This is a genomic window from Mucilaginibacter angelicae (assembly GCF_042434235.1).
GTDB lineage: Bacteria > Bacteroidota > Bacteroidia > Sphingobacteriales > Sphingobacteriaceae > Mucilaginibacter > Mucilaginibacter angelicae.
The window spans coordinates 115,058-172,728 of sequence record NZ_JBHLTS010000004.1 but is presented as its reverse complement, the minus strand read 5'-3'; the positions used below and the strand labels follow the sequence as shown (position 1 = coordinate 172,728).

Annotated in this window: 49 protein-coding genes and 4 tRNA genes (2 of these 53 running past the window's edge); 25 read left to right on the top strand and 28 right to left on the bottom strand. The window is 42.2% G+C overall.

The window, feature by feature from the left end; all coding sequences use genetic code 11:
* Together ACFFGT_RS01010 and ACFFGT_RS01005 are read right to left on the bottom strand one after the other, a co-directional pair.
* Window positions 1-245 carry the 5' end (the start) of a carboxymuconolactone decarboxylase family protein gene (locus ACFFGT_RS01010; RefSeq protein WP_377020623.1) on the bottom strand. It extends 316 nt beyond the left edge of the window, so only the first 245 of its 561 coding nucleotides appear in the window; its start codon is at window positions 243-245; its stop codon lies off the left edge, out of view.
* Between the two features lie 185 nt (window positions 246-430).
* A complete protein-coding gene (locus ACFFGT_RS01005; protein ID WP_377020622.1) occupies window positions 431-979 on the bottom strand; it encodes a hypothetical protein in 549 nt (182 codons plus the stop codon).
* 275 nt (window positions 980-1,254) lie between these two features.
* Between ACFFGT_RS01005 and ACFFGT_RS01000 the strand changes: the two genes are divergently transcribed.
* Both ACFFGT_RS01000 and ACFFGT_RS00995 read left to right on the top strand, forming a co-directional pair.
* Window positions 1,255-2,520 (top strand): epoxide hydrolase family protein, encoded by a 1,266-nt coding sequence (locus ACFFGT_RS01000; protein WP_377020621.1) that lies wholly within the window; start codon window positions 1,255-1,257, stop codon window positions 2,518-2,520.
* Window positions 2,521-2,762: 242 nt separating this feature from the next.
* Complete coding sequence (locus ACFFGT_RS00995) at window positions 2,763-3,239, top strand: organic hydroperoxide resistance protein (protein ID WP_377020620.1); 477 nt, start codon at window positions 2,763-2,765, stop codon at window positions 3,237-3,239.
* 90 nt (window positions 3,240-3,329) lie between these two features.
* Here the strand turns inward: ACFFGT_RS00995 and ACFFGT_RS00990 are convergent, their stop codons facing one another.
* From ACFFGT_RS00990 to ACFFGT_RS00960, 7 genes are all read right to left on the bottom strand, one after another.
* Window positions 3,330-4,349 (bottom strand): D-cysteine desulfhydrase family protein, encoded by a 1,020-nt coding sequence (locus ACFFGT_RS00990; RefSeq protein WP_377020619.1) that lies wholly within the window; start codon window positions 4,347-4,349, stop codon window positions 3,330-3,332.
* 85 nt (window positions 4,350-4,434) lie between these two features.
* Window positions 4,435-5,115: a metal-dependent hydrolase gene (locus ACFFGT_RS00985; protein ID WP_377020618.1), complete on the bottom strand. Its 681-nt coding sequence runs from the start codon at window positions 5,113-5,115 to the stop codon at window positions 4,435-4,437.
* Window positions 5,116-5,141: 26 nt separating this feature from the next.
* Complete coding sequence (locus ACFFGT_RS00980; RefSeq protein ID WP_377020617.1) at window positions 5,142-5,552, bottom strand: hypothetical protein; 411 nt, start codon at window positions 5,550-5,552, stop codon at window positions 5,142-5,144.
* 63 nt (window positions 5,553-5,615) lie between these two features.
* A complete protein-coding gene (locus ACFFGT_RS00975; protein WP_377020616.1) occupies window positions 5,616-5,768 on the bottom strand; it encodes a hypothetical protein in 153 nt (50 codons plus the stop codon).
* Window positions 5,769-5,782: 14 nt separating this feature from the next.
* Window positions 5,783-6,583: a DUF1223 domain-containing protein gene (locus ACFFGT_RS00970; protein WP_377020615.1), complete on the bottom strand. Its 801-nt coding sequence runs from the start codon at window positions 6,581-6,583 to the stop codon at window positions 5,783-5,785.
* Between the two features lie 124 nt (window positions 6,584-6,707).
* Window positions 6,708-7,469, bottom strand: a complete 762-nt coding sequence (locus ACFFGT_RS00965; RefSeq protein WP_377020614.1) for a LytR/AlgR family response regulator transcription factor — start codon at window positions 7,467-7,469, stop codon at window positions 6,708-6,710.
* Window positions 7,450-8,475: a sensor histidine kinase gene (locus tag ACFFGT_RS00960; protein ID WP_377020613.1), complete on the bottom strand. Its 1,026-nt coding sequence runs from the start codon at window positions 8,473-8,475 to the stop codon at window positions 7,450-7,452. The genes ACFFGT_RS00965 and ACFFGT_RS00960 overlap by 20 nt, the downstream gene beginning before the upstream one ends.
* A 403-nt stretch (window positions 8,476-8,878) precedes the next feature.
* Here ACFFGT_RS00960 and ACFFGT_RS00955 point away from each other — a divergent pair, with 403 nt between their 5' ends.
* Entirely contained in the window at window positions 8,879-9,418 is a 540-nt protein-coding gene (locus tag ACFFGT_RS00955; protein WP_377020612.1) for an RNA polymerase sigma-70 factor, read from the top strand.
* Between the two features lie 245 nt (window positions 9,419-9,663).
* Here the strand turns inward: ACFFGT_RS00955 and ACFFGT_RS00950 are convergent, their stop codons facing one another.
* The gene (locus ACFFGT_RS00950; protein ID WP_377020611.1) at window positions 9,664-13,161 is read right to left on the bottom strand and encodes an ABC transporter permease; all 3,498 of its coding nucleotides are present in this window, start codon (window positions 13,159-13,161) and stop codon (window positions 9,664-9,666) included.
* A gap of 298 nt (window positions 13,162-13,459) precedes the next feature.
* Between ACFFGT_RS00950 and ACFFGT_RS00945 the strand changes: the two genes are divergently transcribed.
* The 8 genes from ACFFGT_RS00945 (at window position 13,460) to ACFFGT_RS00910 (ending at window position 31,897) form a co-directional block, all read left to right on the top strand.
* Window positions 13,460-14,527: a FecR family protein gene (locus ACFFGT_RS00945; RefSeq protein WP_377020610.1), complete on the top strand. Its 1,068-nt coding sequence runs from the start codon at window positions 13,460-13,462 to the stop codon at window positions 14,525-14,527.
* 187 nt (window positions 14,528-14,714) lie between these two features.
* Window positions 14,715-18,086 (top strand): TonB-dependent receptor, encoded by a 3,372-nt coding sequence (locus tag ACFFGT_RS00940; protein WP_377020609.1) that lies wholly within the window; start codon window positions 14,715-14,717, stop codon window positions 18,084-18,086.
* A gap of 7 nt (window positions 18,087-18,093) precedes the next feature.
* Entirely contained in the window at window positions 18,094-19,572 is a 1,479-nt protein-coding gene (locus ACFFGT_RS00935; RefSeq protein ID WP_377020608.1) for a RagB/SusD family nutrient uptake outer membrane protein, read from the top strand.
* A gap of 90 nt (window positions 19,573-19,662) precedes the next feature.
* Window positions 19,663-21,861 (top strand): alpha-N-acetylglucosaminidase, encoded by a 2,199-nt coding sequence (locus ACFFGT_RS00930; protein WP_377020607.1) that lies wholly within the window; start codon window positions 19,663-19,665, stop codon window positions 21,859-21,861.
* A gap of 163 nt (window positions 21,862-22,024) precedes the next feature.
* Entirely contained in the window at window positions 22,025-24,982 is a 2,958-nt protein-coding gene (locus tag ACFFGT_RS00925; protein WP_377020606.1) for a beta-galactosidase, read from the top strand.
* A 14-nt stretch (window positions 24,983-24,996) separates the two neighbouring features.
* Entirely contained in the window at window positions 24,997-26,124 is a 1,128-nt protein-coding gene (locus ACFFGT_RS00920) for an acyltransferase family protein (RefSeq protein WP_377020605.1), read from the top strand.
* 110 nt (window positions 26,125-26,234) lie between these two features.
* Window positions 26,235-29,477 (top strand): GH92 family glycosyl hydrolase, encoded by a 3,243-nt coding sequence (locus ACFFGT_RS00915; RefSeq protein WP_377020604.1) that lies wholly within the window; start codon window positions 26,235-26,237, stop codon window positions 29,475-29,477.
* Between the two features lie 125 nt (window positions 29,478-29,602).
* Window positions 29,603-31,897 (top strand): GH92 family glycosyl hydrolase, encoded by a 2,295-nt coding sequence (locus ACFFGT_RS00910; protein WP_377020603.1) that lies wholly within the window; start codon window positions 29,603-29,605, stop codon window positions 31,895-31,897.
* A gap of 3 nt (window positions 31,898-31,900) precedes the next feature.
* Here the strand turns inward: ACFFGT_RS00910 and ACFFGT_RS00905 are convergent, their stop codons facing one another.
* Complete coding sequence (locus ACFFGT_RS00905) at window positions 31,901-32,929, bottom strand: LacI family DNA-binding transcriptional regulator (protein ID WP_377020602.1); 1,029 nt, start codon at window positions 32,927-32,929, stop codon at window positions 31,901-31,903.
* A 222-nt stretch (window positions 32,930-33,151) separates the two neighbouring features.
* Here ACFFGT_RS00905 and ACFFGT_RS00900 point away from each other — a divergent pair, with 222 nt between their 5' ends.
* Entirely contained in the window at window positions 33,152-34,033 is an 882-nt protein-coding gene (locus tag ACFFGT_RS00900; protein WP_377020601.1) for an inositol oxygenase family protein, read from the top strand.
* A gap of 58 nt (window positions 34,034-34,091) precedes the next feature.
* Here the strand turns inward: ACFFGT_RS00900 and ACFFGT_RS00895 are convergent, their stop codons facing one another.
* Window positions 34,092-34,727, bottom strand: a complete 636-nt coding sequence (locus tag ACFFGT_RS00895) for a DJ-1/PfpI family protein (RefSeq protein ID WP_377020600.1) — start codon at window positions 34,725-34,727, stop codon at window positions 34,092-34,094.
* 141 nt (window positions 34,728-34,868) lie between these two features.
* Window positions 34,869-35,759 carry an alpha/beta hydrolase gene (locus ACFFGT_RS00890; RefSeq protein WP_377020599.1) on the bottom strand — a complete coding sequence of 297 codons (891 nt, stop codon included), beginning with the start codon at window positions 35,757-35,759 and terminating at the stop codon, window positions 34,869-34,871.
* Between the two features lie 179 nt (window positions 35,760-35,938).
* Here ACFFGT_RS00890 and ACFFGT_RS00885 point away from each other — a divergent pair, with 179 nt between their 5' ends.
* Complete coding sequence (locus ACFFGT_RS00885) at window positions 35,939-36,838, top strand: helix-turn-helix domain-containing protein (RefSeq protein WP_377020598.1); 900 nt, start codon at window positions 35,939-35,941, stop codon at window positions 36,836-36,838.
* 60 nt (window positions 36,839-36,898) lie between these two features.
* Window positions 36,899-37,357: a DUF1348 family protein gene (locus ACFFGT_RS00880; RefSeq protein ID WP_377020597.1), complete on the top strand. Its 459-nt coding sequence runs from the start codon at window positions 36,899-36,901 to the stop codon at window positions 37,355-37,357.
* 87 nt (window positions 37,358-37,444) lie between these two features.
* Here the strand turns inward: ACFFGT_RS00880 and ACFFGT_RS00875 are convergent.
* The 3 genes from ACFFGT_RS00875 to ACFFGT_RS00865 all read right to left on the bottom strand — a co-directional run bounded on the left by ACFFGT_RS00875 (window position 37,445) and on the right by ACFFGT_RS00865 (window position 38,831).
* Window positions 37,445-37,517, bottom strand: a tRNA-Lys gene (locus ACFFGT_RS00875).
* An 86-nt stretch (window positions 37,518-37,603) separates the two neighbouring features.
* A tRNA-Lys gene (locus ACFFGT_RS00870) sits at window positions 37,604-37,676 on the bottom strand.
* A 132-nt stretch (window positions 37,677-37,808) separates the two neighbouring features.
* Window positions 37,809-38,831, bottom strand: a complete 1,023-nt coding sequence (locus tag ACFFGT_RS00865; protein ID WP_377020596.1) for a WD40/YVTN/BNR-like repeat-containing protein — start codon at window positions 38,829-38,831, stop codon at window positions 37,809-37,811.
* Window positions 38,832-38,971: 140 nt separating this feature from the next.
* Here ACFFGT_RS00865 and ACFFGT_RS00860 point away from each other — a divergent pair.
* Together ACFFGT_RS00860 and ACFFGT_RS00855 are read left to right on the top strand one after the other, a co-directional pair.
* Window positions 38,972-39,055 (top strand) — tRNA-Leu (locus ACFFGT_RS00860).
* A 61-nt stretch (window positions 39,056-39,116) separates the two neighbouring features.
* Window positions 39,117-39,200 (top strand) — tRNA-Leu (locus ACFFGT_RS00855).
* 21 nt (window positions 39,201-39,221) lie between these two features.
* Here the strand turns inward: ACFFGT_RS00855 and ACFFGT_RS00850 are convergent.
* The 4 genes from ACFFGT_RS00850 to ACFFGT_RS00835 all read right to left on the bottom strand — a co-directional run bounded on the left by ACFFGT_RS00850 (window position 39,222) and on the right by ACFFGT_RS00835 (window position 42,215).
* On the bottom strand, window positions 39,222-39,458 hold the full coding sequence (locus ACFFGT_RS00850; protein ID WP_377020595.1) for a hypothetical protein: 237 nt from the start codon (window positions 39,456-39,458) through the stop codon (window positions 39,222-39,224).
* A 212-nt stretch (window positions 39,459-39,670) separates the two neighbouring features.
* Window positions 39,671-40,390, bottom strand: a complete 720-nt coding sequence (locus ACFFGT_RS00845) for a hypothetical protein (RefSeq protein ID WP_377020594.1) — start codon at window positions 40,388-40,390, stop codon at window positions 39,671-39,673.
* Window positions 40,391-40,435: 45 nt separating this feature from the next.
* Window positions 40,436-41,695: a PBSX family phage terminase large subunit gene (locus tag ACFFGT_RS00840; protein WP_377020593.1), complete on the bottom strand. Its 1,260-nt coding sequence runs from the start codon at window positions 41,693-41,695 to the stop codon at window positions 40,436-40,438.
* Window positions 41,696-41,744: 49 nt separating this feature from the next.
* Window positions 41,745-42,215, bottom strand: coding sequence for a terminase small subunit (locus ACFFGT_RS00835; protein ID WP_377020592.1), 471 nt, complete (start codon window positions 42,213-42,215; stop codon window positions 41,745-41,747).
* A gap of 173 nt (window positions 42,216-42,388) precedes the next feature.
* On the opposite strand from ACFFGT_RS00835, the gene ACFFGT_RS00830 reads away from it, so the two are divergent.
* The 6 genes from ACFFGT_RS00830 to ACFFGT_RS00805 all read left to right on the top strand — a co-directional run bounded on the left by ACFFGT_RS00830 (window position 42,389) and on the right by ACFFGT_RS00805 (window position 49,637).
* Window positions 42,389-42,895, top strand: a complete 507-nt coding sequence (locus tag ACFFGT_RS00830) for an Xre family toxin-antitoxin system antitoxin (protein ID WP_377020591.1) — start codon at window positions 42,389-42,391, stop codon at window positions 42,893-42,895.
* A gap of 98 nt (window positions 42,896-42,993) precedes the next feature.
* The gene (locus tag ACFFGT_RS00825) at window positions 42,994-43,458 is read left to right on the top strand and encodes an RES family NAD+ phosphorylase (RefSeq protein ID WP_377020590.1); all 465 of its coding nucleotides are present in this window, start codon (window positions 42,994-42,996) and stop codon (window positions 43,456-43,458) included.
* Between the two features lie 83 nt (window positions 43,459-43,541).
* Entirely contained in the window at window positions 43,542-44,786 is a 1,245-nt protein-coding gene (locus ACFFGT_RS00820; protein ID WP_377020589.1) for a BamA/TamA family outer membrane protein, read from the top strand.
* A 272-nt stretch (window positions 44,787-45,058) separates the two neighbouring features.
* Window positions 45,059-45,655, top strand: a complete 597-nt coding sequence (locus ACFFGT_RS00815) for a hypothetical protein (protein ID WP_377020588.1) — start codon at window positions 45,059-45,061, stop codon at window positions 45,653-45,655.
* A 147-nt stretch (window positions 45,656-45,802) separates the two neighbouring features.
* Window positions 45,803-46,093 carry an RNA recognition motif domain-containing protein gene (locus tag ACFFGT_RS00810; RefSeq protein ID WP_090523751.1) on the top strand — a complete coding sequence of 97 codons (291 nt, stop codon included), beginning with the start codon at window positions 45,803-45,805 and terminating at the stop codon, window positions 46,091-46,093.
* 295 nt (window positions 46,094-46,388) lie between these two features.
* Complete coding sequence (locus ACFFGT_RS00805; protein ID WP_377020587.1) at window positions 46,389-49,637, top strand: T9SS type B sorting domain-containing protein; 3,249 nt, start codon at window positions 46,389-46,391, stop codon at window positions 49,635-49,637.
* A 66-nt stretch (window positions 49,638-49,703) separates the two neighbouring features.
* Here the strand turns inward: ACFFGT_RS00805 and ACFFGT_RS00800 are convergent, their stop codons facing one another.
* The 4 genes from ACFFGT_RS00800 to ACFFGT_RS00785 form a co-directional block, all read right to left on the bottom strand.
* A complete protein-coding gene (locus ACFFGT_RS00800) occupies window positions 49,704-50,054 on the bottom strand; it encodes a hypothetical protein (RefSeq protein ID WP_377020586.1) in 351 nt (116 codons plus the stop codon).
* 218 nt (window positions 50,055-50,272) lie between these two features.
* On the bottom strand, window positions 50,273-50,791 hold the full coding sequence (locus ACFFGT_RS00795) for a GNAT family N-acetyltransferase (protein ID WP_377020585.1): 519 nt from the start codon (window positions 50,789-50,791) through the stop codon (window positions 50,273-50,275).
* A gap of 80 nt (window positions 50,792-50,871) precedes the next feature.
* Complete coding sequence (locus ACFFGT_RS00790; RefSeq protein ID WP_377020584.1) at window positions 50,872-51,021, bottom strand: hypothetical protein; 150 nt, start codon at window positions 51,019-51,021, stop codon at window positions 50,872-50,874.
* A gap of 215 nt (window positions 51,022-51,236) precedes the next feature.
* A complete protein-coding gene (locus tag ACFFGT_RS00785; RefSeq protein ID WP_377020583.1) occupies window positions 51,237-51,938 on the bottom strand; it encodes a S24 family peptidase in 702 nt (233 codons plus the stop codon).
* Window positions 51,939-52,145: 207 nt separating this feature from the next.
* On the opposite strand from ACFFGT_RS00785, the gene ACFFGT_RS00780 reads away from it, so the two are divergent.
* Together ACFFGT_RS00780 and ACFFGT_RS00775 are read left to right on the top strand one after the other, a co-directional pair.
* A complete protein-coding gene (locus ACFFGT_RS00780; protein ID WP_377020582.1) occupies window positions 52,146-52,337 on the top strand; it encodes a hypothetical protein in 192 nt (63 codons plus the stop codon).
* A gap of 58 nt (window positions 52,338-52,395) precedes the next feature.
* Complete coding sequence (locus ACFFGT_RS00775) at window positions 52,396-52,812, top strand: hypothetical protein (RefSeq protein WP_377020581.1); 417 nt, start codon at window positions 52,396-52,398, stop codon at window positions 52,810-52,812.
* 92 nt (window positions 52,813-52,904) lie between these two features.
* Here the strand turns inward: ACFFGT_RS00775 and ACFFGT_RS00770 are convergent, their stop codons facing one another.
* A complete protein-coding gene (locus ACFFGT_RS00770; protein ID WP_377020580.1) occupies window positions 52,905-53,783 on the bottom strand; it encodes an alpha/beta fold hydrolase in 879 nt (292 codons plus the stop codon).
* Between the two features lie 129 nt (window positions 53,784-53,912).
* A complete protein-coding gene (locus ACFFGT_RS00765; RefSeq protein WP_377020579.1) occupies window positions 53,913-54,251 on the bottom strand; it encodes a hypothetical protein in 339 nt (112 codons plus the stop codon).
* 429 nt (window positions 54,252-54,680) lie between these two features.
* Between ACFFGT_RS00765 and ACFFGT_RS00760 the strand changes: the two genes are divergently transcribed.
* Complete coding sequence (locus tag ACFFGT_RS00760; RefSeq protein ID WP_377020578.1) at window positions 54,681-55,043, top strand: hypothetical protein; 363 nt, start codon at window positions 54,681-54,683, stop codon at window positions 55,041-55,043.
* A gap of 108 nt (window positions 55,044-55,151) precedes the next feature.
* Here ACFFGT_RS00760 and ACFFGT_RS00755 read toward each other — a convergent pair whose 3' ends face one another.
* Together ACFFGT_RS00755 and ACFFGT_RS00750 are read right to left on the bottom strand one after the other, a co-directional pair.
* Window positions 55,152-57,386, bottom strand: a complete 2,235-nt coding sequence (locus ACFFGT_RS00755; protein WP_377020577.1) for a tetratricopeptide repeat protein — start codon at window positions 57,384-57,386, stop codon at window positions 55,152-55,154.
* A gap of 197 nt (window positions 57,387-57,583) precedes the next feature.
* Window positions 57,584-57,671: the final stretch of a hypothetical protein gene (locus ACFFGT_RS00750; protein WP_377020576.1), read on the bottom strand. 134 nt of this gene lie beyond the right edge of the window; the window shows 88 of its 222 coding nt (coding positions 135-222); its start codon lies off the right edge, out of view; its stop codon occupies window positions 57,584-57,586.

Here is a 57,671-nt window from a genome sequence, read left to right as displayed (position 1 = left end):
TTTTGTGCTGTTTCTGCTTCGCCGGCGAGAAGGTCGGCAGCGGCGGTGTGCGCGGTAGTACAAAAGGTGCATTGATTGTTGTGTGATACCACGGTGGCAATCAGTTCACGATCAGCTTCGGATAGGGTTGAAGGGCCGCGCAGTAAAAACTGGGTAAGGTTGCGGATTGGTTGTGCCGGTTCTTTGGCATACTCCAGCAAGCCGGTAATGCCCGGCAAATGGCTTTCAAGTGTAATGTAAGGCATAATAATTTTTGAATGTTTAAGGTATCAGAGGAGAGGACGTACCAGCTTAAATTTATTTACAGCTACGGCGCATAGTTAATTCATAGCCCGAGCGGCTATGAGTAAACTCATCGGCAGAAATAAATAATTTACAACAGCAGCGTTACAATCGCTATCCCAAAAAATGAATTAAAACAGAGAAGGGATTAGCAGCTGGCCTTAGGTGGTTGCTCCGGGATATCCTGGTGAACAGGAAATAACTGTTGAACTGGGTGAACAACGGTTTGCTGAGTATATTTTTCAGGGCAATTGAACTCAAAATGCACAAAAGTGAGATTGAGGTTGTCCTGCATAATTATTTTACCAAAAGGTACATGCTCTTTTTGCGGCACCGGCACCTCTTTTACATCCTTCGCGTTGATGATGTTTTTATCGGCCAGGCGGGTGGTTTCATAATTAGGTGTGCACATTAAGTAAATGGCATGCCTGGTTATGCGCATTTTTTGATAGTTGTAGTTGTTGCTGCCAAACTGGATCTGCCCGTGAATGTTCTCGTAGCTTTTCCAGTCGGTTATGCCGGGCATATTAACCGGGATAATTACCTCGGTAAGGTCCTTTACATTGTAAAAGCCTTTGGCTGTTTGCTCGGTAAAGTATTTGTTGCTTTTGTAAACCAGGAGCTGATGCAACAACACGTGCCCGCCTATATTAAGCAGGTGAAGGTTAAGCAACATCAGGGCAATAAACTTCTTCAAGTGGTTTACGAACAAAGGGTTGCTTAAAATTGCTGTTTATAAACGTAGTATCCAAATTTATTTAGAATAATTATGCGTAATGCGCAGCCGATTTCCTTTGTGGGTTATCGATTGTAAATAGATTTCTGATTCTCCTTTCTGGTGACTAAATTTTCAGCCTGACTAATGTCTGGTTCGTGACCTGCTTTGTCCACTTGCTATAGTTAAGGGTGGGTAAGGGCCCTGTATGAAGATACTTTTGAGATACACAATAAAAAAATCTCAAAAATAAGATCATGAAAACTAACCCACACAACCTTGTCAGTAAAATTATTGCCGGGGTTTTTATCCTGCTTACTTCTACAAGCTTTGCTCAAACAAACACCAATGCTCCGGATGCTATCCGTCCGTTTCATATCCATGTTTCGGATGAAGCTGTTGCCGATCTGCGCCAGCGTGTACAGGCCACGCGATGGGCCGAACGTGAAACCGTAACAGATCGTTCGCAGGGAGCTCAGCTTGAAAAAATTCAGAGCCTTGTGCGCTACTGGGGCAATGGCTACGACTGGCGCAAAGCAGAAGAAAAATTGAATGCATTACCTCAATTTGTAACCACTATTGATGGTCTTGATATCCAGTTTGCACATATCCGTTCCAAAAATCCCAATGCCTTGCCTATCATCATCACCCACGGCTGGCCGGGCTCTATTCTTGAATTATTAAAAATTGTTGGTCCGCTTACTGACCCTGAAGCTTACGGCGGCCGTGCCGAAGATGCTTTTGATGTAATATTGCCATCAATGCCCGGTTACGGTTTCTCAGGTAAACCTACAGGCACCGGCTGGGATGCCGATCATATTGCCCGTGCATGGGATGTATTGATGAAACGGTTAGGTTATAAACACTATGTATCACAGGGCGGCGATTGGGGATCAGTAATATCCGATAAGTTGGCACATCAAAAACCTGAAGGCCTTTTGGGCATCCACGTAAATATGCCTGCAACTGTACCTGCCGATATTGCGAAATTGCTTAGCAGCGGCGCACCTGCACCGGCTTCATTATCTGCTAAAGAAAAGGCAGCTTACCAATCACTTAATAACCTGTATACAAGAGGTGGCGGTTATGCCGGTATCATGGTTACCCGTCCGCAAACTATAGGTTACTCTTTGTCTGATTCGCCGGTAGGTTTGGCCGCGTGGTTCTATGATAAATTTGCCGACTGGACTTACAGTGGTGGCAATCCTGAAAAATCATTAACCCAGGATGAAATGCTTGACGATATCTCGCTTTACTGGCTTACCAATACCGCTACATCGGGCGCGCAGCTTTACTGGGAAAATAACGCCAATAACTTTAACGCCGTAGATATTTCGATCCCTGCCGCTATTACCGTTTTCCCTGGCGAGATTTACCAGGCACCAAAAAGCTGGGCCGAAAAAAGCTACCACAACCTCATCTATTTTAACGAGGTAAAAAAAGGCGGTCACTTTGCTGCCTGGGAAGAACCCCAGCTATTTGCCGAAGAATTACGTGCAGCCTTTAAATCTCTGCGCAAATAATACCAATGTATTGGCAGCTGGAGGACGAGCCGGGAGCTATGTTCTCCAGCCTTTTGCCAACGCTCTGGCGAATTGAGTAAATAAACAAAATCAAAGGCACCCGTACCAATGGTAATTCAGGTTTTAAAATGTCTGATTGGCCGGTGCCCCTGTCCTCTTCACATAGTTAGTGATAGGACTTCGGCCGATATCAGGGTATCTTTGAGCATACAAAAAACAAAATAATTTAAATAAACAACACAATGGAAACTCTTAAAAATTCAGCTACCAATAAGATCAGGGTAATCGAAGGCATCTCAGCTAATAAAATCGAAAAAGTATTATATACCGCTAAAGTACGCACAGTTGGCGGCCGTGATGGTGGCTCATCTGTTAGTACAGATGGCCAGTTGGATATCAAACATTCAACTCCCGGAACTCCTAAACCGGGTACTAATCCCGAGCAGTTATTTGCAGCCGGCTGGTCGGCTTGTTTTGAAGGTGCTATTGGAATAGCAGCTGCTAAAAAGAGGATTGCACTTCCTGCCGAACTGGCCATAGATGCAGAAGTGGATCTGGGTACTGCTACCGGTGCTTACTTTTTGCAAGCCCGTTTAAATGTAAGTTTACCAGGTCTGGATGTGGAAGTAGCCAAAGCATTGCTTGAAGAAGCTCACCAAACATGTCCTTATTCAAAATTAACTCACGGTAACATCAACGTTGAAATCAACCTGGTGTAACCCCCTCCGCCCCCTGAAGGGGGCACTTTTAAAAAAGCCCTTGTATCGCATCGCGATACAAGGGCTTTTTGTTGACAACTATTCCTGTTTTTATTCTTCAAAGGCTGAGCGATAGGCAAAAAGGCCGGGGATACCACCGGTTAAGATGAACAGGGTCTTATCGCCTTTAGTAAATTTACCTGCATGAATATCAGCCAACAGACCGGCAAAGGCTTTGCCGCTGTAAACAGGGTCGAGGAAAATGCCTTCAGTGCGGGCAAGGAGCTTTACCGCCCCGATCATTGCTGTTGTGGGTATGCCGTAAGCTTCGCCTATAAAATGCGGGTCGATAAGGATTTCATCCTGACCAATCTTAAGCTCAGGATTAAGCAGGTTTAAAACGGCGTTCGCTTTTTTATGAGTGATGGCTTGGGCGGTTGTCAGTTGACTTAAAACAGAGTATGATAATATACTGATGTTTGATAGCCCTGATAGTTTCAGTCCCGCAACCAATCCGGCCTGGGTGCCACCGCTGCCATTGGGCACAATGATATTGCTGAAATGAACGCCCGATTGGTTTGATTGCCCAATGATTTCATTGAAACAGTTTACATAACCCAGGCAGCCAATCGCACTTGAACCGCCCAAAGATATAAGGTAGGGCTTTTTACCAGAAGCCTTAAGTGTGTTGATCCTGTCTTCAATGAAAATCTTGGCATCCGTTCCTTTGGGTAAATTATGAACCTTAGCACCTAAGATCTGCTCAAGAAGGATATTGCCGTTTTTATCATGTTCAAGCCCCTCCAGTGGTACGGCGTGAGTAAGTACCAACTCGTAATCTAACCCGGCGTAACCTGCCGCTACGGCCGTGAGCCGGGCATGATTGGATTGGATCCCGCCGGACGTGATCAATACATCGGCGCCCTGCTGTTTAGCATCCGCAATAAGATATTCGAGTTTACGGAGCTTGTTGCCGCCAAGGCCCATACCCATAACATCATCGCGTTTTACATAAACCTCAACGCCGTTTAACTGCTTGTTTAACCGGGTAAGCGATTGGATGTTTGTGGGGCCATCTAAAAGATTGAACCGGGGAAACGAATTAAAGGTATTAAAAGTGGGTGTATCCATAAATTAAGAGATAAAAATCCGGCCTGTATTGCTAAGCAAGCATACAGGCCGGATCAATTACAATATTAAAATGTGTTTTGTTTTATCAGATCTCTATGCTCTCGCCTATAGCCGGTAAAAACAGTTTCAACCCTGCTTGTTCAAATTGTTTAACAGCATCGGCTGTATCTATTTTGATGAAACCAAAGGTATCATAATGAACGCCTAAAACCTTATCAGCTTTAACAAGCTTTGCAGCTTCAATGGCATCTTCAACGCCCATAGTTAAAACATCACCTATCGGGAAAACCGCGAAGTCAAGATCAACCCAATTGGCTACAAGGCTCATATCTAAAGTAAGACCAGTATCGCCGCTGTAATAAAGATTGCCGTCGTCGGTTTTTAAAGCATAACCGCAGGCCACACCCGCATAACTGCCGTCAGGAAAGCTGGCAGAATGCTGTGCAATGAACGATTTTGCGGTACCAAAATCAAAAGTCACTTTGCCGCCTGGGTTTAAGGGGTGCACGTTTTTAACACCTTTCTTGCTGAAGTAATCATATACTTCAAAAATACCCACAACCATAGCCCCTGTGCGGTTTGCAATAGTTTCCACATCCAAAACATGATCATAATGACCGTGCGAGACAAAAATGTAATCGGCTTTAATTTCATCAATGTTGATGTCTTTAGCCAGTTCGTTGCCCGTGATAAAGGGATCAAACAGGATGTGTTTACCCCCGGCAACTACTGAGAAGCATGAGTGACCGTAATAGTTGATTTTCATGGTTTGCTTTTTTATGTGAATGATGATTAGTTTAAAAGCGGAGTTAAGTTGTTTACAACAGGCATTGGCAATAGCTTAAAATGATCATAGGTTGTAGGAGTAAATTTACCGGTTACATAGTTTATTTTTGGATATGGAAATGTCATCTTTTTGAGCGGGATGGTATTATTGGGAATGTAAGCTGCTGCAGGGTTGAAGGTATTTTCAAAGCTAAGGGGAGGGCTAATCTCAGATGGGCTTTGTTTGCCGGTATAAGCATTCGATGACTTGAATCCTGCTCCCATTTGTACAGGATCAAAACGGCCAATTTTAGATGAATTACCGTGCAGGTTTATTTTAAAGGTCACTGCCTGTTCTGTGCAGTTTAATTCATTTGCCTGGGCGTAAGCGCCAATACTGCAAAATGTAGTTATGGCAATTAACAGTAGTTTTTTCATTTTATATTGATTAAAACATTACGGCCCGATAAAGCGGGCCGTAATGTTTATACAGAGATTTGGTTAATTATTTTCTGCCGGTTTTTTCTTTTTTCCAGGAACGCAGATCATTTCACAATCCTGCGGGTTACGCTCAAATGGAGCCCTTGTAAGAAACGATAATGAGAACAGCGACAGGAAGCCTACCAATAACCGGCCTTGCTTTAACTTGCTCATGATTTTTGAATTTGTTATATTTTGGTTATCGCGTTGGTTGTTAAATCCGCTTTTGTTGCAGTTAAAACTTCGCCGCTGGTTTTGTCTTGTATAAAACCTACCACCTCCCAGCCTTGTGGCGTAAATCCTTTAGGCAAGTCGATAGTGCTTTGGCCTTTTTTTACCTGGTTTAGGGCTATTGTTTTTAACTCGCGCACTATTTGGGCGTGCGATAGTGTTCTGCCGCTGTTTTCACCGCGTGCCACCTTGCTTATGGCTGATTTTTGTACGATGGCTAATAATAGTTGCTGGTTATCGGTATTGCCGGATAGTTCATAATTGACAGTCAGCTTATCGCCGTTTTGTTGAGCCTTTAAGGAAACCTGTGCCGTTTGCTCGGTTGTTAAAGCGCTTGAAATAGCTTCGCGAAGTACCGGCTCATCCGAACCTACCAAGTCGGTTTTGCCGTTAACAACAACCTGTGGTGTATAAACCTGGGCGTTCAGATAGCGGCTGTATTCGTTTTGGCGTTTTGAAAACATGGCATTGCTGAATACATCTTTCCAGCCAAGGTTATTCCAGTAGTCAACATGGTAAGCCAATATATAAACAGGCTTGTCCTGTGTTTCTTTCTGAATTTTGGCAAGCAGCTCATCAGCCGGCGGACAGCTTGAGCATCCTTCGGATGTAAACAGTTCAACCAAAGCAAAGCCTTTTCCGGGAGTTCCGGTGTTTATTTCTTTTGAGTTATTTATTTTCCGATTGGCATACGCCGCGGTAGCAAGCGCCAGTACTATAGCACCAACGCAAAAGCTTAAGATTTTTAAGGATTGCATATCTTTTGATTTTTATTTACTTCAAAATTATGCCCCAAATGGCCACTGGAACAGCACAAAAAAGCCCAACCAGACATATCTACAGTTCAGTTGGGCATTTACTGGGGTAAAGGAATTTGACGCTTTACCTATTCTCGAGCCAGCTTAAAAATACCGGCGCTTTTTCTTTATTGATGAGTAGTTTTTCGGGTGTCGGAACCACGAGTTTAACAAACAGCTTGCGCATAAAATAGTGCTCCACTTCTTTTATCGCGCTAAAGTTTACAATGTACTGCCTGTTCAGCCTGAAAAACTGATCGGGTGAAAGCTGGCTGCTGATCTGATCGAGCGATTGGTTAACAACATATTCCTGCTGATCAAAAGTCATGATGGTTGACAGTTCGTTGCGGATATAAAAGAAAGCGATGTTATTGGTAAGTATCGTGATGTATTTGTTGTTCTTAAACACCAGGAAGCTCTTTTTACCGGCTGGAGGTGTAATTTGAGATAGCAGACTGCTGATATCAGGTGCGGCCCCCTGCTGAAAAAAATTACGCAGTTCATCTACCTTTTTAAAGGCATCGGCTATGTCAGCCTTCGAAAAAGGTTTGAGCACGTAATCAACACTGTTTGCTTTAAAAGCTTCTAAGGAATACTCATCAAATGCGGTACAAAAGATAATAGGGCAGGATACCTTTACCGATTTAAAGATCTCAAAACACAAACCATCCGAAAGCTGGATATCCATAAAAATAAGGTCGGGCTGCCTGTTTTCTGAAAGGTAGGTAACCGAGCTTTCAACACTCTGCAGTTTCCCCAGGATCTTTGCATGGGGCCTTAATTCCAGTATGATAGTTTCAAGCGAGCGGGCCGCTTTTAATTCGTCTTCAATTATGATAATGTTCATGGATCAGCGGTAGTTTAACTTTGAATATTTTATCGATGGGTACAATCTCTATTTGTTTATCAAGCAGGTGATTATAGCGCAGGTTAATGTTCTTAAGCCCAACACCTGTGGATGGTTCTTCAAAGCGTTTGGGTTTTATCTCGTTTTCCATAACGATGTTATCGCCCTCGATGTACAGTTTGATATGAAGCGGATGATCTAACGATACCACATTGTGTTTTATGCAGTTTTCTATCAGCAGTTGCAGTGTAAACGGAGGGATCAATGTGCCGCGGTATTGCTCATCAATGCTATTGGTGAAAATGAAACCATCCTCAAACCTGGCTTTCAGCAAAAAATTGTAAGCGTCAACAATATCCAGCTCTTCGGATAAATGAATGAGGTCTAACTTACGGCTCTCGAGGGTAAAGCGGTAAAAATTGGAGAGTTTAAGGATAAAATCTACCGAATGTTTATCGGCTGTTTCAACCATGGCTTTCAGGGTATTGAGGCTGTTAAACAGGAAGTGCGGGTTGATTTGCTGTTTAAGCAGCTCATATTGTGCGCCAAGGTTATCGGCCTTAATGCGTTCCAGCTCAACGTTAACCTGCTGGTTTTGGTAGTTTTGATACAGCAGGTTTATCAGCATATAAAACACAAGGTTAATAAGGATCCCCCTTACCTCAATCATCAGCATCACCGGGCCAAAATTCAAATGCGTTAATATCAGTTGCTGCATGTAAGCTAAGGCCAGCATCACTCCCATACCAATCACCAATGTTGTAAGGAGTCGGGAATAAGAGATGCTTTTATTGAGTTGTTTGTTATTTGCTGATTGCTTTGGTAGTGTATAGATATTGTAGTACCACACAAACAGTGAAAAAAGGGCGGTAACTGTTGAGTTTACTGTTGCTTCGGCAGGTTTGAAGTGACGTTCGGCTATCTGGGGAACAGAAGCCAGCAGACCAAGGAAAATTGAACTGCTCCATATAATTCCGGGAGAGATTTTAAATGCTGTATCTTTCATTTATTGTAATGGGTTTGCGGAAATAAGATGGCTGCCGGGCAAATATAAAGTTAATTCCGGCCTGTTAGCCAAATCCACCATCATGATGGTAAAAGCCTTGTTAATCTTTAATCTGTTTTGACCAAACGCCTTAATTATTTCCGGTTTTAGTGCTAAAATATGGTCAACTGCGTTTTTGAAACACAGGTTTATGGTGCAGCCAGACATTTAGCATCCTGAATCAGACATTTCGGATGCTGAATAACCGGCATTACGCAGATGACTGCGGTATTGTGGCTAATGATTTTTACTGTTGATTAATGTGGTCCCCTAAATCAATCTAAAATAGTTTTGATCGGGATTTTTTACTTAAAATTGTACATTATTTCAGTTAACTGTTCCTTTAAAAGCAAGCCGCTCAACATTGGAGATTAAAGAACTTATAGATTCCATTCATTACAACAATGATGAATCTGCCTTTAATGAATTGTATAAGCTGCTGATCAATAACCTTAATCAGTTTGCCTGGTCGTTTTTGGATGATAGGGAAGCCTGCGAGGAGATCATCAATGACCTTTTTGTAAATATCTGGACGGGCCGCCACAAGCTCAACAAGATCTCGAACCCGAAAGTATACTTCTACGTGGCAATAAAAAATGCCTGTCTCAACCATATCCGAAGTAATACCTCAAAAAGAAACCGTGACGCCCAGCTTGCCGAAACCTACTATTTTCATTTATCGGTTGATCCGGCGCAGTTGCTCATCAGTAAGGAACTGGAAGCAGGTGTAATAAATGCGGTAAATAGCTTGCCCCCGCGCTGCAAACTGATCTTTAAAATGGTTAAGGAGGATGAACTCTCCTGTAACGAAGTGGCCGATATTCTTGGCCTATCAAACAAAACGGTGTTTGCGCAGCTGGCCATCGCTTTGAAAAAACTGGATGAGGCGCTTGGGAATAAGTAGATCAATTGTTAAAAAAACGTCATTGCTGTAAGGAGCAAAAGGGGAACGAGCCCGGACGCGACGTGGCAATCGCATGCTATACAGGGCGGCTGTGCTTCCGTGCGATTGCTTTGTTCCTCGCAATGAGATGGTTTAATTATAAAAAGTACAAGGTATGTTTGCGCTTTTCACTCAAGAAGAGTTCATATTATCAATTATGGTATAAATCTCAGTTCTCCCAACGATGTATTTAAGTCTTTGGAGCATCATTCAGACCGAAGGCTTTTTACCGGGTTGGTCAATGCCGCTTTGATGCTGTGATAACTAATGGTGAGCAAAGTAATGAACACAGCGCCTGCTCCTGTCAGCGCAAATACCCACCAGGATAATCCTGTACGATAGGTATAGTGTTGCAGCCACTGGTGCATGAAATACCAGGAAACAGGGATGGCAATGAGCAATGCGATACCCACCAGGATGACAAAGTCCCTGGATAAGGAACTCCAGATGCTCATCACAGATGCGCCCAGCACTTTTCTTATCCCTATCTCTTTAATACGCTGTTCTGCTACAAATGATGCCACTCCGAATAATCCAAGGCAGGATATGAAGATAGCGAGTACGGCGAATACGGAAGCCAGCTTTCCTGTACGTTCTTCCGCTATGAATTTTTCCGCATATTCACTATCCGCAAACTTGTAATTGAAAGGAGCTTCGGGCGCGAATTTTTTGAAAACCGCTTCGATCCTGGCCAGTGCTCCGGCAACCGGCATACCTGCCCTGAGTTTCAAATTGACCACATTGAATGATCGCTGCCGGTCATCCATTAAAAACACCACCGGTGTAATGGGGTCAAAGGGCGAAGTCATGACCATGTCCTTTACAACTCCCAGTACTTTCCAGTCTTTTCCGTGCCATTTAATGATTTCGTTCAGTGGTTCTTTCAGTCCCATCTGTTTGATGGCCGCTTCATTAAATAAAAATCCTGACGAATCACTCAAAAACTGATTGGAGAAATTCCTGCCTTCTTTCATTTTCCAGCCTACAACGCTGCCAAAATCAGGGTCGACCAGCACTGTGCCGAACACCTCCTGGCGGTTAGGGTCTTTACCCTTCCAGCTCAGGTTATCTGCCGATGACCAAACGCCGGTTGCCGGGTTGGATGAAGCCGATACACCGGATACTACGCCGGTTCTCTGCAGTTCATCGCGGAAAGCACGGTATCCCTTGATAGCGTTGAAGGGGATAGATACGAGGTTGTTCCGGTTATAACCTACCGGCCTGTCTTTTGCAAACTCAATTTGCTTGAAAACAACGATGGTCCCGATGATCATGGTAACCGAAACAGCGAACTGGATGACCACCAGAATTTTACGGGGTATGGCAGCCGCAGGGCCTGCTTTGAATGTACCCTTTAATACTTTAACGGCATTAAAGGATGATAAATAGATCGCCGGGTAACTGCCAGCAATTAACGCGGTGAAAAGGCAAAAACAAAAGCATATCAGCCAGACCAGCGGATCTGTCCAGATCAGGTGCAATTGTTTGCCCGAAACATTGTTAAAAAAGGGCAAAGTCAGCCATGCCAGCAATACAGCGATCAGGAACGACAGGGCAACGATCAAAAAGGATTCGCTGAGGAATTGGGCGACCAACTGTCCGCGCAATGAGCCGATAGCTTTGCGTATCCCCACTTCTTTGGCGCGCTTTTCACTCCGGGCTGTGCTCAGGTTCATAAAGTTGATGCAGGCCAGCAAGAGCACGAACAGCCCGATGATGCCAAAAAGCCACACGAACTGCAGCCGCCCTGCAATGGCAACGCCGTTTTTGAATTCATACAGATGCCACTGCCGCATAGGGAACAGGAAGAGCGATGGTTTTGCTGCATCTTTCGAATGGTCATACAGAATATTTTGAATTTTGCGTGAAAGCCGGTGCAGGTCGCTGCCCTGATTTAATAAGGCATATACCTGGAATGAACTATTATACCAGTTATTCATATCGCCGCCATTTTGAAATAGCAGATTGACAGGTGCTATAAAATTCACATCGCTGAACTGTGTATTCTGGGGTAGGTCCCGGTATACACCTGTTACCTGTACGAGGTAAGCATCGTTGAGCTTGATGGTTTTATTGATCGGGTCGGTTTGACCAAATATAGCCTCGGCCATTGATTCATTGATCAAAACTGTGCCGGGTGTTTTAAAGGACGTTTTCGATCCCCTGATCATATTCAGGGTGATGATATCTGTAATAGCAGTTTCAGCATAACAACCCATCCTTGAAAAGGCATGGTTGTTATAGCTAATGTTTTGCTCGAAAGTAATGGTCGAAGCCACTTGTTTAAAGTCGTCGCCGTATTGCCTCCGCAGGTCTGCCGATACCGGCAAAGGCAGCGAAGAATAAGTGAAAAGGGTGCCGCCGGCATTGGCATTGGCCAAAACCTGTACGGTGCGGTCATAATTCGTATTGGATTTATCGAATGACAGTTCATCCCATATCCATAAGCCGATCAACATAGCCACAGCCATACCCACGGCCAGGCCGCTAATATTGATGAACGACGAGGCTTTGTTCCTGGTCGTATTTCGCCAGGCGATCTTTAAATAATTTTTAAACATATGATTGCGGTTTACCTGGCTCGAAATTACCGCTGCGGGCCGGTAATCATATGTCAAATTATAAGATGGCAGTTGTTTTTTATACTCTGCGGGCGTTTTTCCCGTCAGCTGTTTGAATGCGCGGTGAAAGGTGCTGGGAGAGTTAAAGCCAGAATCATAAGCGATGCCCTGCAGGGTGAGATGATCAAAAGCCGGGTCACACATTTTTTTGGCGACATCGGTTACGCGGTATTCATTGACAAAATCATTAAAACTTTTTTTAAGCACAGTATTGAGGATCCGGGACAATTCGTGGGTTGTTAGTCCGAGCTTTTCAGCCAGCGAGGTCAAACTGAGTTCCGGGTCTTTGTAATAAGCAGCGTTCTTTACTGTTTTTTTAAGCCAGCCGGCTTTATGCTTAAACTCATCCGGTGGGGGTAACTTCAAAAAATAGGGTCCATCTGCGGGCGAATTAATTTCAGGCCTTAAGATCACCACTCCGCCCGTCCCTATCGCGGAGGCTGCTAAAAGGAGATGTAAAAGATGAAATAAGAGCGTTGATGGGCTATTGTTGTATACGTAAGCCATGATATAAAAAGGTATCCACAATAGCCATAAAAAGGCGAAACCGGTCAATAAATTGATCAGCCACTTGAATTTCAGCCGGTAACGATCGCTCCCGTTAAAATTCAATTCTCTTGAAAAGCTTTTAACCAACCTTCGTGAGGCATGCAGATAACCGCAAACCGAAATAAATCCCAATAGCTGAAATACCGTTATCAGCCCCGGCGCGTTTGATGTAACGTAAATCGCCACACCCGATTCCACAAGCAAGGGACTGAAATGCAGCAGGTCGCTGGAACGAAATTTATGATCAGGCTTTGTGATTCTCAATACATAAAAATAGATGAGCGGACCTAAAGCCAGTAAGAATTGTGGAAGTTGCCGGCTCCAGTGAGGTAAAGTGGTTTCCATATAAATGTCAGTGCCTAAAGCACGGATCATATTCAGAACGGTAACAATCAAGATCAGGCCAAGAATCTGGTTTGCGGCCTTGTTGCCTTTTTTTGCAAGTAACAGCATAAAACTGAAAGCGAGGCCAACGAATATCGTTCCCAGGACAGCCAGGTCATAAAGATCGATATGGAAAGTATATGCTTTCAAGCCATGTAATTAAATCAATCCCTGTTCCAAAGTTTTAACCAATTGATAAGCAGGTGAATATATGATAATGGTTAAATATACTGTAACAGATCCGAACATGGATGTGTCCGTTTTTGAATGTTGAAAAAAACTTTCTGACCCGTCCTGAAAAAGCTATACAGATTTGTGTAAAATCTTCCTATGTGAAAAGTGTAAACTTACCTTGTGTTATTGACATAATCCCCCCTCAAAAAATATTTTAATTTCTTTTAGGAAAAACCGGGAACTGCTGTGTCCTTAAGCCAGAATACCAATTACTATGAGCAAATCCAGGTTTATTGAGTTAATGGCCAAAAGTATGGGCAAATGTGCCAGTGCAGAGGAATTGGCCGAACTCGACATGTTTCTTGAACAATTTCCCGATTATAAAAAAACTTACCAGGTTACTGATGCTTTAAAAGGGAATGATGCACAGCCGGCAGAAACAAAACCTGAAGAGATTAACGGGAACCTGGAAGAGATCTGGAACCGGATCAAAAGCTCGAACGAAGATGCTGAGGACAATACTAAAGTAAGGTTTATGTTCAGGTGGCAATGGGTTGCTGCCGCTGTACTGGTGCTTGCCGTAACAGGTGGCTTGCTTTACAGAAGGGGAATACAGCAGGATAATTCGATTGCAGAAATTGTGATCCATGAAATTCATGTGCCTTACGGTAAAACCCAAAAACTGAAACTGCCCGATGGCACACAGGTAATGTTAAATGCCGGCAGTACTTTTTCATACCCCGAAGCTTTTGAAAAAGGCACCCGGGATGTAAGCCTTACCGGTGAAGGTTTTTTTGAGGTGACCAAAAATGCTAAAAAACCTTTCCTGGTGCATACCGCTAAGCTTGTTGTAAAAGTATTGGGTACTGTTTTTAATGTGAAGGCCTATAATAATGATAAAACGGTTGAAACTACTTTGTTAAAAGGTAAAGTGCAGGTTGAATTAAAGAACAACCCAGAAAAAAAGATCATCCTGCTGCCTAACGAGAAGCTTATAGTTATTAATAACCGCGATCCTAAAAGTGTAAAGCCAAAAGAGAACAAAATAGAATACCAGGTTACCGCATTACCCGATGTTAAGCCCGATGAAGTAAAGGAAACTGCCTGGGTTGATAACCGGATCCTGTTCACTAATGAAGTGTTTGAGGATGTGGCTGCGCAAATTGAACGCAAATACAACGTGCAGGTTGTATTTGAAGATCAGGCGCTTCGTACCGAGCAGATAAGTGGTTTGCTTGATAAAGAGTCGTTGCAGGAGGCTTTGGGCATTATTGAAATGACCACGCCGTTCAAATTCAGGGTAGATGGTCAAACTGTTTACCTGTCGAAAAAGGAAAAATAAATTAAATAAACTAACCTCTAAACTAACAGCTTATGGTATTGAAAACTTACTTATCAGATTCCTGAAAATCCAAAACAAACAAGGGAAGAGCTGTCACTCCTCCCCGCAAACAAATAGGATTTTATTAACGGAGTAAGTCATTGCAAAACAGCGCTTACTCCATCCATTTATTTTCAAAACAAATGTAATGAAAAAAACAAGAAGGGTGTTTTCGCTTCAGGGTGCACCCGTATGTCTCAAAGTTATTTTGCTGATGAAAGCAGTATTTTTTATGGTCCTGGTTACCTGCGTGCAGGTTTCTGCAAAAGTGTACTCACAGCAGAAATTTACGCTTAGCTTAAAGCAGGCTGAGGTAAGCAGCATCCTTACCAAAATTCAAAAACAAAGCGATTACAGGTTCTTTTACAACTACGCTTCTATTAAAAAACTGGGCAAGGTTGATCTTGATGTAAAAGACGCAACAATTGATGAACTGCTTGCGGCTATTATTGATGATAAGCTCTCCTACAAAATGAACGATGATCATGTAGTGATCATTGCAAACCAGGAGGATACTAAAAGTTTAGCCATTGTAAAGGGAAAGGTTGTTGATGCCAAAGGCGAGCCACTTATTGGTGTAAACATCCGGCTTCAAGGTACCAATCAGGGTACTACTACCGATGCAAATGGTAATTTCAATATTGATGCACCGGTAAACGGAGTATTGGAAATTACCTATATCGGTTACGAAAAAAAGGTGGTTACTATAACCGGAAGCCAAACCTTAAATATAACACTGGTTGCTTTGCCATCTGCCTTAACCGAAGTTGTGGTGGTAGGGTATGGTACCACTAAAAAGATAGATGTTACCGGTGCCGTAGCCAGCGTAAAGGGTACCGATATTCAAAATCTTCCAGTAGCATCAGCAACCCAAGCTTTGGATGGCCGTGCAAGCGGTGTTAACATTGTGCGTAACGATGGTTCGCCGGGCGCCGCGTCAAGTATCCGTATCCGTGGTACCGGTACGCTTAATGATGCCAACCCGCTTATTGTTGTTGACGGTGTGCCTACCAGCAACCCCGATGCTTTGAGCGATATCAACCCCAACGATATTGCTTCGGTTGATATATTGAAGGATGCATCGGCAGCTGCAATATACGGTACACGTGCAGCCAACGGTGTTGTATTGGTAACCACTAAAAAAGGTACTTATAACCAGAAATTAGCAACCAATGTCAACTTTTACAATGGTTTCTCTAATACCACTAAATACCTTAAGCTGTTAACTGCCCCTGATCTTTATACATTAAAAAGGGAACGCTATACTAATGATGGTGTCGCTATCGATGCACCATGGAATGATAGCTATTATGCCACCCAAAGAACCGACTGGCAGAGGGCTATTATGAAAACAGGCCACGTAGTTAATGGTGATGTTAATTTAACCGGTGGTAATGAAGTATCAACCTATTATTTATCAACCTCGATTTATAATGAAGATGGTATAATTGATAAAACCAATTTTAAACGCTTCAGCACTCGTTTCAATTCGGAGCATAAGGTAACCGAATGGTTGAAATTGGGCGAAAATATCCAGTTAAGCTACGCCAATAATGTAGGGTTTGACAATAACAACTCTCAAACCGGCCTCATCTTCTCGGCTTTACGCTTTAACCCGGCCATCCCTTTGGTTAACCCGGATGGAACATACGGTACTTCAAAAGCCTTTGCCAACCAGTTAGGTGATGTCAACAGCCCTTATGCTACCATACAGGAAGCAGACAGGTTTAATAAAAAATACCGGGCGCTGGCCAATGCCTTTGCCGAAATCACATTCTTAAAAGAGTTAAAACTCCGTGTAAACTACGCGTATGATGGTACTTTAAACCGTGCATATAACTTCAGCATAGCCGATGTTAACCAGGCCAGGCAAAATACTACCTCTCAGCTAACTCAAAACGAGGGTGAATTGTCATCACAGTTGTTGGAGTCGTTCCTGACTTATGATAAGGTGTTTGGTAAAAGCCATGTAACCTTCACCGGTGGTTATTCATACCAAAACTTTAAAACCTATGGCTTTAACGCATGGCGGATAGGATATGATGATACATCACAAGATCAGCGTGTGCTTAGCCTGGGCAACAGCCAGTTTAACTCAAGCGTAGTACCCGATGAATCATCATTGCAATCAGGCTTCGGCAGGTTGTTTTATGATTACGATAGCCGTTTCCTGGCTACTTTAACTTTCCGCGCAGACGGATCATCCAAATTTGCACCATCAAAAAGATGGGGTTACTTCCCGGCATTTTCTTTAGGCTGGAGGTTATCTAACGAACAGTTTATCAAAAACATAAGCTGGATAAGCAACCTGAAACTAACAGGTGGTTATGGTGAGCTTGGTAATCAGAACATAGGTACATTCCAATACACCAGCTTAATAAGGCTGGGCAGCACCTATGAAAATAACGGTTACACCTTTGGCGGTACCGGTTATACCGGCGCGGCAGTTTACAGCCTTGCCAATCCGGATATTACCTGGGAACGCACAGCCATGACCAATATTAGCTTAGATGCGGGCTTTTTAAATAACCAGTTAACCACAACATTAACATGGTTCAATAAAAACACCAAGGATATGCTTATATCTCCACCTGTAGTAGGTGCGGCAGGTTCGGTAAATATTCCTAACCAAAATATTGGTACCATGAATAACAAAGGTTTTGAGTTTGAATTTAATTATCATGGTGGTAATGATAAGGTAAAATACTCTTTTGGTGCTAACGCTTCATATATCAAAAACAAGGTAACCAAGTTAAATGGAGAGGGGACTTTTATTGGTTCAACTGTTTATGGCCGCTCAAGCCAGGAAATTTCCCGTACTTATGAAGGTCAGCCAATAGCTTCATTTTACGGCTGGAAAACCAATGGTTTATATCAAACACAAGCCGACATTGATAACGATCCGGCACTTAAAAATGATTCGCGCAAGGCCAGTATCAGGCCGGGCGACGTGCGTTTCCTTGACCTGAACGGCGATGGCCTGATTGATGGTAACGACCGTACCAACCTGGGTAATCCTAACCCTAAGGTTACCGCGGGTTTACAAGGTAACATATCATACAAAGGCTTTGATTTCTCGGCAAACTTTACCGGCGTATTTGGTGTGAGCCTTTACAATGCCGATAGAATGCAGGGTATTGACCCAACCTATCCGTTTAACCTGTATGCCGAAAGTTTAGGCCGTTGGACAGGTCCGGGTACCAGCAATACCATCCCTCGTTTATCGCTTGATCGTGCTAATGATAACTACCGTACATCCGACTTATTTGTTGAAAGCGGAAGCTATGTAAGTCTTAAAAATGCCACTTTGGGTTACACTCTTCCTACAAGCTGGGCAAAAAAAGCCACTTTAAAAAGTGTAAGGCTATATGCTTCCGGTCAAAACGTATTTTTTATAACCGGTTATAAAGGCTACACGCCTGAGTTGGGTTATACGAACGGCAATTTGCAAAGAGGGGTTGATGTAGCGCAATACCCATCGACCAGGACAATAACATTTGGTGTAACAGTTAAATTATAACATCATCATGAAATCGAACAAAATATTATATACGCTTTTATCACTGGCCCTGGTGGGCAGCGGTTGTAAAAAAGCGCTTGATTTAAAGCAACAAGGTGTTTACAGCTCAACCAATTATTTCCGTAACGAAGTTGATGCTGTTAACGCGATAACCGGGATCTACAGCATTTTACCTGAAGAGGATTATATAGGACATGCCGAATCAACATTTGATACCCCATCCGACGATTACTGGCGCTCGGGCGACCACGGCGAGGACGAAGGTATCGAAAACCTGACTTACGATGCTTCAAACGCGGCTATCAGGTATCCCTGGAGATGGAGATATGAGGAAATTAACCGTGCTACCAACTGTATCATTAATATTCCTAAAATAACCGCCATATCTACCGATGTTAAAAACCGCAGCATGGGCGAGGCCTATTTTTTAAGGGCTTTTGGCTATTGGCGTTTGATGATCATCCACGGTGATGTTCCTATTATTACTGAAGCTGATTATACATCGCTGAATTTTAACGTTCCAAAATCACCGATTGAAGATGTTCGCAAACAGATAGAGGCCGATTTGTTAAAAGCGGTTGACCTGTTACCCGAAAGCTATGGCGCTGCCGATCGTGGCCGCGTAAGTAAAGGAACAGCACTGGGTTTATTAACCAAATTGTATATGTACTGGGAAAAATTACCAGAGGCAATTGCAACCGGTCAGAAAGTGATTTCCAATTCGCATTATGCTTTGGCTGCTAATTATGCTGATAATTTTACCCGTGCAAATGAAAACAGCACCGAATTACTTTTCTCTATCCAGGCTGTTCAAAATGTGGTACAAAACGACTTTACCGTTTACTACATTCCGCGCCCCTGGGGTGGTTATGGTTTTAGCCAGCCTTTACAGGGGCTTGCCAACGAGTTTGAAGCAAACGACCCGCGTAAAGCTGCAACCCTGTTAAGCGTTGGAGACAAAGTAGATTTGGGCGATGGCAATGGTTTAACAACCTTCACTGCCGATCTTTCAGCTACCGGTTTTGCTTTTAAAAAGTACGCGGTATTTAATACCCAGGCAAACGGCGGCGGTGTCGACCACAGTTTTGCAGTACCTTTAATGCGCTCTGCTGATATTTATCTGTTAGTTGCCGAAGCATTGATCCGCACACAGGGGGCGGGAGCAGGTGATGCTTTGATCAACCAGATCAGGCACCGTGCTTCTCCGTTGTTAAAGCCCGTTTCAGGAGCAGGTATGAAAGAGCTGATCCACGAGCGCCGTGTTGAGCTGGCAGGCGAAGATCAGCGCCACCAGGATTTGATGCGCTGGGACAAAAAGAACATTGTTGACATTGCGGCTATTTATAACCTCGCTATCTCTAAAGCGCCGCTTGATCAAAACAAAACAGTGACTTTTGTACGCCCTAAAAACTATTACTTCCCAATCCCACAGGTGGAAATTGATAAGAGTAAAGGTGTATTGATACAGAACCCTAATTTTAAATAATCAGATCCTTATACCGGCGGCAGGGGAGAACCTCCTGTTGCCGGTATTTTTTCAGGCATCATTCGATGCCGCTATTTAATAATCTATTGAATGAGAAAGTGTTTACTTGTTTTAGCTGCTATTATTGCATTTGGCTTTAAAGCCGGTGCCCAGGTTGATCAGAAAGCCTCTTATGACTTTATTGAAAGAATAATCCCCGGTAAAAGTAATTTGTTTACCGTTGAAGCTATCCCGCAGCAAAACGGCAAGGATGTATTTGAGCTGGAGAGCCGTAATGGTAAAATAGTGCTCAGGGGCAACAATGGTCTGTCAATAGCATCGGCATTAAACTACTATCTTAAAACTTATTGCTTTTGCGATATCGGCTGGAATGGTACCAACCTTAATTTGCCGGCAACCCTGCCTGCAGTTAAAGGGCTCATCCATAAAACAACACCTTACCAGTATCGCTACTATTTAAACTACTGCACATTTAACTATACCATGGCCTGGTGGGATTGGGATCGCTGGCAAAAAGAAATTGACTGGATGGCCCTGAACGGCATTAACCTGCCGCTGGCGATAACCGGCGAAGAAGCTGTTTGGCAAAGTGTTTATAAAGACATGGGCTTTACAGATAAGCAACTGGATGAGTTTTTTAGCGGTCCGGCTTATTTTTCATGGTTTTGGATGGGGAACATTGATGCCTGGGGTGGCCCGCTGCCGCAGCATTGGATGGATTCGCACAAAACATTACAAAAAAAGATTTTAGAGCGTGAGCGCTCTTTCGGGATGACGCCTGTGTTATCGTCATTCACCGGCCACGTGCCGCCATCATTTAAAGATAAATTCCCCGGTGCTAAGGTTAAAAAAACCAACTGGGATGCCGGGTTTCCCGATGTTTTTATACTTGACCCCGACGATCCGATGTTTGAAACCATCGGCAAAAAATATATAGAAGCGCAGACGAAGGAATTTGGTACCGATCACCTTTATTCTGCCGATACTTTTAACGAAAACGTGCCGCCAACCAACGATTCAACTTACCTGGATGGCATGAGCAAAAAAGTATTCAACTCCATGGCCGCTGCCGATCCAAAAGCTATTTGGGTAATGCAGGGCTGGATGTTTCACTACAACAATAAATTCTGGCAGCCACAGCAGATCAAAGCTTTGCTTAATGCCGTGCCCAATGAGCAAATGATAGTGCTTGACCTGTACAGTGATGCCCACCCGGTTTGGAACCGTACCGAAGCTTATTACGGTAAACCTTGGATCTGGAGCATGTTGCAAAACTTTGGCGGCAACATCAGTCTATTTGGCCGCATGCGCCACGTAGCTGCCGACCCAGCCATCGCCCTGCATGATCCCGAATCAAAAAATATGCGCGGTATTGGTGTTACGCCCGAGGGCATAGAACAAAACCCTGCCCTGTTTGCCCTGATGCTGGAAAACGTTTGGCGCGATACGCCGATTGATGCCGATGCCTGGGTTGCAAATTATGCCCAGCGCCGTTATGGTCAGGCTAACGGCCAGGCAAATGAGGCGTGGCATATCCTATTAAATTCGGTTTATTCGGGTGGCTTAACCGAGGGAGGGCCTGAATCAATTATTGTAGCAAGACCGACGTTTAAAAAATATATCGATAGGGTACTGACCAAATTGGATTATGACCCAATGCAACTGGCTAAAGCCTGGGGCTTGCTCATAAACGCTGCCGATAGCCTGAAACAAAGCGATGGCTTTCAGTATGATCTGGTTGATGTAACCCGGCAGGTGTTGGCCAATTATGCGAGTCCGTTGCAGCAGAAAATGGCGCAGGCCTATCAAAATAAAGATCAGCAGCAGTTTAAATTATACAGCAGCCAGTTTTTGGAATTGATGGATGATATGGATGCCCTGCTAAGCACCCGTAAAGACTTCCTGTTAGGTAAATGGATAAACGAGGCAAGAGCTAACGGCATAACCGACAAAGAGAAAAACCTGTATGAATTTAACGCCCGCGACCTGGTTACCCTTTGGGGCGATAAGGAAAGCGGCTTAAGGGAATACTCCAACCGTCAATGGGCAGGTTTAATAAAAGGTTATTATAAACAACGCTGGGCCATGTTCTTTAATCAGCTGGATAAATCATTATCGGACAAAACTGATTTTAATGCCGATGCTTTTGACAAGCAGGTAAAAGATTGGGAATGGCAATGGGTAAACAAGCATGATAATGCTTATACCGATGTGGCTAAAGGTGATGCCGTTGAAAAATCAAAGCAATTGTTTGTGAAGTATAATGCAGTGATTTTAGGAACTCACTGAGACGCCGTTAAAAAGAAATTTTCATAAAACAGTATAAAAAATGTCATTGCGAGGCACGAAGCAATCGCGAACTATACAGGGGGGCTCTGCTAATAGGGGATTGCTTCGTGCCTCAAAATGACGCTTTTTTAATTTTATCGAATGACAGGATTGTAATATAATCATGAGGATACGCCATTCTATATTAACGTTCATTTTACTGCTAAGCGCTTTTACGGCAGCACACAGCCAAAGCGCTAACGATCATATTTTCCCGGCAATGGCTGTTGCCAAACCTTACATTGATTTTGACAGCAAAGGTTTTATTATTCAGGGCAAACGCACTTTTATTGTATCGGCAGGGTTGGAATATGCACGCATCCCGCACGAGCTTTGGTACGATAGGTTGCTGCGGATCAAACGGGCTGGTTTTAACTGCATAGAGATCTATACCATCTGGAATTTTCATGAAGAACAGGAAGGCAAATTTAACTTTACCGGTGATCATGATTTGGGTAAATTCCTGGACATAGTAAAACAGCTTGGCTTATATGCCATTGTACGCGTTGGCCCATATTACTGTGCCGAATGGGATAACGGTGGCTACCCGATATGGCTTAAATTTAAGAAAGGCCTCCGTGTACGTGAAGATAATAAACCTTTTGAACAATATGTAGATCGGTTTTTTGACCACCTGCTACCGGTTGTATTTAAGCGGCAGATCAATGATGGTGGCGCGGTAATTTTGGTACAACTGGAAAACGAGCATCCCAACGGTTGGGGTACTATCATGTCCGACGGATATTTTAAACGCCTGCAATCAAAAGCCTTGCAAATGGGTATGCAGGTGCCTTATTTCTTCAGCGGTTTGCACCATGCCAGCGACCCTGCGGGCGATGGAAAGCTTGATGATGATAAGCGGCCAAACCCATGGTTCTCTACCGAATTTTGGGCCGTTTGGTATTCTCAATACGGCGCTAAGCCGGGCGATGCTGGTCTTTATGACAGGCGTACATGGAAGATCATCGCTCACGGAGGTAACGGATATAATTACTATATGGTTCATGGCGGCTCAAACTTTGGCTACACCAATAATGATGAGGATGCTGCTTCATATGATTATGGTACAGCAATAGGTCAGGCGGGCGATTTAAGGACGATCTATTATACCTTTAAACGTGCAGCCTGGTTTAGCCGTAGCTTTCAGGATGTTCTGGAGAACAGCACCAACGGATCGGCTGCTTATAAAAGCATAACTGCAGATACCACTCTGAAAATATCCGCCCGCACAAGCCCTGCCGGTGATCTGATATTTTTGGATAACCCCGGCACATCTAAAATAAGCACAGCACTGAATATCAGCGGTGCCGAAGAACTGCTTGCCGGTAAAAAGATCAGTGTTCAACCCAAAGAGATTTACCCTTTGGTGCATAATTATAAGATCAATGACGAGGTTACGCTTAATTGGGCTTTTAGCCGTGTTTTTGCAATTGTAAAACAGGATAACACTACAACTATCATAGTTGATGCCGAAGCCGGTGACCAGCTGCTGCTCCGGTTCAATACCAAAGCGAAAGCTTCATCGACTTTTGCAGCTATAAAAGTTGCCAATGATCATGTAGTTATCGACGAAAAAATGCCTTTTACAGGAGAAACACCTGTTGAATATGGCTTTAGCACAGGTTCACAAACTATCAGGGTTTTGGCCATGAACAGAGCCCTCACTGATAAAACATGGATCACCGAAGTTTCAGGTAAGAACTATATCATCACTGGTTTAAATTACGTTGGCGAAAGCGTTGTTAAAAACGGACAATTTACCATAGCAACTGAAACTCCTTTAATGCAGCGCGCAGCTCAAAAGGGAATACTGTATACAGATAAAAAAGGACTGGTTTTTAATCTCAATATGCAAAAGAGTAATCAACAGCAAGTCATCAACTTATCCAATTGGCAATATAAAAATGCAGCTATCAACTCGGTATCAACTGTAAATACAAGCACCTGGCTCAAATCAAAAAATCCGCAGCCTATGGGTGCCGATGCTGATGTAACTGCCGATGCCTGGTACAGAACAGCCGTAAACATACCATCAAACGGAAAATATACCCTGCAGGTAAAAGGCGGCGGCCGGGGACAGGCATTTATCGATGGCAAGCCGCTTGCCAAATGGAAGCTGAACGATAATGAGCTATCCTTTGATCTTAAAAAAGGAAAGCACACATTGGCTGTTTTTACGGCACATGATGGGAGGGACAAACTGGCTGCCTATCTTGGCCCGATTGACGAGGTAGATAGCAAAGGGCTTTTCGGTACTGCGCTGATCAAAAAAGGAGGGCCGTTTATTACAGAGCTTGGAGATTGGTATTTTGCTAAAGCCGTTGAGAAGGATGACGTGAAACAAGGACCACCTGCATTTGATACATCGGTGTACAAAAAATATAAAATAGGCGCGGATGTTTTTGATCTGAAAGAGGGCTATGCCTGGTTTCATACAACAATTCCGCAACAACCCGCGGGTACCTCGAAAATAACGGTGCTGTTTAAAAGTGTTGATGAAAATGCCACCGTATTTATCAACGGTAAGCAGGTAGCCCATCATGATGGTTGGAACCAGCCTTTTGAGGTGGACATTACCGATGCCGAAGCTCTGAAACACCCCATTAACCTTACCCTCTTTATTGAGAATTACTCGAACGAAGGAGGGATTGATCAGCCCATAAAGATCAATGCAATTGGTGATGCCACAGCGATAACAGGTTGGCAACTGAAGGGCGGTCCGGGTGATGCAATGAGTATTCAGGGCTGGGCTAAGCTTAATGCCGCTAAGCAAATGAAAAATGCCCCAGCCTTTTATCGTACCACTTTCAGTGTACCACAAGTAACCGGGAATACATTCATCTGGCGGTTTGACCCAGCAAGCTTAGGGCATGGCTCTGTTTGGGTTAACGGACATAATTTAGGCCGATACCCTGAAAAGCTGGATATGAAAAGCCTTTATATCCCCGAATGCTGGCTTAAAAGCGGTTTAAACCAATTGGTGGTTTATGACGAGGACGGCAGCAATATCAACAAAACCCGCATTGTAGCCGAAGAGGTGGCAGGCAGAATAATCAAAGAAATTTCAATACCCCTTAATTAACATAACAGCAGAAAATGGCTACAACAACCGAAAGATTTACCGCACTTGATGTTTTCCGTGGTATGACCATTTGCTTCATGATCATTGTTAATGCCCCCGGTTCGGGGGCAAACGTATGGTCGCCGCTTGATCACGCGGCCTGGATTGGTTTTACACCTACCGATCTTGTTTTTCCATCATTCCTGTTTGCTGTAGGTAACGCGCTTAGTTTCTCCAAAAAGAAATTTGAAACCGATGCCGCTTTTATAGGCAAGATCTTTAAACGTACAGTCATCATTTTTTTGCTGGGTTACCTCATGTATTGGTTCCCTTTCTTTCACCGCGAGGCTGGTGGCTGGGCATTTAACCCTTTAAGTCATACCCGCATTATGGGTGTGTTGCAGCGCATAGCTTTATGCTACTTTTTTGGTGCCTTGATAGTTCATTACTGTTCGCAAAAAACGGCTATCATTATATCTGTTGTGCTTTTAATAGGCTATTGGGCTTTCCTGGTGTTTTTGGGCGAACCGGGTAAAGAATATACCATGCTTGGCAACGCCGGCACCCGGCTGGATATAGCAATATTAGGTAATGACCATTTATATCACGACAAAGGCGGCCCCATCGCTTTCGATCCAGAAGGTTTATTGAGTACCATGACGGGGATTGTGAATGTAATTGGCGGTTTCCTGGCCGGGGCGTTCATTCAGCGGAAGGGTAAAAATTACGAGTCGGTTGCGCGCTTGTTCATGTGCGGGGTTTTACTGATTGCTGCTTCCTTGTTCTGGGCGCAGTTTTTCCCTGTCGCCAAAAAGCTGTGGACAAGCTCATTTACGCTGCTTACCATCGGTATTGATCTTTTGCTGCTGGGCTTTATGGTATTCGCTATCGAAATAAAAAAGATGAAGAACGGTACAAACTTCTTCCTCATTTTGGGCCGAAATTCATTAGCCATATACTTGCTATCGGAGTTGCTGCTCACTGTTTTCCAAACCGTTTGGGTAAAGCCTCAGCTTAGCTTTTATGACTGGATCAACCAGGTGTTTTATCAAAAGCTATTTCCCGGCGCTTTTGGCACGCTGGTATTTGCACTTTGTTATATGATGCTTTGCTGGTTGGTGGCCTGGGTGCTTGATAAAAAGAAGATCTATATTAAAATATAGTTTTTGCCCGTAGAGACGCATCACATGCGTCTCCAACCAAACAGGTCAACGTTTTATTATCAGATGGGAGACGCATGTGATGCGTCTCTACAAATAAAGATAGATTTAAATTGAAGACACTATTCCATATCGTTTTCGCCTTAGCTGCAATGTTATTAATAGACACCAATCTGCATGCCCAGCAAATAAACCACCTGCATTATGTTGACCCGTTTATTGGTACTACCGTAAGTAATGTGCTTACCAAATGGGGCAATAACGGCGGCTGTTATCCCGGGGCGGTTGCGCCATCGGGCAGTGTACAGCTAAGTCCGGAAACAAGAGTTACCGGGGCCAGGGGATATAATTATACCGATAGTTCAATTTATTACTTTAGTTGCTTTGGGCATATGAGCGGCTTCCCGGAAGGATCATCCGGTCGCTTTTTTATAATGCCATTCAATGGTGATGCTGACTTTGAAGCCGGTAAATCAGCCATGCGTTTTTCGCACAAAAAAGAAATCGCTGTACCCGGTTATTATAAAGTAAGTTTTGACGATCAGCACATCACCGCAGAAGCTACTACAACTGCAAGAACAGGTATGTTCCGTTTTACTTTTGGCGGAAACACCAGCCCGCAAATTTTCATCGGCGGAGGGGCTGAGGTTCAGGTTATCTCCAATAAAATAATCCATGTTGCAGGAGCTAATACGGTTATAAACTTTAGCGAAGCCTACACAGATAAAAAAGAGGCTAAAGACGGCTGGTTATTCAGTTTCGCTAAAGCTGAAATAAGTGGTAAAGTAATTACTATACAGTTAAGCAAATCATCGGTTAGCTATAGTAACGCGCAGCATAATATCGACCAGGAAATCGGTCACCTGGGTTTTGATGAGGTGCGTGCGAAAACCAGCAGCGAATGGGCTAAACTGTTATCGGTTGTGGATATAACCGATAGCAACGAGCAAAACAAAACAGTGTTTTATACCGCGCTTTATCACTCGCTACTACTGCCATGGGTTGTTGATGACGCTGATGGCAGTTATCGTGGTAATGATGGTAAAGTTTATCAAAAAACAGGGCAAAACCAGTATGGCGGATTTTCTCCCTGGGATACATTCCGGTCGCTGCACCCTTTACTTACCCTGCTTTATCCGCAAAAACAACAGGATGTGATCTTATCCATGCTGGATGTTTATAAGCAAAGCGGACACCTTCCAACAGAGACCATGACGGGTAACCATGCTGTCCCAATAATTGTCGATTCCTATCTAAAGGGGATCACAGGTTTTGATAAGGAGCTTGCTTATAAGGCTATGAAGAAGGATCTTATTGATGGCCCATTTGTTCAGTCGGACATGGAAATTTATCATGAAAAAGGCTATGTCCCCTTTACCCGGCCAGAATCGGTAACCCGCACTGTTGAGTACGCTTATGACGATTGGGCTTTATCACAATTCGCGGACAAAGTGATGAATGATAAACCAACTTACCAATTGGAATTAAACAGGGGTTTCAATTACCGCAATCTTCTGAACAAAGATGAACTGTTCATGCTTCCGAGAAACGGCAGCGAGTTTAAACTTCAGCCCGGCACATCAGGCTATAAGGAGGGCGATAAATGGGTATACTCATACTTTGTGCCCCAAAATGGTAAAGACCTGATCAATATGACAGGAGGCAACACGCTATTTGCTGCCCGTTTGGATTCGGCACTTAGCAACAACGTTATCTTGTTTGATAACGAAACCGTATTTCATCTGCTTTATTTGTTTAACCAGGCCGGCAAACCCGCTTTAACTCAAAAATGGGTTAGGAAGATCATGCTTAACAGGTTCAGCGCTACGCCCGGCGGTTTGCCCGGCAATGACGATCTGGGTTCAACATCCAGCTGGTATATTTTTAGTGCGATGGGGATCTATCCGGTATGTCCCGGCAGGCCGCTTTATGCCATCGGCGCGCCGTTGTTCAAATCTGTAGCGCTCCATCTGCCAAATGGCAAAAAGTTCATCATCGGCAGTAATAATTCAGCGTTGAAAAATAACTATGTACAATCACTGCGTGTGAACGGTAAGGTCTGGCAGCAATTGATCCTGCCACATTCGGTATTGGTAAATGGAGGCACAATGACTTTTGATACAGGAAAAGCACCCGGGAATTGGCCGACGGATAAAGATCCAATTGAGCTGTCAGCCACACAAAAAAACACGGCTTTTAGCATAGTGAGTTATTCGGCTAACAAAAAGAGCGTGGTGCCGGATGAGCAGCTTACAGTAAACTTTAAACTTAAAAATACAGGTAGTAAAGGGATTAAAACCGTAAAGTTGTCGGTTAATGGTAAGCCATATGGTTATAAGAACTGTTTGGTAGAGCGAGGGCAAACTATTCAGGATTCCATAGTATTCAGGCTTTATCCGGTTGGAAAAACATTATTGCAGCTGGATAATATGCCTTCACTTACAGTAGACGTAAAACTGCCCGAAAAACCACAGGAACATCCTTATCAAATATCCGGACTGGATGTAAAACCGATGATCAGGCTAAATGAAAACCAGGAAATTAAGTATACGATAAAAAATACCGGCGGGATTAGCCAAAGCTTTACAGTACCTGTAATGCTGAATGACCTCGTTGCTTTTACTGACAATATCAAACTGAATGCAGGTGAAGCTAAAACCGTTAGCCACATTACCAAAGCATTGAAAAATGGATTTGAGTATGTAAAAGTTGATAGTGCTAAAGCCATGTACAAGGTTTATGAAAGCGCTATGGAATCGTTGTTGTTAGATTTTACATCGATTACTCCTGGTAAAACGGTGACTGATAGTTCGGGCTTCCATAACGATGGAAACATTATTTCAAATTTGGCAAATATTAAAGATAGGTTGCTGTTTGGAGATAGTACTTATGTAGAAGTACCAAATTCGCCAGTTTTGGACAGGATGGGCGAATCCATTACCATGATGGGTTGGGTTTATCCGATGGGCAACGAAAAAGGCCTGGTTGATATCATTAGCAAGGGCGATAATCACGTACTGCAAATGACCGACAATAAAACGCTCACCTTTTTTGCCGGTGGATGGGGTAGGGGCGACTGTACAGTAAACCTCCCTGCCGACTGGCAGCAGCATTGGCACCACATGGCAGGCGTATGCAGCGGCAAAACGCTGTATGTTTACATTGATGGTGTATTGGCTGGTACCTCTGTATTAGAGGTAAGCGCCGATCTGTCCGTAAACAACAAGTGGACTTTAGGCCGAAACGAGGAATTTCCATCCGAACGTGTGTTTCATGGTTATATCAACAAGGTAAAAGTGTTCAAAGCTGCTCTATCTGCAGATGATATCAAAACTATTGTAGCCTCAGAAAAGTAGTATCGTGCTCAATCCAACATCAGCAAAAATATTCGTGAAAAAAATATCCCGCTTATCATAAATATGATCTGAAAAATTAGAGATTTGCCAAGCCTGTTTAAACAAGCCTAAAAATCTATCTGAAAATGATCTTAAACATTTGCCCGAAATTTAAACGGAAAATATACCCGTTGATACTGCTTTCGTTGGTCACTGCTACAACAAACGCGCAGCAAAAAACAGCAAAAGTAAAAAAAGATGAGGTTGATTATGTTAATCCGCTCATCGGCACCGCATCAACCGGCTTTGGCAAAGGACTTGACGGCGGCGGCACCATGCCCTGCGTAAACGTACCTTTTGCCATGACCAATTTTGTAGCCCAAACCGGCGAAAATAAGATGAGCAAAATGAGTTATACTTATGAAGATAACTCGGTAATAGGCCTGATGGCCTCGCACCAACCCACCGTTTGGATGGGCGATTATGGTTATGTATCTGTAATGCCGCAGATAGGTAACCTCCGTGTATTGCCCGAAGAGCGTAAGCTGATGTTTGATCATAAAGATGAGGTAGCCAAACCTTATTATTACTCCGTAAAGTTAAAGGCAGGCGCTAACGCAGGCATCAAGGCCGAAATTGCTGGTGCTAACACCTGCGGCATGTTCCGCTTTACATTCCCCAAGGCAGATCAGGCCCATCTCATAATCCAGGGGATTAACCTAAACCCTGCACTTACCGATTGGGCCAATGATTTTAAAGTGAGGATGAAAGAATTGAGGGGCTATGTACATGTTGACACGGTTAACAACGAAATAACCGGCTACAATCCCGACAGGCAATCGGCACAGCTTGGTCCGCAGCTTAAAAACTTCAAGGGTTATTTTATTATCAAGTTTGATAAACCTATCCGTAAATACGGCACCTGGGATAACCATACCATTAAAAAAGGGAGCAAAGAGCAGTTTGGTACCCGTATGGGCGCTTATGTATCTTTCAAAACAACTGGCAGTACTGTTGTGAAAGTTACTGTTGCCACCTCATTCATCAGCATTGACCAGGCGCGTCACAATCTTAAAAAAGAAATTCCCGACTGGGATTTTGAAAAGCTGGTAAAAAGCACCCGCGATAACTGGCAACAGCAATTGAAAAAGGTACAGGTTGCTGATATTACCGACGGACAAAAAACGATTTTTTATACGGCGATGTTCCACACCCTGCTTTTCCCGAGGGAGTTTTCAGAGTATGGCAGATACTACAGCGCGTTTGATGATAAGGTGCATAATGGTGTTTCTTACAATGATTACTCATTGTGGGATACCTTCAGGGCTTTGCATCCGCTGCTCATCCTTACCCAGCCAGAGCGTGTAAATGGTATGGTAAAATCGCTGTTGCAAATGTACCAGGAGGGTGGTTGGATGCCCATGTGGCCAAACCCAACTTATACTAATATAATGATAGGCACCCATGCTGATGCCGTAATTGCCGATGCTTATGTTAAAGGTTTCAGAGGCTATAATGCTGCATTAGCTTATGAAGCATTGCACAAGGATGCATTTACTGCACCCGACGGCGATGTTCAGAAAAAGTGGGGCGACCGTGACCTGTGGACAAGCTTTGAGGCGAGGGGAGGGCTAACCAATTACCATAAACTGGGTTATGTTCCGGTTGATAAAACGAGGGAATCAGTATCGCGCACTATCGAATATGGAATCGACGATTATTGCGTTGCCCAGCTTGCCAAGGCTTTAGGCAAAACCAGCGACTATAACCAGTTGATGGGTTGGAGCAAAAACTATAAAAATGTGTACAACACTTCAACCGGCTTTATGGCTCCCCGTAATGCAGACGGGAGTTGGTCGGCACAACCGGATAGCGGCTTTACCGAAGGTACTAAATGGACGTACACTTTTGGAGCCATGCAGGATGTTCCGGGAATGATCACCCTTATGGGCGGCGAAAAAGCATTCGCTGATAAATTAACGCACAATTTTAATGATGGACATTATCGTGCCGATAATGAGCCGGGTCATCACTATATCTATCTGTTTAACTATTGCGGCATGCCATGGAAGGCGCAGGAGCTGGTGAGGCAACATACTTCATGGCAAAATTTCAGGAATGCACCTATCGGCATAAACGGTAATGATGATTGCGGCCAAACATCGGCCTGGTATATTTTTAGTACCATGGGCTTTTACCCGGTAACGCCGGCATCGGGCATGTACAGCATTGGTGCCCCACAGTTTCCATACATAGCGCTGAACCTGCAAAACGGAAATAAACTGGTGATTAAGGCTACAGGTTTATCGGCCCAAAACAAATACGTGAAAGCGGTAACCTTTAACGGAGTGGCTATAAAAGATCACATGATATCGCATGAGCAGATAAGTCACGGCGGTACATTGGCTTTCACCATGACCAATATCCCTCAAAAAGATTAATTATCACGAGGCTGTAGACGCCCTGGCAACCAATTGCGATGGCATCACCAGCTCTTGTTCGGCTTCAACAAGCCGCCCCGACAAGCGGCCGAAAAGTATTTCGGCCGCTTGTTTGCCCATATTATATGCCGGTTGCAAAATAGTAGTAAGCGGTGGGTTAAGTATAGCTGCTGTGATCTGGTTGGTAAAGCAAACAACTTTAACATCATGCGGAATCTGTAGTTTCAGCTCATCGCAGGCCAGGTAAGTTGAGGTTGCCAAATGCTCCACTGTGGCTATTATGCCATCAGGTTTCATCGCACGCAGGTGCTCTTTAATTATACCCACATTTTCATTAGTGTATTTATTGGTGCAGGTTACTATGCCGGCATCTTCGGATGTAATGCCGTTATCAGCTAAAGCTTTGCGGTACCCCTGCTCACGAGCCGATAAGATAGAAGGGTAGCCGCTAATGGTAACCAGTGAGATGTTTTTACATCCGGCCTGCAGCAGGTGAGTAGCGGCGGTATATGCGCTGTTAAAATCATCGGTTACGATCTTGTCCGCAGTTAAATCCTCACATACCCTGTCGAAAAAAACGATCGGGATTCCTGTTTCCTGTAATGTTTTAATATGAGAGGTGTCCTGTGTATTGCTGGCTACCGACATGATCAGCCCGTCAACCCGTCCGCTGGCCAGGTCATCAAGCATGGATGCTTCCCGTTCATAACTGTCGTGGGTAAGGTAGATCAGTGCATGATATTTTTTAGGGGCGATAACGCTTTCAATACCGTTGATAGCCTGGCTAAAAAAGCTATCGGCAATTTCGGGGATGATAATGGCTATCGTATTGCTGCTTTGCTTACGGAGACTGCTGGCATAAGCATTGGGTACGTAATTTAAGCGCCGGGCCGCTTCCATCACCCGCTGTTTGGTTTCGGGGCTGATATCGTAACTATCGCGCAGGGCTTTTGATATGGTTGCCGTGGAGAGGTTAAGCTCCCTCGCAAGCGTTTTCATATTCACCTTATCGCTTTTGTTACCGGCGGTCATTTTTTAAGCAGATGTTTTAAAATTGGTTGTGCTTTAAAGCGAGGCAATATAGTGAAAAAAGATATTTAGCTATCTTTCTTCAGCTTGCTTTAACTCCCGGTAACTTAATCGATTAAGTAAATAAATACCTCCGGATTGTTAAAATTGATGTTTGTAATCATGAAATTTGAGAGAAGACATAAGCAGAATTGTCCAACAATACTGTATTAAACCAACCAAATTATGAGCCAGCTTAACAATACACCCAATCAAGGCCCTTTAAGTTCAATAGATGAATGGGAAGATGATCTGTTAGTCCGTTATCCTGATGCCGATGCCATAGCTGCCGGTCGTGATACAGAAGCTTACCGTGATTATGAAAATAATTTAAAAGATACTGTACGCGAGTTTTATCGCTTGCAGCACATCAATCAAACCTATGACTTTGTACTGCAAAAAAAGGATCAGTACCTTAAGTTTGATAAAAAAGAAATGTCTGTTTGGGATGCTTTTGATTTCCTGAACCAACTGGTTGACGACTCGGACCCTGATACAGATCTTGATCAGCTTCAACACTTATTGCAAACATCTGAAGCAATTCGCGGTGATGGCCGCCCGGATTGGATGGTACTTACGGGTTTATTTCATGACCTGGGCAAGGTATTATGCCTTTTCGGTGAACCGCAATGGGCTGTAGTAGGAGATAGCTATCCTGTAGGCTGTGCTTTTTCGGATAAAATTGTGTTCTCCGAATATTTTGAGCTTAATAAAGATCATCACGATCCGCGTTATAATACCAAATACGGTGTTTATGAACCCAATTGCGGTTTGGATAATGTGCACATGACCTGGGGGCACGATGAATATATTTACCACATGATGAAGCCATATTTACCAGAGCCGGCTTTGTATATGCTGCGTTACCATTCGTTTTATCCGCAGCACCGGGAAAATGCCTACAGTCACCTCATGACAGCGCATGATCATCAATTGTTTAAAGCGGTTAATCAATTTAACCCATATGATCTTTATTCAAAAAGCCCTACCCCGCCAAACTGGAAAGAGTTAAGGCCATATTATGAGGATCTTGTGGCAAAATATCTGCCATCGACATTGAAGTTTTAAAAGGGAAAGAGATATATGAAACAAAGCTGCAGATGAGTAATTTGCAGCTTTGTTTGTTTTAAACTGTTAGATGGCCTGCTGGCTGCTTAACTGATTCTGGTAAGTAAGGCGTTATATTACGCAGGGCCCGTTCAATATATTCTTCCTTTTCGCCAACCGGCACAACATAATTAAGCGCATTTTTGACTGCTTCGATACCTTCTAACCGGGCGATGATCCAGGCTGAAAGATAATGTGAAGCCAGGCAACCACCAGCGGTGGCTATATTAGCATTGGCAAAAAAAGGTTGGTTTAAAATATCTATACCAGCAGCTACAACCCATGGCTTGGTGGTTAAGTCGGTACAGGCAGGCGCACCATTTAACAAACCCAGTTTAGCCATGATGAGTGTTCCGGAGCATTGGGCCGCCAATAACTGCCTTGTTGGATCAAATTTTAACCGGGCCATAATTTCCCGATCTTCTACAACTTCGCGGGTTAACTTGCCACTGCCAAATATAACGGCATCTGCTTCACATGCTTCTTCAAGAGTAGCCTGAGATTCAACTACAACACCATTCATGGAGCGGACCTTAGCCGTTGGGCTGGCTATAGAAACCCGCCAGCCTGGTTTTTTGACACGGTTGAGAATACCCAATGCAATGAATGAATCCAGCTCATTGTACCCTTCGAATGTAAGAATAGCAATATGCATTTCTTTAAGTTTTTATTTTGAAAAATAATGCATAGCAAATGTATATGTGATCATGATGATATACGGTAACAGTTTTGTAAATTCTGATAGGTATGGTCAGATTTGCCAGGTAAAGAGAATTATTACTAACATTAACCGGATTTATTTGATGGATTTAGGTTTTAAAAAGCCTTCAAGATCCAGCCATTCGCCAAAGCGTTCGATCCATTTATCTGTTGGGATGTTTTGTTTACGCATGCCGAAACCATGCCCTCCTTTAGTATACATGTGCAGTTCGGCAATGTGTTTTGAAGCTACCCATTTTTGATAAATATCAACGCTGTGTGGGGCAAGGCCCAACTCATCATCGGCTGCTGCTGCTACAAACATCGGCGGAGCATCGGCTAATATTTCTGACTGCAGCTCTGCAGGAAAGAATGGGTACAGAAGCGCAACAAAATCGGGTTTATTTGCAGGGGTATATTTATAAGCAGATGCGCCGGCAAGAGTGCCGCCTGCCGAAAAGCCCATAATGCCAATTTTTGATGGGGATAAATTATATTCTGCAGCATGTTCGCGTACATAGCTTATGGCCAGCCGGGCATCGACAAGTGCCATCGGGAATAGTTTTACTACCTGGTCATGGTAGCTTTGGGTTTTGTAATTAGCATTCACTTCACTTACAGGATCGTTAGTCAGGCTGTGGATCACACGATATTTAAGCACAAAAGCAGCCACACCATGGTCATTAAGCCATTTAGCTTCTTCATTACCTTCGTTATCGATAGAAAGCGTCTGAAAACTACCACCGGGACAAATAACAACTGCAGTACCCGTAGCTATTGTAGGATCGGGTAAGAAAACACCAAGCGAAGGATGCACCACATTATACACCTTGCGGGTATTGGCAGCGTTATGTTCGCTCAAGCCCTCCTGCCAGGCCCAGTTTTCAGATCCCGGCGCGTTACCATTATAAAGCTGAATAACTTTTTGTTGGGCATTTGCAAGGCACGCTATAAACAGCAGTAAACATGTAAGTAAATTAAGTTTCATAACAGATAACATTTTTGAACCTAATGTACCTGCTATTTAATTACGTCTAAAACAAGATATCGTTAATAAATTGATTCTCGAATGTTATCCTGTATGGCTTTAAATTTGAGTGACTTTAAATCAGAATTCTTTTCGTCGATTAGTTTAAAATGTAGATTTATCTTTGAATTAGTGAAATTATGACATTTAATCGTCAGATGGATAAAAACGATAATGGGGTTTGGGAATTAAATAACCCGCAAAGTAACTCTCTTTATTTCAAGATCAGCAAATTCCGCAATAACGGGTTATTCGATGGAATGGCCAGCTTTAATTATTTTTCAATAATCCTGATATTAAAAGGTAATGGTGAACTCCTGGCAGATATTAATCCTTTTGATTTTAGCGATGAAACATTAATATCAGTTTCTCCCTATCAGCCATTCAAAATTAACTGTCCGGGAAACTGTACGGGGTACATGGTCAATTTTCATCCTGATTTCTTTTGCCTGCATAAACACAGAAATGAAGTTTCCTGCAACGGGATTCTGTTTAATAATATTTATGAACCGCCTCTTTTTACGTTAACATCGGCTGAAACCCAATCGTTGTTGCATGTTGTTTTAGGAATGACAGCCGAGATGCAGCGACCAGGAATTGCAGAATTTGAAATATTACTATCGTATTTAAAAATACTGCTTATCGATGCATCAAGGATGAAGGTTGAAAAAAGGCAGTTGGCGGGTGTCCTGGCCAATAAAGAGCCTGTAATCTTAAACGATTTGAAAGATGCAATTGAACAAAATTTTCATACCCTTCACAGTCCCAGTGAATATGCTCAATTACTCAATATATCGACGCCAGTATTAAACAGAACCGCTAAAAGTTATTTTAGCAAGACTTTATCCCAATTGATAACAGACAGGATTATGTTGGAAGCGAAACGGCAATTGTACCTTACTTCAAAATCGGTAAAGCTGATAGCTTATGAACTTGGGTTCAATGATGAATTTTATTTCAGCCGGTATTTTAAAAGTAAAATCAATGTTTCTCCGCAGCTATTCAGGGATACGGTCGGCGTTAACAGGGCAGAAGCATAAGTGTTGTAAACACATGACGGTACCGCAGGATAAATTGGAATATCAGGTTTCAAAATGTCCATGTTAAAGAACGATTTATCCATGTTTGTCCGTGCTTGCAATCCTGATTTTTGCTTTATGAAAACAACAGAGAAACAACTACCGGCCCCCCCGTGGGATATGGAAACTGCGGCAGAAAGACTGCAACTTTTAGAAGACGATTTTAATACGTCAGAACCGGAAACTATAATTGCTAATTTCACTGAAGATGCTGAAGCCAGATTTGGCTTGGTTTTTTTAACCGGGCGTGAGGAAATAAAACAATTTTTAATCCGGGAATTTGAAAGCAAAACCAATTATAAACTAAAACTTGATCTTTGGGGTGCACTTAAAGGCAGGATGGCCGTTCGTTCCGAACTGGAATGGACCGATAACGAGGGCCGTTCTTTTAGAAATTATGGTGTGCAGGTTTTTCAGTATGATGACGATGGTCTTATAAAAATGAATTACCTGAGTTTTAATAATGAGGAGGTTTCCTGAGCCTGATTATTTTTACAGGTGACTTTTAGACTTATTTTTAAACAAAATAGGCACATGAAAATGCGCCTATTTTGTTTTTTGTATTCGTGATCCCGCTGGGATTCGAACCCAGGACCCCAACATTAAAAGTGTTATGCTCTACCAGCTGAGCTACGGAATCAATCTTTAAATTTTTCGCTTATAAAGCGAAGCTGTTTAAAGGCAGCTTTTGTTTTTAATAAGAAAAGCCTTTTTTCGAAGGCTTTGTGATCCCGCTGGGATTCGAACCCAGGACCCCAACATTAAAAGTGTTATGCTCTACCAGCTGAGCTACGGAATCATTCTTTAAACTTTTGCGATCTGATTATCGTTTCTGTTTAAAGTGGTGCAAATATAGGGTTCTTTACTATTACCCGCAAGCTATTTTTTAAATTAATGTAAAGCTTTTTTTAAGCTATTAATAACCAGTAAACTATAAATTCAGGATGGCTATTTTACCGCTGTTTCCAGCCAATAATACGAGTTTTCCGTGTTTTGCTTTACGACAAACGTTGAAACTTGTGCCATCAATCTGCTTCCATGTCTTGCCCCCATCGGTGGTAATGTTACTTCCGGGAGTGCCGGTTGAAAGAAATGTATTTGATTTTATGTACTCAACCGATGATTGAAAACCTGCAGGACCTGTTTGTGGGTGTGTAAAAGTAAGGAGCGGGTGAACCTTGTGGATAACTGCAACGGAGTCGGTCTTTTTATCATTAGCATAATCACCTCCGATCATAATTCCTTGATTTTGCCCTATCGATAATGAAAAAGCACCTTCACTGCTTTGCCCATGTGTGATAGGTAGATTTACATACTGCCATTGATCATTATTCGGTTGCAATGAAATAAGTCTTGCGTTTTTTCCTCCCGAAACGATGTATATCGCGCCTTTGTTTGATACTCTAAGGCACGTGCCGCTTGCAGCAAAGGCAGCTTCGCCCGGTATGGCATAAGGCGCATTTTTTATTTCATTCCAGGTTTCACCACCATCTTTGGTTTCAAGTAATAAAAATTTATTGTTGATAGGATCACCTAAAATGTAACCGTGAAGGTTGTCGGCGAAATCCATGGCGTCTAAAAAATAGGTAGTATCTGTTTTATGATATTTTTCCTGCCAGGTTTGTCCGCCATCCACTGTTTTTAAAATGAAAGAAGGCGAGCCCGAACTCATGATTACGGCTTCCTTATCATTGAAAGCTTCGATATCCCGAAAGTCGGATTTTTCATAGCCCTTTATTTGGTTCCATTCCCAGGTTTTACCACTGTCATTAGTTTTAGCGATGTATCCTTTACTGCCGCTTATCCATGCCGTTTTATCATCAACTACAGATAAACCGCGGATGCTTGTTGGCTTATCCTGCTGCAAAATGGTAATAGTTTGTGCTTTTAAAATAGCACTGAATGACAAAAAACAAAATAGAGTATCTAAAATAAAAATGCGACCTAGCTTCATTTAGTTTGATATAAAGTGTTTTATGAAACCTAAGTTAGATTTTCAAAGCCCGTTAAACAACATAATATTGATTTTTTAATTTATTAAGTTGCAATTTGCCGGAAACGATTATATTTGCACGCTTGTTAATAAAACGATAAGCCCGGATGGCGAAATTGGTAAACGTTGCGGTCTCAGAAGCCGTTGAGAATTGTCTCTTGAGAGTTCGAGTCTCTCTTCGGGCACGCCTTTTTTAAGTAAGATAATTGAGATGTGAGAATTGAAAGGTTCTCACATTTTTTTAAAGCCCAGGTGGCGAAATTGGTAGACGCACCATCTTGAGGGGGTGGCATTCGTAAGGATGTACGAGTTCGAATCTCGTTCTGGGCACACCCTATTAATTAATTGTATTTAAGATTTTTTCCCCTCTTTTAATCCTTGGACTTCTTGCTGCAACACATTAACAGTAAATGTATTACCAACAGAACCGTTAACCTGCGGACTTACTTCAATAGGCTGAAGCGGGTAAAGAAATACGCAGGGAAAAATAACATCATCTGCAAGGGTATTCAGCTCGGCCTGGGTACCATAGGCAAATGCCGGGTTGTCGTTAAGGGTTTGTACAATAGCTTCTATTTGGTTACGCATAATAATAAGGCCCCGGTCCCTGGTTTGGGGCGATTTTAATGTTTAATAGCCTTGCAGGGATAAGGCGCTTTAAGTTGTAGTTTGAGAGAGCTCACTATACCGTTTTTGATATTCGGCTTCGGTTTTGTTGAGAAGCAGTTTGGTAAGGACCCGCTCATATGGCATGCTCATGACCAGGTGCCATTTGGTTATATCACCACCTGCCAATGAGTTTACGGTATTGATATATTTAAATTTTTCGAACGACTGGATCCCTGCCCTTTTTTCAAGGATTGTAGGAGCCGAGGCCAAAAGCCTGTTTTCGGTGTTGATAAGCTCGGATAACAGGTAAAAAAATGTTTGGCTATGGGCAGCGCCTCCGTTACCCGTAGTTTTTTAACTTCATCAATAAAGCTTTCCACCTCATATTCGTTATATTTTTTGCCCGTTGCCCGGCAATAAAAGTACTGCGCCAATACCTGGCAGCAGGCGTTTAGTGAAGGATTAAAATGCTCCTGCCAATCATCTTCTCCATGTGTTTTTATATGTGTATTTATTTCTTCGGTTATGATATCACGGGCGGCCATAAAGGCACCAGCCGGTTCAACAGAAAGATTATGCATTACTTTTACCTTCGTTTTTTGGAGCGATACCCCATTGGCTTCGGGTAGTATGAAAGTTACCTCTTTAGGGATCTCATTGCTGTTATACAGATATTTGATCTGGTACGATAAGGAAAGTACAACCTCGCCAAACTGGTGCAAATCATCATGTTTTTTTATGTTCTGAAGCTCCGGAACCGGGATACCCGAGAGTATGCTGATTGCCTCAATATCCGTTATATCGGGCCGGGCTTGTAAGTCCATCATCTGGCCAAGGGTTATTTCATCTAATTGCGTTGGCATCTTGACCCGTAGGTTGCCTCCGGTGGTTTTTAATATGCGTTCTGTCATCGTTATAAAGCATGTATAGGTTTTGTGATTTTTGAATATGGATATTTAGATCAGCCCGTGTAATGCACTTGCTTGCTGACTGCTTTGCCTGTGTGGCAGGCGCGACTGAAGTTTGCCGGTACTATTTATTTTTAATTTATTAAGAGCGATATACCTTAACGGATCTATCAGGTGGTTCCATGAATCAACCGGCTCATTAATGGTTTTGCCAGTTGCATCTATTCGCCATTTGTAACGGTTAAGCTCGTTGCGCATGTTTACACTGCTGCGGGTTACATTTATTTTGTAGCGTTTAAGAATATCAATAGAGTTTTTAATACTATCAGCACCTTTTTTTGCAGCGGTAATACGCCATCCCAGGCGTTTTAGCTCTTCTATTGATTTCGGTTCGGCACTATCTGCAATAATTTCGCAGTTAAAGTTCACGCCAATCTCTTTTAATTTTACAGATATATCGGTGTTGGTTAAACCTGTTTCGTAAAACAGTTCGTTGGCCCACAGTTCGCCGTTTTGCTGGTATAGCTCAATGCATCCTGTTTCATCATTGGTAAAACCAAAGTCTAAACCCAGGGCTATCAAACGGGCATCGGCAGGAATAGATTCGCAGATATACCAGTTATCAAATATAAGCCCGGTTATTTTGCCTGTTAAGCCGCGGGCGTATACTTTCCATAGTTCAAGATCAACAGTTTTTAGCGCCTCTATTTTATTCCGCACTTCCGGAGCTAAAAAGGGGTTATGCCTATGGTCGGATACGATGAGTTGTACTTCCGGTTTACCAATCAAGTGTTCATGCACCCAAAAGCCTGTATTGGGATTATAGTCAATAAAAATGCGCTTTTTAGTTCGCAGGGCCAGTTCCGTATACACATCCCATGTTAAGCCGTTGGCTTCATTGATAAACAGATAATCACGCTTGCCAGATTTAGCGTCCTGGCTGTTGTCATAACTTTTGAACTCGATTATACTGCCATTCAGAAATTCGAAAATACGGTCGCTTTTATTATAGTTTTTAATTTTTGCCTGTAATACCAGTGATGAGTTGTATATATTAAGCGCATCGCGCATCGCACCAGCTTTAAGGTTAGGGATATCCTGCCCAACTATGGTGATCACCTGCTTTGGGCTTTCGCCTGCAATGCAAAATAGTGCCTGCTCAATGGCAAATGTTTTACCGCTACTGGTACCACCCTGGTTAATTACTACATGGGCCGTTGAAAGGTAATTTTGTTTAAACAGGATAGAACACTGAAAACCTTCAGGCTCCTTTAATGTAATATCAGGGCTTATTTCTTCATTGGTCATTGTTATTAATTGTTAATCCGGTGGCCCAAGTGTACATGGGGCACCGATGTTATAGTTGTACATCTTTTTCGCTGTCGGCAGGGGGAGGGCCGGAGTTGAAGATCTCCACCTTTAATTTGTTTCCGGCTTCTGTGTTGGTTGGTGATGGCTCGTATTTCTCGTTCCACCCCATATTTTTTAACGCGAACATTGCTCCCGTTGTATTTTGATGCAAATGAGCTTCATAACAGGCCTCTACACGTAAAATCCCTTGTTTAACAGCAGGTGCAAACCTGCCATGCTGTACATAATTGTTAAACTCCTGCCGGCTGTTAAAGCCAAGGGCAAGGGCCAGTCCTGAAAGTGTTGCCGGTTCCGGATCCTCGTCCCAAACTTTGTGTTCAATAGTTTCTGCATTGTCTTTACTGTTTTTTACCGGTTTTTGTTCAAGGTGATATTTGCCTTTTATTTTGACGAAATATTTATCAATGCACCGCGCAACCTGGGCGGAATCATTAAAAGAAGATATATCGGGTTTCATTATGTTTAAAATGCCGAATGGCATAAAAGAATAATCAAATGTCGGCAATATTTTTTATAAATGCTAATTTTATTGGTAATATTTTAATTGGATGAATTTAGAGAGGGATAAGTAATAGAGATGAATAAAATGTAAATATTTTCTTTTTTAATAGAAAATATTTACATTTGTATATGAGCAAAGCAATTAAAAATCGTAATACGGCTATTGAAGCCAGGCAGGGGCAGGCAGCATCCCGCCCTTATGTATTTACAGATGCGCCTATGCAGGTTTTTAATGATCTGCTGGTACCCTATGAAACCTATTTTAAATCGCCTTTGGCCAAGCTTGGGGCTATAAAACAAGGGTTGCACTCCAATTCCATCACCGATTTACTAAAGGTAACCGGTGCTACTCAAAGTGATATTGCCAAATGGCTGCATATTACTGAGCCTACTTTACGTAAGCATTTGCAAAGTGCGCATGAGTTAAACCAGGGGTTAAGTGAGCATATCATCCAACTTTTTGAGGTTTTTGATAAAGGCCTTGATACCTTCGGCTCCCTTGATCAGCTTAAAGGCTGGTTAAAGCAGTATAACCCTGGTATTGATGCCATTCCTTATGATTTGCTTGATACCATAACAGGTATCAACATTGTGATAAGCCAGCTTATCCGTATTGATTACGGTGTGCTTGCGTAAAATAATTATTGAATTAATGATTTAGTGAATTGCTGACTGCTTTTTACCGCAATTGTTTATGATCACTAAATAGTTTATTAAATCTATCCATCTGTCTTTTGAACGTTTACCGGATAAGTCAAACCAAATACGCACGTGACCGCAAGGGCTCAGGAATTGACGGGCGCTGGAACTCATTGGGGCAATATATGATCTATACCGGCGGTTCGCTCGCCCTTTCGTGCCTTGAAAAACTGGCACATTCGCCTGGTACAGCACTGTATGCCGGTGATTTTTCGGTTATTATATTTCAAATACCTGATAACCTGCCTGTTTTTGAAATTACTGTAAGCAAGCTCCAAAAACTTAATGCTAACTGGCATAAGGTAATTAACTACCCGGTTACCCAATTGCTTGGCGATACCTGGCTTCGTAAAATGGAAACAGCAGTTTTAAAAGTCCCATCGGCAATTATTGATCTGGAGTATAATTACCTGTTTAATCCGGCCCATCCCGATTATGACAAAATAACCATCAGCAGTGTAAGCAAGTTTACTTTTGATCCGCGGCTTAAGGCGCAATAAAACATTGTACAAACAATTAACTTAAATAATTATTTTATAATTGCAGGGATAAACCTTAACGTGTCCTGCATTGAATAGTTATAATGGGTATTAACAAAACAAGCATTTTAATTTTTGCAGGCTTGCTCATAAGTATCAGCGTGTATGCCCAGGATAAAAGATACATCCCGATAGGGCACACTAAATATAAAGATACAGTACTGGTTACCCATCCCGACACTACTTTTGAAAAAGATATTTTTGATGTTATTGAATCGGTTTTTCGCGAAAGCAAGAAACCCGGTAAGGTTGATTCCGTAACTTCAAAACCGGTAATATCAATTATTCCGGCTATAGGGTATACTTTACAAACAGGTTTGGCCGGTACCATATCTGGCAATGTGATTTTCAGGTTAGCGCCTGATACACGGATCTCAACCATAACTATAAATCCTGCATACACTCAAAATAAGCAGGTGATCATCCCCATACAATCAAACATATGGTCAAAAAATAACAAGTATGATTTTATAGGCGATTTCAGGTTTTACAAATATCCCCAAAGCAGTTTTGGCTTGGGTAGTAATTCTGACAGGGCTAATGAAAATCCGCTGGTTTATAGCTTTTTTCGTTTCCATGAAACCGTTTTGCGAAATATAACCGGTAATTTTTATGCCGGTTTAGGTTATATTTTTGACGACAGGTGGAATATGTACGAGAAAGGGCAACTGAATGGAAAAACGTCGGACTATGAAAGATACGGCCCTGTTAGTCGTGCCATATCAACCGGGATAACGTTTAGCGGATTGTACGACAGCCGCGATAATCCGATCAATGCATCGCGAGGGTTTTACACTTCGCTGCAGTACCGGGATAATTACACGTTTTTAGGAAGTACAACTGCCTGGCGTTCATTAATTGTTGATGTACGTAAATACTTCAGGTTCCCCGAAAGTTCAGATAATGTATTGGCTTTTTGGTCGTACGATTGGCTGGTACTTAATGGCAGGCCGGCATACCTGGACCTGCCGGCTACCGGGCATGACCCAAGCTTTACTACTGGCCGTGGATATATACAGGGTAGGTTTAGGGGCGCGCAAATGGTTTACCTGGAAAGTGAATACCGGTTTAAAATAACCCGGAACGGTTTGCTTGGCGGCGTAGCCTTTGTAAACGGCGAATCGTTTTCGGCAGCGCCGGGTACTGCTTTACAAACTATGCAGCCCGGTTTTGGCGGCGGTTTAAGGATTAAACTGAATAAGGTATCCAAAACTAATATTGCCATTGATTATGGTTTCGGGCGGGAAGGATCAAGAGGCTTGTTTATTAATGTAGGCGAGGTGTTTTAATATGCGTATATTGATTTGATTGACAGTGTATTGTCTGTACCTGAATTTTGATTTTTATATTTTTATGTATTAAAAATCCCCGAAACGGGGCGCCGCTTATTCGTTTTTTGCGTTTTTATTAAAAGTGCTTTATCGCACATAAACCGGTAACTTTAGCATGAATATTGACGTATATCATATAAAGGTTAAAAAAAGTTAAAAAATTAATTTGTTTAACCATATTTAATGAGATTTGTAATTATTTATTGCTATGTTTATTCGCCAGTAAGCCTATGATCCGTACCAGTTTTACTAAATGGTTTGTTTTATTAAGTTTATCCATTTCGGTGGCTGTATCTTCCTGTCAAAAAGATGAGGAAGTGAAGGATATAAACGCGGTTAAAACATCCACCAGTAAAGACAGCGTATCATCAGTAAATATTATCAATACTCCGGGTAATTTTTTGGCTGGGAAAGGCACCTTAAAAGTTACCATTGAAGATTCAACTTACACTTTTGATGCCAGCCAGGATTCAATAGCATTCATAAACGTACATAACGGGGATGATAAATATTTTGGCATCACGGCAATCAATAAGGCGCATAACATGAGTTTTGGCATCAGCTCATTAGGATTGGCTTCGGTTAAAACCAGCAATGACGTGGCCGGAAGTCAATTTTTGTTTAAAGTTGATGACAAAAAGCCTTTACTCCAATACACACTTACCAAATATGCAGGGCAACAGGATTTTGGTAAAATTGATATGGATCAGTATAACCATGAAAATATGATTGCCAAAGGTACTTTCTTTACCTTTTTAGCTAAAGATGATAAATCCGATTCTCCTTTTTACCGTGTTGAAGGCAGCTTTGAGTTGCAGCTCAAATAAAATCCCTTTTTGTTTTCAACGCAGATCTGAGAAATTTTCATTCAGTAATATTAAGGTAAAAAAGCCATTACCTAATGATCATTAGTACTCAAAAGGGCGGTAATGCGGCTCTTTTTTCGTACCTTTATGCAAATTTTAAAAACATTGATGAAAGTATTTATTGCAGGTCTTCCTTTAGAAGTAGATGAGGCCGAATTAACAGCTGTTTTTGGTGATTTTGGGCCGGTTAAGTCGCTCAGGATTATTAAAGATCGCGAAACAAAAGAGAGTAAGGGTTTTGGTTTTGTGGAGATGGTTAACGAGGATGAAGCGAAAGAAGCGATACGTTGCATGAATGGAGCAAGTTATTATGGCCGCAGGATCACGGTTAACGTAGCCGAAGACAAAGGTCCTGGCTTTAACGGTGGTGGCCAAAAAGGTGGCTTCAGGCGTAATTAATACCAGATAAAACATTATTCTTCTTTTTTCAAAATATTAGCCGGCTATGCCGGCTTTTTTTGTTTTTGCCAATATTGATGACTGGATAATTTAAATCATGTAAACTTAGCTGGTTGATTAAGAGAAGAGTTGCCGGAAAAAGCTTATTTTAGTATGCTTATCAATAGTTGATAAGTGGCCAAAATAAAACAGATTACAATAACCTTGCCTGTAATTAAATGACCCATTATATTTACACTTGTTATCCTCCGTACCCCCGGATACCTGAACTTGCTGACAATTTAAAATAACAACAGTGTACGCCTTTTTTAAACCGGCAATAACAGTACTTGTGCTTTGGCTTGCAGCTTTTTCAGCTTTTAGTCAGGCTCCTGATATTACCTATACTACCCCAAATGTTTATATTGTTGGAGCTGTAATACCGGCATTAAATCCTTTCAATACCGGAGGTGCTGTACCTGCTACTATTTATAGCGAAACTAAGATTTTAGCTGGCTCGGGATTGCCGGGTAGCAATGATGGAAATGCAGCAACGGCCACGTTTGTTGATCCATATGGCTTAACAGTTGATGCCAATGGTAATATCTATCTGGCAGAATCGGCCAATTACCGGATCAGGAAGATAACACCCACAGGTACTGTAACAACAATAGCTCCCGACGGCATTCCGGGTTCTCCCAATATTGCCTCGCCTAAATTTAATACGCCGCATGGCGTTGTACGCGACGCTGCAGGGAATTTATATGTGGCTAATTATGGTAATCATAATATCCTGAAAATTTTGCCCGATGGTACGATAAGTGTTTTTGCAGGTGGCTTTGGCAGTAATGGTTTACCTAATGATGGCCAGGGCACGGATGCTTCTATTATAAATCCTAACGCTATAGCTATTGATGCTGCAGGCAATCTTTATGTATCTGATGGAAGTAACCTGATTCGTAAAATATCGCCAACCGGCTATGTATATACTTTTGCGGGCAGTGGCATGGCGGCTACGGTAGATGGAAAATACAATGGCGCAAGTTTCAATACACCGGCCGGCTTAGCGGTTGATGCAACGGGCAATATATTTGTGGCAGAGCAGGCTGGCAGGGTGATCCGTAAAATTACCCCTAATGGCGATGTTACTACAATTGCAGGCAGCGGGCAATATGGTACAGCTGATGGAATAGGCACTGCTGCCAGCTTTGAATTTCCACTCGGCATAGCTGTTGATCCTTCGGGTAATTTGTATGTTACCGATGGAGGAGGGACCATTAGAAGAATCAGTGCTGATGACTATAGCGTTACTACGATAGCCGGCGGGGGGCCTAACGGAACAAATACAGGTGTAGGTAAAGAGGTGAGTTTTAATGTGCCCAGCGGCATTGCTATTAATCCCGATGGTAATCTGTATATAACAGAAATAAATGGCAATATCATTAAGCAGGTTATAGCTACAGGATATATTATTGATAAGGCTTTGCCTCCGGGCCTTGTTTTTGACCCAAAAACGGGAATAATAAGCGGTACGCCTACTGTAACCTGGCCGGCTACTGATTATAAGGTCACCGCTTTTAATGTCGGCGGCAGTAGTAGTTTCGTGCTAAATATTAAAGTTAACGCCGTGCCCGATCCTATGCTTATAGTAAGCAGTGCTACAGGCAGCATGAGCTCTTGTTTTGGTTCAGTATCGACAAATTACCAGCAATTTACAGTGTCGGGTACAAGTCTTACAAACGATATCATAATTAATGCCCCTGCCGGGTTTGAGGTTTCCTTACTGCCCGACCAGGGTTATGCCAATACATTAACACTCCAGTTAGCAACATTAGATCCGGATGGTACGGAGATTTATGTGCGCCTGGCTGCTACAGCCCCGGTAGGGGTGCTTACAGGCGATGTTGTTTTGAGATCTGAAGGCGCTGCCGATGCTCTTGTGACTGTGAGTGGCGAGGTGAAGCAGGTAGTTACACCATCGGTAACTATTAGCCAGCAGGGAATAGCCTGCCCCGGTCAATCAGTAACATTTGTTGCTACACCTGTAAATGGAGGCATTAATGCTATATACAAGTGGTTTGTGAATGGTGTTAACCAAGGGGGTAATAGTAGCCCGACCTTTACTATAACTACAATTAACAGCACCAGTGTTGTAGCTTGTACCCTAACTAATATTGATGATTGTACTACAAATGCCGATGCTAATTCTAATCAACTGCAGCCTCAATATAAGCCACTGGTAACTCCGGAAGTAAGCATAAATCAGCAAATTTTAGGTTGCCCCGGTGAGCAGGTAATACTTATAGCAATGCCGGTCCATGGCGGGGATAATGCTATTTATGAGTGGTATGTGAACGGAAGTCCCCAGCAGGGGCAGAGTGGCGTGAATTTTATCAGCTCTGCACTTAGTAGTACCGATATTGTAACGGTGAAGATTACTAATGTAAGCGATTGTACAAATACACCCAGCGTTATTTCAAGTGGGGTTTTTCCTCAGTATATTCAGCAAGTTAAACCAGAAATAACAATAAAAGCAACAACGGCTACTACGGTTTGTGCCGGTACTACAGTAAGCTTTGAAGCATTGCCTAATCACCAGGGCAGTAATCCAACCTACCTATGGTTAATTAATGGTGTAAACACAGGAGCTCCTTCAATTCAGCCTTATACCTCGGTAACAACGTTTGTCTCCGGAGACTATAAGGTGTCATGTATTATTACCAATACCGATGTTGCAAGTTGCGGGATCAATCCTCAAAAAATTTCAAATGAAATTACCATAACTGTCCTTTCTTCAGGTTCGCCGCTTGTAAGTGTTGCCCCTTCATCGGCATATCCGGTTTGCGAGGGTTCGCAGGTGATATTTGCCGCAACTTCGCCGGATGCCGTGGCGGGTTCAATTTATCAATGGCAGGTGAACCACGTAAATGCGGGTGAAAATAAGAACACATTTGCCAGCAGTTCGCTAAAAAAAGGTGATGTATTAACTTGTACAGTAAGTAATCCTTCTCAATGCAGTTCTCCCGGGATAAGCGATGAGTTTAAAATTGAAACTAACACAGTGCCTGTTGTTTCGTTTAACGGAGATGTTACTATTAAAAAGGGAGAAAGTGTTGTGCTGAATCCAACTGTATCTCCAGACTTATTAACCTATAGCTGGTCTCCGTCAGATGGCTTGAGCGATGCCGGTATTTTGAACCCGGTAGCGTCTCCGGCGAAAACCACCAGTTATACTTTAAAGGTTACAGAGGTAGCGGGAGGGTGCCCGGCATTTGCGGATATTACAGTTAATGTTGTATCCCTCATGGTTATCCCTAATACTTTTACCCCCAATGCCGACGGCGTTAATGATACCTGGAGCATACCAGCCCTTAGCGCTTATCCAAATTGTGTGGTAAATGTATTTAACCGTAACGGATCGCAGATCTTTCGTTCGATAGGTTACAGTAAAGATTGGAATGGATCTTTTAATGGGTACGTGCTGCCTACGGGTACTTATTATTATGTAGTTGATCTTAAAGATGGCAACAAGCCATTATCTGGATATGTGGTGCTCTTAAAATAATGATCATAAAACAGGCCGGCAAAAATAAGGAGATGCAGGGGCTGTTTATTAAAATTGATAAAGAAATTAAGAGGCCTGTGCCAACGGAATTTTATCCGGATTAAGGTTGTTAAGTAGAATATCCAGTTTAAGATTGAATTCTTTTAATTGAATATCACCTTTTTCAAAAGCATTAGTCAGTTGTGTCAGGTCTTCTTCGAGATGTTGAACAGCAGTGTTGTTTGTGTCTGTGCTATGCTTTTGATGATCCTCAATAACTTCTATTTTATATTCAGCAGCTTTGAGCAGATATACTTGTTGAACATCAAAAGTGATATGGCTATTATCGGTCACTTTTGCCTTTTGTTGTTTATTAAACTCTACTAACACTATAGCGGCAATAATTGCGGCAATTACCAGCATCATTATAGGATCCATCTTCTTCTCTTTTTGTTACAGGTTTATGATTCCGGGCTCAGACGCCGACGGTTTATAATTAGAATAAATATACCTGAATAAAAAATAAACTAAAAGGCAATTGTTGATAAAATGCCCATTTGTGAATAACTATTGAGAAATGACTGTATGTTTTGTGTGAATGTGTGAAGTTTTAACAGGCGGGAATAAACTTAGCTATTATGCAGATCTGAGGCCTGTTATTGATTAAGGTTGTTGTTAAGCCGTTTTTCATAACATAAAAATCTTAAACCCGGTCTTAGATCTAAGCTAATTTCGCCTGCCAAAACGTATCCCAGCTTTGGAAACAGCTTTTGTGTAGCCTGGTTAGCAATATTGGTATCAATTCGTAATATCTCAATTCCACGCCCAATGGCTTCCTGTTCTGCTTGCTTTAAAAGTGCTGCCGCAACGCCGCGCCCCTGGTAATTAATGTTTACAGCAAGGCGATGTGTAACTATGGCGGTTTCGTCGGGGTTAAGTCCGGCCTGGGCATATTCAGCATCCTGATCGGTAGTTATAGCAGCTACGCCTGCTATTGCTCCTGTAATGTCTGCTACCCAAAGCTGGTTAAGGTTAATGTCATCGGTAAATACCTGTTTATTGGGGTAATCGTAATCCCATTGAAAGTTACCTGCCGTTTTCATAATGGGGATTACATCTGCCACAAGAGCTAATATCTGAGGTATATCATTAAGTGTAGCCAGTCTGATTGTCATTTTATCTGCCAAAAAAAATTATGGCTAAAATATGGAAGTTTTGATGTCTGGCAGTTTACTTTTTGCAATAAATAATAAGCTTATTTAAGCGCACGCCGTTTTAACGAAATTTTTGAAGTTGATTTTATTTGCAGGATAACAGTCCATGATAGCAGGAAGAGGAAGCTATAAAATGCAAGGTTTTGTACCCAGTTACCAACGCTGAATTCATCAATGATCAATTTTAACATCTTACTTTGCATTACTTGAAAATTCCCCTTGCTTAAACATCTTTTAAATTTTGATTACCTATGCATTTAAAGGTTTAACAAGGTGTCGAAAATGTGTTGGTAATACATTAACCGCATAGATGTAAGAATGTTGTAGGGTACTGGATGTTTTGTAACGATAGGCAGAACAATAATGGCGGCTGCAGGGGAATAATAGATTGCAGCCGCTATAAAGGTTAATGATTATGTTTTTTGTGGATGTCCTTAACAAGGCAAAGCTTTTTGATGTCGGCTACTTTAATAACAAATGGGGCGTATTTAAGCCGGTTACCAACCATTTCGGTTGTGTTATCTGAGTGTGCAATTACTTCATCGGGGTTATCTCCGGCAAGCAGGCGTTTGTACATGCGGTAATCGCCCCATTCAATATAATAAACCTCGCCGGGCAGGATCTTTTTATCGTGAATTATTTTTAGTGCAACCCAGCAGCCGTTTTCAAGATAAGGATACATGCTGTGCCCCCAAACTGGAAGCGCGAAATCACAATCCTCAATCCCCGGAAAATTCATGTGACCAACCGGCTGTGAGTCGTTAATGTCATTATATACTTCTACGCCTGAAGCAGTTGCAGAAATTTCATACATGGGGATGCCTTCGCTGTGTTTGGATACAGGTTTTGATTCAGAAATATTCTGTTTTTTTTCGCCTGTTATGTAATCTTTATATTTTTCTTTGAAAATACGGAGTTTTTCTGGATCTATGTTCTGCCTGCTCTTTATTATCTCAGTGATTGAGCTTGGAGAGTTAAAGCCTAATGCTTCGGCCAATTGGGCATTCCCGTTAAATGCTTTTCCTTTAAGCTGATTGTAAAGTATAATAAACTCCAGTGTTTCAGGACGTACAATCTTTATTTTGTTTGGTTTTACTTCGTCTTCCATGGTGAAAAATAATTTAAAGATTTTTCTTGATAATAATAAAGATTATTCTGTATATTTGTTTCGTTAATGATTGCTAATGTAAGTTAAATTATTTGTAAATCAAAATGGTTACTCTGTTTTATAAAGAGTATTCTTTTGTATTAATGTAACGTTCTGTAATTTAAAATCAAGAAATAATATCAAGAAATAATCGATAATACCATTACTATGTATATAGCATTTTCGGCGCTTCAACAGTCGGCACGTGACAACAATAATCAAAATAACCTGGATATTTTAAATGAAAATGAGGCTTTGCAGCGCTTTGAGGGTTATAGGGCTGCATGTGAAAAATATAGGGATGAAATTGCAGTCATCCAAAAATATATACCTGGATGGATGCCTGCTTTTAGCCGGTAATAACCAGGGTGTAAGCAATATCACATAAAATAACCAATTAAAACATACACTAATTACCATGATGAAAATTTCGCAAAAACTTAAAAGCCAGCTTTGGTGGCTTATTATTTCGGTTGATTATGACTATAGCCGGATAACTATAGCAGAGCATGATTTGACAGATGAAGTGCTTACTTTGTGGCTGGAGGATAAACAGGATTTTAAAAATTCAATTGATGAATGCCTGCAGGTAGATATCCGGGTGCGCGATATGGCCAGGATCATTAAGGCTGAGGGCCTGAATAGCTACGAGGGTACCAAATTACACCCAACTAAAAACTTTGCCTATAAAGCGCGGATAGAAATCAACACCCCTGTGCAATGGTATAAAGACGATGCATCATTACTGGAACAACAATGGACCCGTGAGGCGGTATTAAAAGCATTGCTTACTCAGCTTGTTGAAGCCGGTGCCGCAAGTGATTATACCTATTAAAGTGGATTTTAATTATGCTAAATGGAATTGTTTTCATAATTATTCAAGCTGTTTAAATTTGTCTTGAATGTGTTTCTAATCCAATTGATCGGCTAAATTTGATTAATAGCCTGTTGCAAAAGCCTATTAAATTCCGCAGGTTTTTCAATCATAGGGAAGTGCCCTGTGGCATGTATCTGTAATAACTGGTAGGGGATCCCCGCTTTGATAAACCCAGCTGTATCGTTAGGGGTGTAATCGCTGTTAATAAGGTGGAGTTTTGTTTTGCTGGCTTTAAGTTTGGCTGTAGTATTAAAACCATTATCTTCCATACTTGCTATGGCAATTGCACTGTCGGCATTTGCTACATCGTTAAGGATGCGTTTCCTGATGGCTGCATCGGTTGTTTTATAAAAAAGATCCTGGTTAAAATAGGCTATGGCTATTGTTCTAAAGTGTTTTTTCAGCATAGCTATCGCTGCTGCGTAATCGGCTTTTGCCTTTGCTGTTTCGGGTTTTCCGTCAAAGCCTTTAAAATTATCGATACCTACCAGGCCTATCACCTGCTGCGGGGCATTGAGCCTGGCTTGTACAATAATTTCACCGGCCATAGAGTGCCCAACCAGTATTACGTTTTTTAGCTTGAGAGTGGTTATCACGGAGGTTACGTCACCGGCAAAATCATTCACCGTCCATGAGTTGCGGTTTTTACCCGATTGGCCATAGCCTGGCAGATCCATAGTAACAACCCGGTATTTACTGCCAAAATATTTTACCTGCTGGCTAAAGTAACTTTTGTTAATGCACCAACCATGTACAAAAAGCAATGTGGTGTCACCTTTGCCCGTATCTGTATAGGCAATATTAACGCCGTGGTTACTGATCTTTACAGTGGGCAGATCAGTCGTTTTTTTGCTTTGCGGATGCTGGGTACAGGCATACCACAAACCAATCGAAGTTAACAATGAAAATAATGCGGGTAGCTTTTTCATGCAGATAATTATATGCAGCGGTTTCGCTATATAAATATCCGTTTATGAACAGGTTGCGGCAAAATGTTTAACTTTTTTTAACAAAGTAAATACTTGAACGTAAGATAATGGCAAGTGAATAGGTGATTATTATTTAACCTTAACCAGTTGTTGCTCTTTTTCATTTTGTTCAACAAGTTCCAGCTCTTCAGTAACAGCTTCTGCTTCTGGTGTTGCGTAGTTCAGTTTACGGAAACGCCATTGGGCAAATGCAGGTTCCTGGAAGCGGTTTATCAGTTTGAAAAATTTGGGAAAGTTGTGCACTTCTTCTAATAACAAGCCGGTTACAATGCCGTTGTTGTCAAGTATTTCGCGTATGGTGTATTCTTTATCCCTGGTGATCCATATTTCAAAATCCTGCCGTATTTCAGCCATCTTTTCAGGATCTATTTTGTCATTTATACAAATTACCTTATCGCCCGGTTTCATAATGATTGCAATTTTATGTGTCCCTTTTGTTAAGAGATGATGAATGTAAAGGTCGGCTTTTTAGGCGTATTTTAAAATTTGTACATGATGTAATTTTTGTGTTAAAAAATATTCAAAAAAAGTTTCAAATATTATGCAACCTTATTTTATGGGCTTCGTATTAAAATGTATAACAAAGGTTTAATATCATGGCATTATCGGGTTGCCTGTTTACAATAGTAAATATGGTTAACTGCCTGAAAAACTAAAGAATAAACAATTATTGCTTTTAACCTAAGCTTATTTTTATTGTCATATATAGTTTTTGTTGGTTAGTTTTACTTTAAGGTCATTTGCTGTTGGGGCATTTGACCTTTTTTGTTAGTACTTGTTCAATAAAGCAATTATATATTGCATGGATAAACAAAATGATTATTATTGCAGTCACTTATGTCTGACGAAGCGATTATAAAACGGTTAAAGGTTGTTGTGAAAGAACACGGCGGCCAGCTGGGGCTTGCCGGGGCTATTGGTGTTGACCAGGGCTTTATTAGTAAGGTGATCAATAAAAAGCAGGATATCAGCTATTACCTTATCCGGAAGCTTTGTTTTCAGCTTAAATATTCGCCCGAATGGCTTATCCTTGGCACCGGCGAAAAAATGATCAATAAGCCCGAATCGGCTAAGCTCATTACCGAAATACAGATGATGCGTACAGAAGTTGATATTTTACAGGCCCGGATGCGCGCCTATGAAATGGAATTGAAGGAACTGCGCGAACAATTACGCATAGAGGATAAGAAGGCTGTATAGCTATGTTAAATCCCGGTAAATGTAAAAGCCCCTTTCGGGGCTTGGGTGTTATTTATAGATCAGTTAATAGTTACTTATTTTACGAATATTGTAAATAAAAAGTTATTGTTATTTACAATATTTTGATATTTGATCAGCCGCTTCTTTTGAGCCCATACTCAAAGCTTTATTCATATCAGCGCAGCCTCCTGTTTTATCGTCAAGAGCTATTTTGGCAAGCCCTCTTTGTAAATAAGCCCGGCTGTTTTTGGGGTCGAGACTTATAGCGGTATTGCAATCCAAAACGGCCCCGTTTGGATCTTTTAAATTTACTTTAGCAGTAGCCCTGTCAATATATAAATCAGGACTGTTTGGGGTAACCTTGAATGCCGCTGTAAAATCATCTTTTGCCCCCTGGGCGTCGCCAAGATAGCTTTTGGCGATACCGCTATGTGAAAAAGCCTTGACATTAGCATCGTTCATATAGGTAGCGTTATGATAATCATCTGCAGCGCCTGCGTAATCCTTTAAAGCCAGTTTAGTGTCGCCCCTAAATAAAAAAGTTTCGTCGTTTGAGTAAATTGATACGGCACGGTCAAAATCTGTAAGCGCGCCTTTATAATTTTTAAGTTTGGCTTTTACAAAGCCTCTTGCCTGCCATACCAAAGCGGTTGAATCTGATAGCGAATCAATTTTAAGTGCGCTGCTCAGGTCGGCAATAGCACCATTATTGTCCTCAGCAGCTGCTTTAGCTAAGCTGCGCTTTAACAATAGTGTGATATTTTTAGGAGCTTTAAGTACGCCGGTATTATAATCGATCATAGCTCCTTTAGCATCGCCGGTGGCAGCTTTGGCTTCGCCCCGGTAAAGATAGAAATCAGGATTTGCCGGGTTGAGTGTTATGGCGGCAGTAAATAATTGTGTACCGTTATTGGTGTATTTGTAAAAATTATTGATTTTGCCTAATCGCAGATAACCATTTTGCTGTTGCGGAGCAATGCTGATCAGTTTTTCGAGATCTTTTACAGCCCCGCCATAATCGCCCAGTTTGTTTTTTTCAATAGCACGGTTTAAAAAAGCATAAGTATAAACCGGGTTTATGGCAATGGCCCTGGTGTAGTCATTAATAGCGGCAACGGGCACCCCTAAATCGCGGTAGGCATCGCCCCGGGCCAGGTAAGCCTCATCACTCTTACTGTTCAGGCTAATTGCTTTTGTTAAATCGGCAATAACTCCTGCAGTGTCCTTCATAGCCATTTTGGCCTTGCTGAGGCTTACGTACGCACTTATGCTGTTAGGGTTTATTTGAATTGCCGATTCGGCATCAAGTTTTGCACCCTCATTATCACCTAATGCCAGTTTTGCAAATGAACGGCTTTGGTATATATCGCCATTCTTAGGGTCGAGCTCAATGGCTTTATTAAAATCCTCCAAAGCACCCCGGTTGTCTTTTTTATCACTTTTTATAACCCCGCGGTACATGTACAAACTGGCATTTTGCGGAAACTGTGCAATGGCTTTATTAAAATAATCGAGTGCGCCATTGGTATCGCCCATATTGCTTTGGGCATTGGCCATGTAAAGCAACAGGTTTTTAAGGCCGGGATTTATCGCCGCCGCTTTTTTATAATCATCAACAGCACCCTTATAATCATTTAATTTTGCCCTGGTGTTACCCCTGTAGAAATAGGCTTCGGCATTGTTGGGGTTAAGTGCAAGGGTTTTGGTATAATCGGCAATAGCACCATTATAGTCATTTATACTGGCTTTGCTGCCTGCCATGTATTGATAGATTTCGGAACTATTGGGGCTTAGTTTGATAGCCATATTATAATCAGCAATGGCCCCTGTAAAATTGTTATTGTTGTTTTTGGCCAAACCACGGTATTTATACAAATCGGCATTGTTGGGGGTAAATTGAAGCGCTGTTGTAAAATCGGCAATAGCGCCTGCATAATCGCCTATATTGCTTTTGGCATTGCCCCTGTAGTGAAACATATCTGCCGATGTTGGGCCCATTGCGATAGCCCGGTCAAAATCAGTGATTGCGGCTTGATAATCCTGTAAGGCAGCCTCGGCATTGGCCTTGTACAGGTAGGCATTGGTTAGGCCGGGTTTGAGGGCAATAGCCTGCGCGTAATCGTTAATGGCTGCTTTGTACTCTTTAAGGTTGCCATATGCATTAGCCCTGTAATAAAAAACATCGGCGCTTTTGTTGTTTAGTTCTATTGCGCGCGTAAAGTCTTGTATGGCGCCGTTATAATCCCTGGTGTTAGCTTTTGAGTTTCCTTCCTGGGTATACGTATTTGCTGTTTGGGCAAATGAATATAACGGTAAAAAAAATAGAAATAGAATTTTTTTCATGAACGCGATAGCAGTTTTATCAAATATCAATAAAAAACTATTATTGACTATGGCAAAACTTATACCATCATGAAATACCTTATAACTAATAAGAAATAAGCAGGAGGGCTTGTGGTATTGGGGTAAAATTGGGGTATAAAAACCCCAATGTCAAAGCATGATAGTTTGAAATATTTTTGCTTTTTACGGTCGTCCGATCAGGAAAAAGAAGCTTCGTTTGTCCTGTCCTGATTTCGCTTTTTGCCGTAAGCTATCGCAGCAGTACAAAGTGAAATGCAAAGTAAT

Excerpts from the sequence above, each read along its gene's own strand:
- ACFFGT_RS01000 (WP_377020621.1), top strand. The coding sequence starts at position 1,255 with ATGAAAACTAACCCACACAACCTTGTCAGTAAAATTATTGCCGGGGTT.
- ACFFGT_RS00995 (WP_377020620.1), top strand. The coding sequence starts at position 2,763 with ATGGAAACTCTTAAAAATTCAGCTACCAATAAGATCAGGGTAATCGAA.
- ACFFGT_RS00990 (WP_377020619.1), bottom strand. The coding sequence starts at position 4,349 with ATGGATACACCCACTTTTAATACCTTTAATTCGTTTCCCCGGTTCAAT.
- ACFFGT_RS00985 (WP_377020618.1), bottom strand. The coding sequence starts at position 5,115 with ATGAAAATCAACTATTACGGTCACTCATGCTTCTCAGTAGTTGCCGGG.
- ACFFGT_RS00980 (WP_377020617.1), bottom strand. The coding sequence starts at position 5,552 with ATGAAAAAACTACTGTTAATTGCCATAACTACATTTTGCAGTATTGGC.
- ACFFGT_RS00975 (WP_377020616.1), bottom strand. The coding sequence starts at position 5,768 with ATGAGCAAGTTAAAGCAAGGCCGGTTATTGGTAGGCTTCCTGTCGCTG.
- ACFFGT_RS00970 (WP_377020615.1), bottom strand. The coding sequence starts at position 6,583 with ATGCAATCCTTAAAAATCTTAAGCTTTTGCGTTGGTGCTATAGTACTG.
- ACFFGT_RS00965 (WP_377020614.1), bottom strand. The coding sequence starts at position 7,469 with ATGAACATTATCATAATTGAAGACGAATTAAAAGCGGCCCGCTCGCTT.
- ACFFGT_RS00960 (WP_377020613.1), bottom strand. The coding sequence starts at position 8,475 with ATGAAAGATACAGCATTTAAAATCTCTCCCGGAATTATATGGAGCAGT.
- ACFFGT_RS00945 (WP_377020610.1), top strand. The coding sequence starts at position 13,460 with ATGAGCAAATCCAGGTTTATTGAGTTAATGGCCAAAAGTATGGGCAAA.
- ACFFGT_RS00940 (WP_377020609.1), top strand. The coding sequence starts at position 14,715 with ATGAAAAAAACAAGAAGGGTGTTTTCGCTTCAGGGTGCACCCGTATGT.
- ACFFGT_RS00935 (WP_377020608.1), top strand. The coding sequence starts at position 18,094 with ATGAAATCGAACAAAATATTATATACGCTTTTATCACTGGCCCTGGTG.
- ACFFGT_RS00930 (WP_377020607.1), top strand. The coding sequence starts at position 19,663 with ATGAGAAAGTGTTTACTTGTTTTAGCTGCTATTATTGCATTTGGCTTT.
- ACFFGT_RS00925 (WP_377020606.1), top strand. The coding sequence starts at position 22,025 with ATGAGGATACGCCATTCTATATTAACGTTCATTTTACTGCTAAGCGCT.
- ACFFGT_RS00920 (WP_377020605.1), top strand. The coding sequence starts at position 24,997 with ATGGCTACAACAACCGAAAGATTTACCGCACTTGATGTTTTCCGTGGT.
- ACFFGT_RS00910 (WP_377020603.1), top strand. The coding sequence starts at position 29,603 with ATGATCTTAAACATTTGCCCGAAATTTAAACGGAAAATATACCCGTTG.
- ACFFGT_RS00905 (WP_377020602.1), bottom strand. The coding sequence starts at position 32,929 with ATGACCGCCGGTAACAAAAGCGATAAGGTGAATATGAAAACGCTTGCG.
- ACFFGT_RS00900 (WP_377020601.1), top strand. The coding sequence starts at position 33,152 with ATGAGCCAGCTTAACAATACACCCAATCAAGGCCCTTTAAGTTCAATA.
- ACFFGT_RS00895 (WP_377020600.1), bottom strand. The coding sequence starts at position 34,727 with ATGCATATTGCTATTCTTACATTCGAAGGGTACAATGAGCTGGATTCA.
- ACFFGT_RS00890 (WP_377020599.1), bottom strand. The coding sequence starts at position 35,759 with ATGAAACTTAATTTACTTACATGTTTACTGCTGTTTATAGCGTGCCTT.
- ACFFGT_RS00885 (WP_377020598.1), top strand. The coding sequence starts at position 35,939 with ATGACATTTAATCGTCAGATGGATAAAAACGATAATGGGGTTTGGGAA.
- ACFFGT_RS00880 (WP_377020597.1), top strand. The coding sequence starts at position 36,899 with ATGTTAAAGAACGATTTATCCATGTTTGTCCGTGCTTGCAATCCTGAT.
- ACFFGT_RS00865 (WP_377020596.1), bottom strand. The coding sequence starts at position 38,831 with ATGAAGCTAGGTCGCATTTTTATTTTAGATACTCTATTTTGTTTTTTG.
- ACFFGT_RS00850 (WP_377020595.1), bottom strand. The coding sequence starts at position 39,458 with ATGCGTAACCAAATAGAAGCTATTGTACAAACCCTTAACGACAACCCG.
- ACFFGT_RS00845 (WP_377020594.1), bottom strand. The coding sequence starts at position 40,390 with ATGACAGAACGCATATTAAAAACCACCGGAGGCAACCTACGGGTCAAG.
- ACFFGT_RS00840 (WP_377020593.1), bottom strand. The coding sequence starts at position 41,695 with ATGACCAATGAAGAAATAAGCCCTGATATTACATTAAAGGAGCCTGAA.
- ACFFGT_RS00835 (WP_377020592.1), bottom strand. The coding sequence starts at position 42,215 with ATGAAACCCGATATATCTTCTTTTAATGATTCCGCCCAGGTTGCGCGG.
- ACFFGT_RS00830 (WP_377020591.1), top strand. The coding sequence starts at position 42,389 with ATGAGCAAAGCAATTAAAAATCGTAATACGGCTATTGAAGCCAGGCAG.
- ACFFGT_RS00820 (WP_377020589.1), top strand. The coding sequence starts at position 43,542 with ATGGGTATTAACAAAACAAGCATTTTAATTTTTGCAGGCTTGCTCATA.
- ACFFGT_RS00815 (WP_377020588.1), top strand. The coding sequence starts at position 45,059 with ATGATCCGTACCAGTTTTACTAAATGGTTTGTTTTATTAAGTTTATCC.
- ACFFGT_RS00810 (WP_090523751.1), top strand. The coding sequence starts at position 45,803 with ATGAAAGTATTTATTGCAGGTCTTCCTTTAGAAGTAGATGAGGCCGAA.
- ACFFGT_RS00800 (WP_377020586.1), bottom strand. The coding sequence starts at position 50,054 with ATGGATCCTATAATGATGCTGGTAATTGCCGCAATTATTGCCGCTATA.
- ACFFGT_RS00795 (WP_377020585.1), bottom strand. The coding sequence starts at position 50,791 with ATGACAATCAGACTGGCTACACTTAATGATATACCTCAGATATTAGCT.
- ACFFGT_RS00790 (WP_377020584.1), bottom strand. The coding sequence starts at position 51,021 with ATGTTAAAATTGATCATTGATGAATTCAGCGTTGGTAACTGGGTACAA.
- ACFFGT_RS00785 (WP_377020583.1), bottom strand. The coding sequence starts at position 51,938 with ATGGAAGACGAAGTAAAACCAAACAAAATAAAGATTGTACGTCCTGAA.
- ACFFGT_RS00780 (WP_377020582.1), top strand. The coding sequence starts at position 52,146 with ATGTATATAGCATTTTCGGCGCTTCAACAGTCGGCACGTGACAACAAT.
- ACFFGT_RS00775 (WP_377020581.1), top strand. The coding sequence starts at position 52,396 with ATGATGAAAATTTCGCAAAAACTTAAAAGCCAGCTTTGGTGGCTTATT.
- ACFFGT_RS00770 (WP_377020580.1), bottom strand. The coding sequence starts at position 53,783 with ATGAAAAAGCTACCCGCATTATTTTCATTGTTAACTTCGATTGGTTTG.
- ACFFGT_RS00765 (WP_377020579.1), bottom strand. The coding sequence starts at position 54,251 with ATGAAACCGGGCGATAAGGTAATTTGTATAAATGACAAAATAGATCCT.
- ACFFGT_RS00760 (WP_377020578.1), top strand. The coding sequence starts at position 54,681 with ATGTCTGACGAAGCGATTATAAAACGGTTAAAGGTTGTTGTGAAAGAA.
- ACFFGT_RS00755 (WP_377020577.1), bottom strand. The coding sequence starts at position 57,386 with ATGAAAAAAATTCTATTTCTATTTTTTTTACCGTTATATTCATTTGCC.